Origin of the sequence: Planomicrobium sp. CPCC 101110 (assembly GCF_007859395.1) — a bacterium.
GTDB lineage: Bacteria > Bacillota > Bacilli > Bacillales_A > Planococcaceae > Planococcus.
The window spans coordinates 1-57,671 of the sequence record NZ_VOHD01000011.1; the positions used below are offsets into that span (position 1 = coordinate 1).

A 57,671-nucleotide genomic window follows, 5' to 3' on the forward strand; every position below is an offset into this window, starting at 1 on the left:
CCCTCAAAGACGATGAGGTAGATAGGTTCGGGGTGGACGCGTGGCGACATGTGCAGCTGACGAATACTAATCGATCGAGGACTTAACCAAATCTGTTTCGTTTCAACCGTCGTGTATCCAGTTTTGAAAGAACAAAAAAAGTTTTTTAAAAAAAGCTTGTAATACCAACCAGAATTGGTATAATAAATCTTGTCTTTCAAAATAATTGGTCTGGTAATGATGGCAAAGAGGCCACACCCGTTCCCATCCCGAACACGGAAGTTAAGCTCTTTTGCGCCGATGGTAGTTGGGGGTCTCCCCCTGTGAGAGTAGGACGTTGCCAGGCTGATCAATATTATTCCGAAGTAGCTCAGTGGTAGAGCACCGCACTGTTAATGCGATGGTCGTAGGTTCGAATCCTACCTTCGGAGCCATCTTTTGGAGAGCTGTCCGAGTGGCCGAAGGAGCATGATTGGAAATCATGTAGGCGGGCAACCGTCTCAAGGGTTCGAATCCCTTGCTCTCCGCCAGATATAACTCTCTACATACATAATGGCCCCTTGGTCAAGCGGTTAAGACACCGCCCTTTCACGGCGGTAACACGGGTTCGAATCCCGTAGGGGTCACCATTATTTTTCTTAAAAGTTGGAGGATTAGCTCAGCTGGGAGAGCATCTGCCTTACAAGCAGAGGGTCGGCGGTTCGATCCCGTCATCCTCCACCATTTTCTTTCGATACATAAACAGATTGAACAAAGTGGTATCAATGAAAGTTACATCGATGCAGGCGCAGCCAAAGCAGATGTCCATTGCGAAACAAGCGCAAGAGAAACAGCTTATCATCATTAATATTGTCGCGGGGTGGAGCAGTTCGGTAGCTCGTTGGGCTCATAACCCAAAGGTCGCAGGTTCAAATCCTGCCCCCGCAACCAAATGGTCCCGTGGTGTAGCGGTTAACATGCCTGCCTGTCACGCAGGAGATCGCCGGTTCGATCCCGGTCGGGACCGCCATTTTTTCTTACATATGTGGCTCAGTAGCTCAGTCGGTAGAGCAAAGGACTGAAAATCCTTGTGTCGGCGGTTCGATTCCGTCCTGAGCCACCATATTTTTAACTCCATGCCGGAGTAGCTCAACTGGTAGAGCAACTGACTTGTAATCAGTAGGTTGAGGGTTCAAGTCCTTTCTCCGGCACCATGTTTTCGGTGGGGTAGCGAAGTGGCTAAACGCGGCGGACTGTAAATCCGCTCCTTCGGGTTCGGCAGTTCGAATCTGCCCCCCACCACCAGTTTTATAGGGGCATAGTTTAACGGTAGAACAGAGGTCTCCAAAACCTCCGATGTGGGTTCGATTCCTACTGCCCCTGCCAATTTTTATCTTATATGATGGCGGTCGTGGCGAAGTGGTTAACGCACCGGATTGTGATTCCGGCACTCGGGGGTTCAATTCCCCTCGTCCGCCCCATGTTTTTACTTCAATCTAATAACTTATAAAAATAATAAAGTGGCGGTCGTGGCGAAGTGGTTAACGCACCGGATTGTGATTCCGGCATTCGGGGGTTCAATTCCCCTCGTCCGCCCCATCTTATTGTTGGGGTATAGCCAAGCGGTAAGGCAACGGGTTTTGATCCCGTCATGCCCTGGTTCGAATCCAGGTACCCCAGCTTTTTGCGGAAGTAGTTCAGTGGTAGAACGCCACCTTGCCAAGGTGGAGGTCGCGGGTTCGACCCCCGTCTTCCGCTCCAAAATTCTGGCGGCATAGCCAAGTGGTAAGGCATGGGTCTGCAACACCCTTATCACCGGTTCGAGTCCGGTTGCCGCCTCCATTATTATCTTGCCGGCGTGGCGGAATTGGCAGACGCGCACGACTCAAAATCGTGTTCCTTCTGGAGTGTCGGTTCGACCCCGACCGCCGGTATCCAACTGCAGATAAAGAGCTGCAGAAAAAAGACCCCTCACATTCAGTGAGGGGTCTTTTTTGTGTCCTCTGGGTTTTCAAAAAAAGCAAATGATGACACTAAGGCTGTTGGAATGACCAGAGAATCAAAAAGTTATCAAAAGGAATGGACAAAGTAATAATCAGGTTGAATAATGTAGTTACTTAAAGGTGAGCCGAAAAAGCAGGAAATAATATGACACATGAGAAAGAGGGCGAAAGCATGGGAAAAGTTGTGAAAGGAAGATACACTGCTGAGAGTGAAGATTCCTTTGTGATCTTTGTCATTGGTTTTCGTATCAATAAATTATGGGCTATACACCATTGGTTTCCTCTTATTATTCAAATGCAGGGAATGATTAATGAGTTGTATCGAAACAAAGAATTAGGGTTTTTAGATATGAAGTTTTTTCTTAGTTGGAAAGGCATAACTTTGATTCAGTATTGGGACTCATTCGAACAGCTTGAGCATTATTCAAAACACGGAGCTTTACACTTAACGGCATGGAAAAACTTCAATCAGAAAATAGCTAAAGGAAATAAAGTAGGTTTTTACCATGAAACATATATAGTTGAATCTGGAAATTATGAATCAATTTATATCAACATGCCAGTATATGGACTAGCTCGTGCTACCAACCATATTCCAATTAAAGGCCGAAAAGAAACGGCAAAAGGGCGTTTGCAAAAATCTTTATGAAATATGAAGAAAAAAACTTTTTTATTTTAAAAGGTAGCAGCAAAGATATTAATTGCTTTTTTAAATATATACAATCAATTTCCATAAGCCTTCAATGTTGTCATTGACCAACATTGAAGGCTTATTTTTTATTCCAAAAAGTTTGCCTCTATGTTTAATAATACGGGCATTGATGAGCATTCTAATACGACGGACTCTGGGGTGTTTTAACAGTTACTGTTTAAATATGGAGCAGAACGCTAAATAACCGAAAGGAAGCAATTTTGTAAGGACTTTTAAAAAGACAACCAGATTAAAAACGGGCTTGCTTAGCTGAATCGAACTTATTGAAGATAAGATGAAAACGATTCATGTTTGAATCGGCCTTGTCTTAACGCGTTTTTTCGAAATTGAGAAAGGAATGCAAAATATTGGCTGGATCTTTGTTTTATGGAATCTGAAACCATCATATGGGCGATAAGCAAATGGGGTAGAATCACTTTTGATAAAAGCTGCAAGGTTTGGGAGTCTCATGGTTGAATAAGCTGTCGAAGCGGTCTTCTAAGCAGCCAATACATGCAAACAAGTATGAACTTTTATATTTTGTTGTTGAAGGGTTTAGTGCGCTTAGGGCATCGATCGGAGCTTATATTGATGCATTAGCATAAAGCCATCTGTGGTAATTTGAAACTTGGAGTGTATGGCCTGTTCAAGACTATAGATTCTGGATTTTAAAGCAACAGCCGTACTTGCGTAAATTCTTTTGTGCTTAAAGATAAAGAAGTAAAAAAACAGGATGCGCCTCTGTCATTTTATTATTAAAAGATATATTAAAAAAATATTTTTTCTGATAATACTGTAATGTTACGGATTTGTAAATTTTATAATAAGGTATTGTAAATCCCTGTTCTGGTAGGCTATTATTATCTAGCTTAATGTTTATCAATTAAAATAGCGGGGGTAAGAAAGATGGCTTTTAAAAAGCAGGATAAGTTCATAGTGCAGTTGGATAATATATCAAAAAACCTTAAGGAAAGCGCTGATTACTTTGCTGATTATAAATTGAGTGCAATCAGCGACTTGAAAATTTTCTCGGATACGATAAAGGATTACGAAACGAAAGGCGATTCTTTCGTTCATACGATTATCCAAGATCTTAACAATGCTTTTATTACTCCTATTGAGCGGGAAGACATCTTAGCGCTTGCAATGACGATGGATGATGTGCTGGATGGCTTGGACCATACGGCTTCACTGTTTGAGATGTATTCAGTTATTGATGCAGACAAATATATGCTGGAATTTGTAGAAGCGATCCGCAATTGCACTATCGAAATGCAGTTGGCGATTGACCTGTTGGCCACAAAAAAATTGCCGCGTATGAGAGAACATGCCATTAAAATCAAAGACTATGAATCACAATGCGATGTGACATTGCGCCACTCGATAAAGAACTTATTCCAGGTGGAGAAAGATCCTATCCGCATCATTCAATATAAGGAAATCTACGAAGAACTTGAAGAGATTGCTGACTCTTGCCAAAAAGTTGCAAACACATTTGAATCTATAATTATGAAAAACGCTTAAGGAGCACCTTGACGATGGATATGGTACTAATAATTACGGCATTGATTGTCATACTAGCAATCGCGTTTGACTTTATTAATGGATTTCATGATACGGCAAACTCGATTGCCACTGCAGTTTCAACAAAAGCTTTAAAACCGCGCCATGCAATTATGTTAGCGGCAGTGATGAATTTTGTTGGAGCTATCACTTTCACAGGTGTTGCTAAAACAATTACAAAAGACATTGTCGATCCATTTACTTTACAAAATGGTTCAATCGTTATTATGGCTGCTTTATTAGCTGCTATTACATGGAATTTGCTTACTTGGTATTATGGTATTCCAAGTAGTTCATCACATGCATTGATCGGCTCAATTGCAGGTGCTGCAATTGGTGCAGCAGGATTTGGAGCATTGAATTACGGCGGATTCCTTACTATCATCCAAGCGTTGATTCTTTCTCCAATCCTTGCTTTTGTGGCTGCTTATATTGTGTATAGCATATTCAAAGTGATTTTCAGAAATAATAACTTGTCGAAAACGAACAGAAATTTCCGGTTGATTCAAATTGCAACTGCGGCTCTACAATCATTTACACACGGTACAAACGATGCGCAAAAAGCGATGGGTATCATTACAATGGCTTTGATCGTAAACAACTACCAGACAGGTGATGATATACAGACTTGGGTCCAAGTTTCCTGTGCGCTGGCAATGGCGCTCGGAACTTCTGTAGGCGGATGGCGGATCATCAAAACTGTAGGCGGCAAGATAATGAAAATCCGCCCGGTCAACGGGGTGGCAGCTGATATTACAGGAGCTGCGGTTATCTTTGGTGCAACGTTCATCCACTTGCCGGTCAGCACGACCCATGTCATTTCTTCTTCTATCATGGGGGTAGGGGCGGCTCACCGCCTGAAAGGCGTTAAATGGGGAACAGCGCAGACAATGTTGGTTACATGGGTCATTACGCTCCCGATTTCCGGTACTTTAGCTGCTTTGTTCTACTACATTTTAAATTTCTTCTTTTAACCAAGAAAAATCGGTGCTGGGATTTTCCTCGCGCTGATTTTTTTATAGGAATATAACAAAAGCCCTTGGCGTAAAGCGGAAGATATGTTATATTTATAAGCGTTCGTTTAGCACATGCGCCGGCGTGGCGGAATTGGCAGACGCGCACGACTCAAAATCGTGTTCCTTCTGGAGTGTCGGTTCGACCCCGACCGCCGGTATATTTTACGATAGAAGAAAGGCCCTGACTTGACTGTTGGGGCTTTTTTCTGTTTAGGAATGTCGCTTTTGAAGATAATGTACATATCGTCACACCGGGAGCGGCTGCCAGAAAAATTTTGCCATTGATTGGACTCCAATTGCCTTTGCAGGAAATCAGGAACACCTTTTCATGGTTTGAAACAGATGAAAGCATCTATGCAGCGACTGATTTTCCAGCTTTTACATTTGAGCTGCCGGAAGAAACGTATTATGGTTTTCCGAGCATCAAGGGGGCTGGAGTAAAAATCGGACACCACGACGGAGGGCGCCCAAGAGATATGGAGAAGCCGATTGAGCCGTTTGGTGCGTATGAGCAAGACGAGCAGAATGTTGCCAGTTTCGCACAACAGCATTTGCCCAAGACAGGGAAGCATGGTTTAGGAAAGCCTTGTACCTATACAATTACGCCAGATGAAAACTTTTTCATCGATAACCATCCGGAGCATGAGCATGTAATCCTTGCCTGCGGATTCTCTGGCCATGGTTTCAAATTCAGCAGTGTGGTCGGGGAAATTCTTACCGACATGGTAACTGGAAACCGTCAGTCTAAGCGGGATTTAAGCCTGTTTTCCATAAACCGGTTCAATAAAGGATAAGGTGGAAATCTACATGCCAGTCCAATATAAAAAGCCCATGCAAAAAAGTTTCTTTTGCATGGGCTTTTTATGTTTCAATTCAAAGTACCATCCAATCATTTTGCATATTTGCAGCTTACCCGCTTGTTCTCAGGCTTGAACATGCCATCCGGATTCTTTTTGAAAAGCCATACGTGCAAGTCATAATGTTTGCCTTTAGAACCGTCATGGTTGGCCATCGGTCCTTGGAATTTTTGGCCAAATAACTTCGGTGTTTTTTTAGTCTCCTCTGCCGGTACATACCATTCTCCAGCCACTAATTTGTATTTGCCATTTTTCAGCGGCTCATACACTAAAATTTCTGGTTTTTTAATGTGAAGTTTCGCATCGTCTGCCCGGCTTGGTTTAATCAAGTGAATTCCCATGTTCGGTACGCAAGCTCCAGGTACTAATCCAGTAAAGCCCTCGTCCAGCGCAACATCAATATCACGATACTTCTCAAGAGCCTTTTTGCTGATTGCTAATTCTTTCCTCACGCTGTTCTTGTCGTCATCGTCATCATGGTGATGTGGGTGGGCACTAACAGTCGACATGGCAGAGAAAACGAGAAAAGCGGCCATAATGAAAACCAGAAACTTGTTCATTGCAAACCCTCCTTGATGATTATTTTTTATATGTATCAAGTATTTGCTTTTTTTTACTTTGAATTATATGCTCATTTTTGAAAATTACAATAGTAAAAAGTAGGCAAATATATTTATTTTCCAACAAATATTATTTGTCTTATAAGAGGATTTCAAAAGCGATATTGGCGAGTCTTCAAGCCTCAGAGAAAAGATTTCACTCCAAAACATTTCTACTGGCAGGTTCAATGGAAGGAGGTAAATATACTTATGGTTGAAAACCAGTAATTGGTAATTCATAATGGGAAGAGAAGATTAAAATCAGAGGCTTAGGAAGTGGGAAAATGAAAAAGACTTTATTGGCAAGTGGAGCTATTTTAGGGATTATTGCGCTGATCGGATTTGGCGGCTATTTGTACATTCAGCAATCATTCTCAAAAACAGCGGAAGAAGAAATAACGATAGCTGCTCAAGGCATCACTGAACAGGAAGGGGAGCCGGAGGTTGAAGAAGTGAGCAAAGAACCAATCGAGGGCGGCAACAAGGGGGATATGGATGAAAAGCGGATACAAAAGTATTTGCACCTTATGACGCACCAGAAAGTCGAAGCGAAGGAAAAATGGGGAGCCGTTGAAATGACGCCGGAAAACATTGAAAATCTGCTAACCATTGTTGAATCCAATCAAGGCCGGTATGAGAATGCCGCATATTATATAGAGGTGCTCACACAATGGCAAAAAGGGGATTTCGCCAACGCAGTGGAAGTCCACAACTATATCTGGCAATTGAACGGCGGAACTGTCGGCCGTGCAACAGGGCTATTGGATGCGGCAGAAGAGCAAATCTATATCAAGAAAAACTTCAAAGACTGACATGGAATTTTTCCCCATAGAAAAGAAACTTGAGGGATGTCCGTGAAACGGCTGTAATGCTCTGGCTTAGAAACCAGGAAAAGGAAAGGAGCTCCCCATTTGACCAGGAGCTCCTTTTCTGTTTTTCCCGATTAATATTCAAAGCGACTGCAGGTTGGTACGGGTTTTCTCGCTTGTTTGGTTGCCGGTATTAAGAGTGGTTTTCGGCTCGAAAAGCAGGGCATGAACTTCTTCTTGCGCAACCGGCTTGTGTTCCACCCCTTTTGGTATGATCAGGAATTCACCTTCTTCAAGCCAAACGTCCTTGTCCCTGAATTTAATGAGCAGCTTTCCTTTTACGATCAGGAACATTTCATCTTCTTGTTCATGCATATGCCAAATAAATTCATCTTTCAGTTTTACAAACTTCACCTGAAAATCATTGATCTCTCCTGCTATTTTAGGGCTCCAATAATCGTTGAAGAGTGAAAACTTCTCTTCGATATTTACTTTTTCCATCACGTTTCCTCCCTTGAATGTGTTTTCCTTTTCTAATTATAAGTCCTTTGTTCTTTTACAAAAAGTTTCAAGCCGCGCTTAGTATTCGAATAAAGGTTATATGCGGCATCAAATGCAGTGAATAACAAAATCAAAATCAGGAATTGGCACCCATCTTATTAGAAATCCGTTTTCTATGCCTTTAATTTATTGCTACTTACCAGAAGCAGCCAAAAGTGATGTTGTTAACTCTTCCTGCCATCGTTATACTTATAAGAAAAGTATCACACGCTAGCTTCTGCTTATATTTGATGCGTTGCCGGCTTAAGAAATCCTCTCGAGATGCAGATCTTAGGGAAGAGGAAGGCAGCTGATCGATCCAATGCAAAATATTTTTGGAAACGCTTGCATTTCGTATAGAAAAGAAGGTTTTGCTGCTTAAACTTTTATGCTTAGGAGGTATGTTCATGGAGGAGACTTGCAAAGTTCTTATCGTTGATGATGAGATGCTGATCAGACAAGGGATTATCAATTACATCGATTGGGAATCGGAAGGATTTCAAATCGTAGGAGAAGCTTCCAACGGCAAAGAAGCAATGCTAATGATTGAACAATATCATCCGCATATTGTGGTCACGGACATCGTTATGCCGATCATGGACGGGATTGATTTAGTAAGAGAAGGAAAAAAGGCTTTTCCCGATATAGAAATTATTGTATTAAGCAGCTTTGAAGATTTTGATTATGTACGTTCAACTTTCCAAAGCGGGGTGGCAGACTATATATTGAAGCCCAAGTTGAACGGGCCGGAATTGATAAAGATTTTAAACCGGGTAGCTGCTAAAATTCCAAATCTGAAGCAATCCGCTTTTTTGCCGGAGCCTGGGCGGTCGACTGAAGAGATGTTGGAAAATCTATTGATGGGATACGATTCTTCCTCAGATAAAACAGCTTTGGCGAATGTTTTTGCCAACAGCCATTTTGGATTGGCGGCGATTTTCGGGAAAAGGCACGATTCCCTTCAGCTAAAGGCAGCATTGAGTCGCCGCCTCCAAAATGATGCAGCAATTTTGCCGGTTTTATCGGATGAGGATGGTGCGACATTTCTCATCAACTTCAATCAGGGTCAGCTAGAAGCCATCAAACGGACCATCGAAATGCTTGCAGAAGAAGTTTCTGGCGCAACTTGGATTTTAAGCGAGCCGTTTGAATCGATCGATGACATGAAAAGGATTTACAACGACAGTCTTATGAAAATGAAAAAATATTTGTTTTATCTGCCAGACCATTCCGTATTGATCTATGATTGTTTACCGGCGGAAAACAAAAAGCAAATTCATTTTGATTTGAATCATTTTATCGATTTGTTCAAAGATCGGCTTTTCAACTCTGCATTTGCCTATCTGACGGATTATGTTGATCATTTATTGACACAGTATAAAAATGACAGCTTTGAATACAAAGCATTTTTAGGAAATATCATCTTCAATGTACTTGTTCTATTGGACAATATGAAGTACGAAATAGAAGATATAGAAAGAAAAAAATACAGCTATTTCTCCAATATTAACGAAGCGGCTAATGCCAAGGAGGCGCTAAGCCATTTCAATGAATTTATGGAAGGTGTACAAACGATTATTTTTTCACATGAAGCGGCTGGTGATCAGAACAATAATCTTGATAAGATGTTGAATTACATTGAACAGCATTATACGGAACCTCTGCGTTTATCAGAGATAGCCAACCATTTTCATTTTAATCCATCCTATCTTTCTACTTATTTCAGCAGCCATCATAAAGAGGGCTTTAGTGAATACTTGAACCGGGTGAGGATCAAGAAAGCGATGGAATTGCTGGAACACAGTACAGTCTCCATATCCAGCATAAGTGAAATGGTTGGTTATTCGGAACACAGCTATTTTTGTAAGGTGTTCAAAAAAATAACCGGGATGTCTCCAGGAAGTTATCGGAAGGAGTACCGTGTCCAAAATGCAGATGAAGAAACGAGTAATCCGATCGTTAAAAGATAATAATTTATTCATCAAAATGTTTTTGATAATGGTCATCAGTATTGTATCGGTATCTTTGCTGATTACCTTCAGTTCAATACGGGTATCCAGCAATTTGTTCATGGATACCTTCAGCATTACCAACACGAAGGTGTTGAACCAGATCAAGACCAGGTTCGAATCCTATAGTTACGCAATTGTCAGTGCCACGCATGAAGTCCAGAACAACGGCACTATCAAAAGGGTATTGACCCAAGAAGATGAAAACTCCATTGAAACATACACATCGTACCTCAATATCAAAAGACAGATGGAAAGAATATACCCGACTGTGGCGTCCTATGAAGCAAATATGATTGTGCTGGGAGAAAATGAACGATTGTTCAATATGAATTATTCAAATTGGCCAGTGTCCTGGAAAGGGCTGAAAAGCCATTCAATCACACACCTTACAGTGAGCGAACCGAATACACTGCAGTATCACTTTATTCCTTCCACTTCTTTTTCTGACAAACCGATGATTGTTGCTACAAAAGCACTGATGGAAAGGGGATCGGGCGAAATCTATGGAATGCTATACTTCCCGATCCGTGAAGAACAGCTGAAAGCGTTCTATGAAGGCTACACAAGCAAGGAGAATGAAGTACTGTTAATCAGTGATGCCGGAAAAATCGTTTCAAGCAATAAAGAAGAAATGATCGGCGTCAATGCTGATGATGTGTTGAATTTGGCAAAAGAAGTGGACGAAGAAGAACTTTCGTTCAAAGACGTGCGCGTTTTTGATACAGACTATATGCTAATGTCGGAATATCTTCCGACCTATGATATGTACCTGGTGAATCTGGTGGACAAAAATGTCGTGATGGACAGCTTGATAAATACGAAGGAAATTATCATGATCAGTGTCGGCATTGTCTTGATTGCCGTTCTTATTGTATTCTTGATTTCCCGGCGGATGACCAACTCGATCAGTAGGCTGGTCAAACAGATTTCCAATATCGCGAAACATGATTTCAACAAGCCGGTTACCGAAACAGGCGGATACGAAGCGAAAAAAATAGCGAATGCATTCAACTTCATGCTGAATGAGCTGCAGGAATACGTGGATATTGTTGTCCAGGCGCAGCAGAAACAAAGAAACGCGGAACTGAGTGCACTGCAGCATCAGATCAATCCGCACTTTCTATACAATACACTGGCTTCTGTTAAATTCATGGTCCAGCAGGGCAAGAAAGAAAAAGCGACGGACATGATCCATGCATTGATATCGCTGCTGCAAAATGCTTTAAGCAATATCGACCAGACGATAACGGTGGAGCAGGAAATAAAAGAATTGAAAAATTACGTGTTGATCAACCAATCCAGATATGGCGACCGGATCAAAGTCAATTATTTCATATCCCCTGACTGCCTGGATTATCACTTGCCGAAATTGATTCTTCAGCCGTTCATCGAAAACGCGTTTTTCCATGCCTTTAACGAGAAGAAAGAAGGATTTATCCAAATATTGATCGCGTTAAAAGGAGAGCGTCTTGTGTGTGAAATTGTGGACAACGGAGATGGAATGGAAATGAAGGGAAATTACATGAAAGAGGATTTCAAAGAAAAGCGCCATCTTTTTAGCGGCATTGGCGTGCGCAATGTGCATGAGCGGATCCAGTTGCTTTACGGGGAAGAATATGGGGTGGAGCTGACCAGTGCAAAAGGGCAGGGAACAAAAGTGAAAGTAGAGTTGCCGCCGCAAAAAGTTCAAGTCCTCTCTAAAATCTAATGATATTACAAGTATATAAGAAAAGTATAAGCTATCATCCGATAAGTTTGAAATATCTAAAAATAATCAAATAAAGAACCTAAAGATTGTTCTAACAATCTTTTTTTTTTGCCGATATACTTGTATTAAGGCGTTTAGGAAAGCGCTTACAAAAAAGGGGGAGCTTTTAGATGAAGAAATTTTACCTTATGTTAATGATGCTTTTGGGCATCGTTGTATTGGCTGCTTGTTCTTCAGGCGATGAAGCAAGCGGAGGAGAAAGCAATTCTGAAGGTTCAGCGAGCGTTGACAAGATTACAGCATGGGCATGGGACCCGGCATTCAACATTGCTGCGCTTGAGAAAGCTAAAGAGGCTTACAACGGAGACGGTACGTACGAAGTGGAAGTCATTGAAAATGCGCAAGATGATATCATCCAAAAACTGAATACAGGACTTAGCTCTGGTACAACAAAAGGAATGCCGAACATCGTCCTGATTGAAGATTACCGGGCACAAAGCTTCCTGCAAGCTTATCCGGATGCATTTCATCCATTGACTGATGTCATCAATTCGGATGACTTTGCAGAATATAAAATTGCAACAACTAGCTTTGATGGCAAACAGTATGGATTGCCATTTGATTCCGGTGTAGCGGGATTGTATGTACGTACAGATTATCTTGAAGAAGCAGGCTACACAGTAGAAGACGTAACGAATATTACCTGGGACGAATATATAGAAGTAGGTAAAAAAGTGAAAGAAGCAACAGGCAAAAACATGCTGACGTTGGATCCAAACGATTTGGCGCAAGTCCGCATGATGATCCAAACAACCGGTTCATGGTATGTACAAGAAGATGGCTCGACTCCGAACCTTGCAGACAACGAGGCACTTGCTAAAGGGTTTGAAACTTACAAAAAGATGATGGACGAAGACATTGCAAAAATCGTCTCTGACTGGAGCCAGTTTGTCGGGGCATTCAACAGCGGTGATGTTGCGAGCGTACCAACAGGAAACTGGATCACACCAAGCGTCAAGCAAGCTGCAGACCAATCAGGGAAATGGGTAGTTGTCCCAATGCCACGATTGGATATGGACGGAGCAGTGAATGCTTCCAACTTGGGCGGCAGCTCATGGTACGTCTTGAACGTTGATGGCAAAGAAGAAGCTGCAGATTTCTTGCTTAATACATTCGGTTCTAACCCTGACTTGTATCAAACACTTGTAAAAGACATCGGCGCTATCGGGACATACTCCGCAGCAGCTGAAGGAGATGCGTTTGCAGTCGAAGATGAATTCTTCGGAGGACAGCAAATCATTTCAGACTTCTCTCAATGGACAGATGAAATTCCAGGCGTGAACTATGGTCTTCACACATATGCCATTGAGGACATCCTGGTAACTGGAATGCAAGATTATTTGAATGGGGCAGATTTGAACCAAGTGCTTGAAAATGCCCAGTCACAAGCTGAAGCACAACTCAAATAATGGATTGTAAATAAATAAAGCCTTGGGTTGCAGCCGAATAACTGGTCAAAGTGCTTTATCGCTTGCCAGTGAGGCCCGACTCAAGGTTTTTTTATAGGAGGAATGAGTAAGATGAGCCAGCAATTAACGAAAAAGAACGAGCTGGGTATCCCGTTGCGCCACAAAGAAACCAAACGCCAAAAAACCAATTTGTATTTCCGGAAAAAAATTGGCTGGCTGTTTATCATCATTTCAATCATCGCAATCACGATCTTCAACTTTTACCCGATGGTTCAAGCCTTTCTCTTGTCCTTTCAATCGGGGATGGGCGCGAATCTGGAGTATGTAGGCTTGGCCAACTGGAAGCGATTGTTTGGCGATCCGACCTTTATCGCAGCGCTAACCAATACATCAATCTTTCTGCTCATTCAAGTTCCATTGATGATTGTATTGGCGTTATTTTTTTCCGTATTGTTGAATGATCCGACATTGAAATTCAAAAGCTTTTTCAGAATCGCGATTTTCTTGCCCTGTGTCACTTCACTGGTTGCCTACTCGGTCATCTTCAAATACTTGTTCGGAGTTGATGGAATCATCAATCAGTTTTTAGTCAAATTCGGTTTCGCTTCTCAAGCGATCAATTTTTTGGCCGATCCATTTTGGGCGAAAGTTGTCATCATCGTTGCCATCACTTGGAGATGGACAGGCTACAACATGATTTTTTATCTGTCCGCTTTGCAGAACGTCGACAAGTCGATTTACGAAGCGGCACGTATTGACGGTGCAAGTTCCATCCAGCAATTTTTCCAAATTACTGTTCCATTGCTGAAACCGATTATTTTATTTACCTCAATCACATCAACAATCGGTACATTGCAGATCTTTGATGAAGTGGTCAATATCACCAACGGCGGACCCGGAAATTCAACAATCTCCATTTCACAGTATATCTATAACCTTTCCTTCGAATACACGCCTGACTTCGGTTATGCGTCAACTGTATCCTACGTCATCGTGATCTTAGTAGTGATTCTTTCTATTATTCAATTCAGAGTGGCGGGTGAGAGAAAATGAAAACCTTTAAAAGAGTCTTTATCTATACGTTTTTGAGTGTCGCTGCCATCGTTTCCATCTTTCCATTCCTGTGGATGATCGTCAGTGTCACCAACAAATCGGTTGATGTAACGCAAGGGCGTTTGCTGCCAGGAACCCATTTGGTTGCGAACCTGCAAAAGTTGTTTGAAACGGTGGATATTGTACCAGCTTTGATCAACTCAACAATCATCGCGGTTATCTCAACCGTTTTGACCCTTTTGCTGGCTTCACTTGCCGGGTACGGTTTTGAAATGTTCCGAAGCAGAGGAAAAGACATCGTTTTCACCATCCTGCTGTTGTCGATGATGATCCCATTTGCGGCGATCATGGTGCCGTTATACCGTATGTTCGGCAGTGTCACCAATACAATGCCGTTATTTGGGATTGATTCACTGGGAGCCGTCATTTTGCCGACAGCCACAACTGCGTTTTTCATCTTTTTCTTCCGCCAGAACACGAAGATGTTTCCGAAGGATTTGGTGGAAGCGGGAAGAATTGATGGCTTGAGTGAGCTTGGCGTATTTTTCCGGATTTACGTGCCAACGATGAAAACCACTTATGCAGCTGCGGCAATCATCACGTTCATGAACAGCTGGAACAATTACTTATGGCCACTGGTCATTTTGCAGTCGCCAGAAAAGCGGACCATTCCATTGCTGATTTCAAATCTTGGCTCGAGTTATTCACCGGATTATGGCGTCATCATGTCAGCGATCGTCATCGCGACATTGCCGACAGCACTTGTGTTCTTCTTGATGCAGAAGCACTTTGTAGCTGGAATGATGGGGTCGGTTAAGGGTTAATAAAGCAAAAAACTCCATTTAAAATTATTTCTTGCTCATCCACACCGCTTCGGGCGCTTTGGCCATGGCTCTCGCAATATGCCGGGAAAACATCCGCCTTATTGCTTCGCCGGGCACTTGGCCGCACCGGCTAAGATATTGCTAAGCATAAAAACAGAAATATGGAGCAAAACAGCGAAGAAAACCATGTGCTCCTGCAGGATAGCGAGTCAGCCGAGACCCCGGAGTCGCGAAGCGGCGAGGAGACTTGGCGCGAGCCCGTGGAAAGCACAGCTGTGTTTCGGAATATCATCATACGAGAATTTTGATTTCAAGATAGATATTGTTAAAGCAGGAGGGTAATTGTGCCGATTTTATACAACGACTCCACTCGGGAGTTTCACTTGCAAACCCCAAAAACAAGTTATATTTTTAGCATTCTAGAAAACGATCAGCTTGGCCATCTTTACTATGGAAAGAAATTGCGGCATCGGCAGTCGTTCGACCGGCTATTTCATGTCGGGGAGAGCCCGAATACAGCCTGCGTCAATGAAGGGGATCTTGTTTTTTCTCTGGATCTGATCAAGCAGGAATACCCAGCTTATGGAACAACAGATTTCCGGGAACCCGCTTATCAAATCCTGCAAGAAAGCGGCAGCCGCGTCACCCATTTTGTATATCGAGACCATCAGATATACCAGGGGAAAAAGAAGTTGAAAGGCTTGCCTGCCACCTACGCAGAAAACGAGGATGAAGCGACGACGCTGGAAATTTCGCTGGCAGACGAAAAAACCGGCGTGGAGATTCGGCTGTTGTACACGGTTTTTGAAGAGTTGAATGCGATTGCAAGATCTGCGGAATTCATCAACCATGGCCAATCGGAAGTGAATTTGGCAAGAGCCCTAAGTGCCAGCATCGATTTGCCGGGTTCTGATTTTGAAATGGTGCAGCTTTCGGGGTCGTGGGCAAGGGAGCGGCATGTGAAAGAACGCAAACTGGTTCCAGGTATCCAGAGCATTGCAAGCACAAGAGGAACGAGCAGTGCACAGCAAAATCCGTTTCTTGCATTAAAGCGGCCGAACACGACCGAACACCAAGGGGAAGTATACGGATTCAGTCTGGTATACAGCGGGAATTTTTTAGCCCAAGTTGAAGTCGACCATTATGATGTAACCCGTTTGATGATCGGCATCAATCCGTTTGATTTTAATTGGCTGCTGAAAAGCAAGGAAAGCTTCCAGACACCTGAAGTGGTCATGGTCTATTCGGAAGAAGGCCTTAATGGCATGAGCCAGACTTATCATCGACTGTACCGGACACGGCTGGCGCGCGGGAAATGGCGTGACCGGGAACGGCCGGTATTGATCAACAACTGGGAAGCAACTTACTTTAATTTCAATGACAAGAAAATACTGGAACTTGCAAAAGCGTCCAAGGAATTGGGTGTGGAGCTGTTCGTCCTGGACGACGGCTGGTTCGGAAAACGCGACGATGACACGACGTCCTTAGGGGACTGGTCGGTGGATAGGCGCAAATTGCCGAATGGCATAACCCGATTGGCTAAAGATATTAACGAGCTGGGATTGGAATTCGGCTTATGGTTTGAGCCGGAGATGGTCTCGAAAGCAAGCGAGCTGTATAAAGCGCATCCGGAATGGGTCATCCATGTTCCCGATCGAAGCATGTCGCACGGCAGAAATCAATTCGTCCTCGATTTTTCAAGGCAAGAAGTGGTGGACTTTATCCATGGCTTGATGGCTGATGTTTTACGGGATGCACCGATTTCATATGTGAAGTGGGATATGAACCGCTATATGACGGAAATTGGATCCTTGGACTTGCCGGCAAACCGGCAGCGGGAAGTGGCGCATCGTTATATTCTCGGAGTCTATTCCTTGTATGAGCGCTTAACGAACGAGTTTCCGGATGTCTTGTTCGAGTCGTGTGCGGGAGGCGGCAGCCGCTTCGATCCGGGCTTGCTGCATTATGCGCCGCAAGGTTGGACAAGCGACGATACCGATGCGGTTGAACGTTTGAAAATACAATATGGCACTTCGATGGTCTATCCAACCTCTTCCATGGGGGCGCACGTATCGGCAGTGCCGAACCATCAAGTCGGCCGGGTGACGAGCCTGGAAACAAGAGCCAATGTCGCTTACTTTGGCGCTTTCGGCTATGAGCTTGATGTGACAATGATGACTGAAGAAGAAAAAGAAGAAGTGAAACAGCAGATTAGATTCTATAAAGCCAATCGTACGCTGATTCAGCAAGGGCAGTTTTACCGAATCGAAAGCCCGTTTGCAGAAGAGGGCAATATTACCAGCTGGATGGTTGTCTCTGAGGACCAAGCCGAAGCGATACTTGGCTATTATCAAGTGTTATCTCGGCCGAATCCCGGATTTACACGCATCTTTTTTCAAGGGCTGAACCCGGAATTCGAATACGCAATCGAAGGACTGGAAGGCACGTTTTATGGGGATGAGCTGATGAACGCCGGCTTGCAGTTGAACCGCTACCGCGTAAATGGGCATCCAGCCGATTTCTCATCAATCATCTACAAGTTGGAGCAGGTGTAAGTGGAAAGTTTAACGGCTAGGAGGAATAAGAGTGCTGACTGTTAATAACGGATTGTTTTATTTGGAAGATAAGCCTTTTCAAATCTTATCAGGCGGGATGCATTATTTCCGCACTGTGCCAGAGCATTGGGAAGACCGGCTGTTGAAACTGAAGGCATTAGGGCTTAATACGGTGGAAACGTATATTCCATGGAATTTCCATGAGCCCCAAAAAGGCGAGTTCAATTTTTCTGGAATGGCGGATATCGAAGGATTCATTGACCTGGCCCATCAATTGGGGCTTTACGTGATTTTGAGGCCATCGCCGTATATCTGCGCGGAATGGGAAATGGGCGGGTTGCCTTCTTGGTTGTTGAAGGATAAGGACATGGTAATAAGAAGCAGCCATCCGAGTTTTTTGAAGCATGTGGAAGATTACTTTACCGAGCTGCTGCCGAAATTCACGCGCCATCTTTACCAACACGGCGGGCCGGTGATCGCCATGCAAATTGAAAATGAATACGGTGCGTACGGCAATGATTTGGGATACTTGGATTTTTATAAAGAACAATACGGAAAACATGGCTTGAATACATTTTTGTTCACATCTGACGGCCCGAATTTCATCAAACAGGGATCGCTTCCGGATGTTGCAACTACGCTGAATTTCGGCTCGCGGGTTGATGAAGCTTTTGAAGCGCTTGAAGAGCTGAAACCGGAATCGCCGAAGATGGTGGCAGAATTTTGGATCGGCTGGTTTGATTACTGGACCGGTGAACATACGATCCGGAGTGCGGAAGATGCAGCGGCTGTTTTCAAAGAAATGATGGAGAAGAACATATCCGTCAACTTTTATATGTTCCACGGCGGAACCAACTTCGGTTTCATGAATGGCGCCAATCATTATGACATCTACTATCCGACGATCACCAGCTATGATTACGACAGTTTGCTGACGGAAAGTGGTGCAATTACGGAGAAATACATGGCAGTCAAGAAGGTCTTAAGCGAGCACATCGAAGTGCCAGCGGATTTTCAAGAAGTTCCGTCGGCTAAAGAGTATGGAAAAGTTACCGTTTCGGAGTCTGTCAGTTTGTTTGATGTGCTTGAAGGAATTAGCGGAAAAATCGAGCATATTGCGCCGCTGCCCATGGAAGAGATCGACCAGGCTTTCGGCTATACGCTTTACCGGACGACAGTCAACCGCCAAGGGGAATTGACATTCAACTCAGACGCAATCCGTGACAGGGGATATATCTACGTCAATGGGCGCTACGCAGCCACTGCCTATATAAACGACAAAGAAAAAGCAGTGACTTTAGATTTTCCGGAAAAAGTGAACACGCTCGAAATCTTAGTGGAAAATATGGGCCGGGCCAATTACGGGGAGCATTTGACGGATCCGAAAGGTTTGATAAAAAACATTTGGCTTGGGGAACAGTATTTCTTCCATTGGGAAATGTTCAAGGTGGAGCTGGACCGCCTGCCTGAGAACTATCAGTTGAGCCGACAAGAGCGCTTCCCGAAATTTTTCCGCGGCTCTTTTGATGCGGAAGAACAGCTTGATACATATGTTGATACAGAAGGCTTTACAAAAGGCAATGTCTTCATCAACGGCTTCAATCTGGGCAGGTACTGGAACAGTGCCGGACCGCAGCAGCGGCTGTATCTTCCAGGACCGTTATTGAAAAAGGAAAAGAACGAAATTGTTGTATTGGAACTTGAAAACACGACGACTGAGCAAATCCAATTGCTAAGCCAGCCAAAGCTTGGTTGACTTGGCATGAAATAGAGAGGATGGAATTTGATGATTAATGATAAACTACCTAAAATATGGCACGGCGGGGACTATAACCCGGAACAATGGAATTCCACAGAAATATGGGATGAAGATGTACGGATGTTCAAACTTGCGGGAATTGATGTTGCTACATTGAATGTCTTTTCTTGGGCGTTGAACCAGCCAGACGAAGAAACATACAATTTTGAATGGCTGGATGATAAAATCAACCGGCTTTATGAAAACGGCATTTACACATGCTTGGCGACTAGTACTGCAGCCCATCCCGCATGGATGGCAAAAAAATACCCGGATGTTTTGCGGGTGGATTTCTATGGCAGAAAAAGAAAGTTCGGCAGCCGGCACAATTCCTGCCCGAACAGCCCGACATACCGGGAGTACTCAGAGAAAATCGCTGGAAAATTAGCCGAGCGCTACAAAGACCATCCGGCAGTACTGATTTGGCACGTATCCAATGAATACGGCGGCTACTGCTATTGCGACAACTGCCAAGATGCATTCCGCGGCTGGCTGAGCGAAAAGTACGGGTCTTTGGAAAAACTCAATAAAGCATGGAATACAGGGTTCTGGGGCCACACGTTCTATGAATGGGATGAGATTGTCGCGCCGAATATTCTAACAGAAGAACGCGAAAACAATGAATCTGATTTCCAAGGAATTTCACTCGATTACCGCCGTTTCCAGTCGGACAGTTTATTGGATTGCTACAAGCTGGAATATAATGCAATCCGTAAACACGTTCCAAATACACCGATCACCACAAACTTGATGGGCACTTACCCGATGCTGGACTATTTCAAGTGGGCGAAGGAAATGGACGTTGTATCATGGGACAACTATCCGGCGATCGATACGCCATTCAGCTACACAGCGATGACTCACGACTTGATGAGGGGACTGAAGAGCGGCCAGCCGTTCATGCTGATGGAACAAACACCGAGCCAGCAGAACTGGCAGCCTTATAATTCCTTGAAACGCCCGGGGGTCATGCGCTTATGGAGCTATCAGGCAATCGGCCGCGGAGCGGATACGATTCTTTACTTCCAGCTGCGCCGCTCAGTTGGCGCTTGTGAGAAATATCACGGAGCCGTCATTGAACATGTGGGACATGAAAATACACGCGTGTTTAAAGAAGTCGCCCAAATTGGGAAAGAGTTCAACCAATTAGGGGATACGCTGCTCGATGCACGCGTCAACGCAAAAGTGGCCATCGTCTTTGACTGGGAAAACCGCTGGGCTGTGGAACTTTCAAGCGGCCCGTCCGTCTCGCTCGATTATGTTAACGAAGTCCATAAATATTACGACGCGTTATACAAGCTGAACGTCCAAGTGGATATGATCGGTGTAGAAGAAGACTTGAGCCAATATGACGTAGTGATTGCACCTGTCCTGTATATGGTAAAAGAAGGCTATGCAGCGAAAGTGGAACAGTTTGTCCAGAACGGTGGAACATTCCTGACGACCTTCTTCAGCGGAATCGTAAACGAAACGGACATCGTTACACTTGGCGGCTATCCAGGGGAACTGCGCAATGTTCTTGGAATTTGGGCGGAAGAGATTGATGCATTGCATCCGGATGAAACCAATCAAATTGTCGTGAAGGATTCCCGCGGCAGTTTGAACGGCAGCTATTCATGCAACTTGTTGTTTGACTTGATCCATACGGAAGGGGCAGAAGCGGTCGCGGAATATGGCTCCGACTTCTACAAGGGAATGCCTGTTGTCACGGTCAATCAATTCGGAAAAGGAAAAGCATGGTACGTGGCTTCAAGCCCGGACCAGGAATTCCTAGTCGACTTCCTGCAAACTGTCTGTGAAGAAGCTGGTGTCCAGCCGCTTATGGAAGTGCCGGAAGGCGTAGAGACAACCGAACGGATCAAGGACGGACGATCCTATTTGTTTGTTTTGAATCATAACAAAGAAGAAGTGTCGATCGATTTGAAAGACAGTGAGTATCAGGAAGTGCTGTCTGACAGACAAGTGAGCGGTACGATTGAATTGGGAGGAAAAGGCGTGCTGATCCTGGCAAAGGGATAAAACACATATAAAAGACTGCCGATATCGGCAGTCTTTTCCTGTTGCCCTATGAAGGCAGATGATCCAATAAAAGCTGCAGCCTTTCATAATTCGGCAGTCCCATCCTGCGCTTCAGTTTGCCGCGTTTGATGGACGGAGCTTCTGCATGTTCTTCAATCAGCGAAATCACGTCAAAGATGAACGGCTGGGAAAAGCCGAGAGCTGACAAGATCGGATAGGCAAGATAACTGCTGACGTGTTCATAGCCGTAAAAGTTGTCTTCTTCAAGCGGCCGGTTTTTGCGGACATACGGTTTGCCGATATTATGGAGCAGGGCTGTCCAGGTGAGCACTTCCCGCTCTATAGGGTCTTGGACTGCTTTTTGCATAGAAAGGCGCATTTCATATGACTGCTGGACGAACGCTTCAAATTCAAGAACCGGCTTTGTCTCTGTAAAGGAATCGTAAAAACTATAGAGGTCTTCAAAAGAAATTTCAGGTTTGCCGGCCAATTGCCTCAAGGAATGTACAGGGAGCAAAGGGATGGCAGGTTCAAACAAAACGGCAATCCGGTCGAAATTTTCATCCCTTTTAGGAAATTGGAAGCCTCTAATATAGCGGTCCATCACATGATCCGGCACCCGATCCCGGCCGCTCCGCTTATGGTTTCGTTCTTTCAAGGCTGTATAAGGGGCAAGAAAGACAACCGCCTGAGTTTCAGCATGATGCGATTGGATGCGGTTTAAAAAGCTTTTTCTCTTTTGGGACGCTAAGTTCGTGGCGTCATACAGAACATTGTTCCCTGCTTCCAGTGCCTGTACGGTTTGCCGATACATCTCCGAAAAGACGGATTGATGATCGGCCGAATGGCTGGCAGCAAAGTTGTTTTCAGCAATCCGGTCAGAAGACAAGTGGATCCAATTGCGGTCAGAAGCCGCAATATTAGCGGCATACGTGGATTTCCCGCTGCCAGGGAGGCCGACCAACATCAAAAAACGTGCCATGCCATTCTCCTCTTTTCAGTCCGTTTATTGAATAAAGCCAATCGATTTATATATACCCGGAAGTGAGAAAAATGTCATATTGAGTATATTTTTATCGCAGCTAAATGTTGTATTATGGAAGCAAAGAGAAGGGATGCTGTACATAGCCACGCTTTATGAATGGTAGGCTGTTGCTTTGATGCTAATATTTATGGCGGAAAAGGGAGGATGCAGTATGGAAAGCAAGATCCAAAAGATTACCCCGAATTTCTGGTTTAATATGAACGCGGAAGAGGCAGTTGCCTTTTATACATCAATCTTCAAAGATTCCAAGATTGGGAAGATTGCCCGTTATGTAAATGCAGGCCAAGAAATTCATGGGATAGTAGCCGGAACGGTAATGACTATCGAATTTCAGCTGGAGGGACAGAATTTTCTTGCTTTGAACGGCGGCCCTGAGTTTCAATTCACGGAAGCTCTTTCTTTGATCATCAATTGTGATTCTCAAGAAGAAGTGGATTATTACTGGGACAAGTTGGCGGCTGGAGGGGATGAACAAGCGCAGGTCTGCGGCTGGTTGAAAGACAAATTTGGCGTGTCTTGGCAAGTGGTTCCGACGGCTTTGAATGATATGATCACCGATTCGGACACAGAAAAAGTGGAACGGGTGACAACGGCGCTTCTTCAAATGAAAAAACTCGATCTTCATGTGCTGCAGCAAGCTTACAAAGGGTAAGGTTTTATTAAGCGGCTGAATTATAAAGCAGTGGCTAGTTTGCCGTCTCCGGATTGTTTAGGGCGGCTTTTTTGTTGTTGAGCTTTGAAATCTTTTTGCAACCCGTGTAAGCTGTTAGGTGGAAAACCAGTTTATTCCGGCAAAGGAGATTGAGATGAAAAAAATACATACCGACATCATCCAATTTAGAGGAGACCATTTTCAATTCGGCTTCATGCAAGGGAAACTATTGAAGGATTCGATGATTTTAGAAAACCGGACAAAAGAATGGGGCATCAAAAGGGCCCGTTTTTTGATTGATGTAGAGGAAGCGGAAGCGATGTTCGGAAAGTTTGCGCCAGCCATCTGGGATGAATTTCTCGGATTGCAGGCGGCGCTTGGAATACCTATGCAAGAGGTGCTGCGCGATTTTGGCGGCTACCGGATCGATGCTTTGCCAAGCGGTTGTTCTATTGCGACAGGAGAAGACTTTTTAGTGCGCAATTACGACTTCCATCCGCAGACTTATGAAGGCCGGTATATGGTGTATCAGCCTACTGATGGGGGCTATGCGGTCATTGGGCCGTCATCCCGGATTATGGGGCGCATGGACGGAATGAATGAAAAAGGATTAACGCTCGGCTATAACTTTATCCACCGGAAAAAACCAGGCGATGGATTTGTCTGCTATATGATCAGCCGGATCATTCTGGAAACGTGCGCAACAGTTGAGGAAGCGGTTGAAGTGCTGACAAGGATACCGCACCGGGGCTCATTCAGTTATGTGGTATTCGATGCAAGCGGGGAAACGTTCATCGTAGAAGCAAGTCCGCGTTCGGTCGACGTGCGCAAATCCAGCGCCTGCACGAACCACTTTGAAATTCATCAGCAGGAGAACCGCAATTACTTGAAAGATTCCTATGCGCGCTTAACTGCGATCGAGGAGCAAAAAGGCCGAAACGACAGCGCTTATAAAACTTTCAGGCTGTTTAACGATACGAACAAAGGCGTGTTTTCGAAACTTTACAAAAGTTGGGCTGGAACGATTCACACCTCGGCTTATTTTCCAAAAGAGAAAAAAGCGTGGTTCGCGCTCGGCGGCGACCAAGAACCGATGGAGTTTGACTTCAAAGGCTGGCTTGACGGAAAACCGATTGCAAAGCAGCAGATTGCTGGAGAAATTGATACTGAAATCGGCTTTGCCCATATTGATAAAATCCGGCTTTGAAAGCGGAATTCTACCATATAAAAAAGCGCTCTTTTCAATGGAGAAAAGAGCGCTTTTGCTTTAGATTTCTGCCATATTGACAAATTGGGCGTCGATATCGAGGTTTCCGTTGATGCGTTTCACATACAGCTTATCACCCTTGAGCCACTTTTTAAAATCCAGCATGAGCGGCAAGCGGTTTGGCCCCAAGGCAAAGCCGACTTCGAGCGTTTCCGGGAAATAAGCGGCAGTGTGGAGCGTCCCGGATGCGGTGGCGTACTTTTTGGAGAAGACGCCTTTGTCCGAGTCGTTGAGCAGCTGGAATGCGCTGAAGGCATCCGTTAGATTTTGCTGGTGATTTTGTATCGTTTGTTCACGGCGCCGGGAATCTTCGATCTGGTAACGGTTTTCTTCGGTCAGCAGCTCAAAGTGGTTTGTGGATATAGAGGCGTCGCGGACACGGACATCCCGCGGCGATGCCTCGACCACTTTTGTTTCTCCCGACTGATCCAAGAGCACATAACTGAACGACCGGCGATGCGGAATCTCTTTCAGCAGCGCGATGGCATCTTCGATTGTAGCGCAGTTTTCCAAAATGAGCCGCCCGATCATATTGCAGATGAACCCGTCCCCGGAATTGCGCCGGTTGATGAAATTATAGCCCATGGCAAGGCCTTTTTCGTTGATGCCGTCGGTGCGGCCAGTGATTTGCATGGTAGGCCCGATTGTTGCGTATCCGCCGTCAGTCGGCTGGTACAATGCGAACCGGCCTTCATAGCCATCTGGCGTACTGTCATAGTTGCGGACCATAAAATCAGGCGCGGTAAAAATAGAACAGCCGCTCCGGACATATTCCAAATAATAGCCCCCGAAATCCTTGATGGCATCATACATTGGCCACTCCAGGGCATCTGCCAATCCGCATATTTCTTCCCATATGGCTGGCGAAAGATCCAATAGCAACTTTTTCGCCTCTTGTTCGTTTATTGTAAAATTGCGGTTTGCGGGGCCCCACTGTTTTTTTCGGTTCGGCAAGATAAAGGAGCTTCTCAACATCTGCCCTTGTTCAAAACCGAAATCGTAATGGTTGCCGCGAAACTGAATGACGTCACTATGCACTCGTCCCACTAGCCATCCCTCTTTTTTTCTCGAATTACCTTGAGTCTACTGCAACTTATTGGAAATGAAAAAGAATATGCTTACTGTTGAAATGGTATACAAAAGATGCGGCTGAAAACAGAAAACCACTGCTTTGGTTTTCCAAAGCAGTGGTTTTCTGGCTACCAGACAGCAACTTCAGCGCTGCCTCCATTGATGCCTGTGAACATATTGGAAGCGGCGGTAAGCATTTGGATTGCATTATCCCGGTCCATGGAAGGGCGCAGATAAAATATATGTAAGGCGTTCACCGTTTGTTCAGTGACCATCGTCCGTCTGGAATCGACGTAAGGACTGCCGAAAGCGCCTTGATCGTCTTTTGAGACGAGAATATTGGTCAATGTATTGATGCGGTTGTTTATGCCTTCATACTGGTCCTGCTCAGTGCCGATGGAGATTTTTACAGTGCCGGAGATTTTATCCGCATCGTATAAACCGAGCGGAATCTCATATTGCAGGGACAGGAAGCTGTTCATGTCCACTCCCGAATGGATCGGTGTCAGGTAATTCTGTTTGCGGATTCTGCGGAACAAAGCTTCTGCAGAAGGGCGGTAGCGACTTGGATCTGCGCCTAACGCTTTCCATACCAGCTGCCATTCAAGAAGTCCCGGGAAATCGGTGAATTCTTTTTCTTCCAGATCAAAATACAATTGTTCCTGAAAAAGCTGAAGGCGGCCTTTTAACATTTGAGGTGACTCGGAAACGGTGATATTGTTATAATGAATCGTTCCTATTTTAAAATCAGGAAGAATTTCGAGAATTTTAGGATTGATTGAGATGTCCATGCGCAATCTTCCTTCCAAGTGGGTTTTAATCATCGTATCATAAAATAGAGTGAGGGGTTACCAACAATGAATCTCGAAGGGTTTCAACAAGAGCTTGTTGCATATGCCTCTGAAATCGGGATTGATAAAATCGGTTTTGCATCGGCAGAGCCTTTTTATAATTTGCGGCACCGGCTGATCCGCCAGCAGCAATTGAAGTACCAGTCCGGATTTGAAGAACCGGATATCGAAAAGCGGACGCGCCCGGATCTTTTACTGGATGAAGCGGTGAGCATCATCGCCATTGCGATTGCCTATCCGTCAAAAATGAAAGACGCACCGCAAGGCGTAAAGGGCGCGCGGCGCGGCATCTTTTCCCGCTCGTCTTGGGGGAAAGATTACCACGCGGCGTTAAAGGAACGCCTGACGCTGCTGGAAGCCTTTATCGCTGCCCATTATCCTGATGCGCGCATGCGGTCAATGGTGGACACGGGCGAACTGTCCGACCGTGCAGTGGCGGAACGCGCAGGCATCGGCTGGAGCGCGAAAAACACCAATATCATTACGCCGGAATTCGGTTCATATGTATACCTCGGGGAAATGATCACAAACATCCCGTTCCGGTTTGATGAACCGATGGAAGACCAATGCGGCGATTGCCGGCTGTGCATCGATTCGTGCCCGACAGGCGCGATTGTCGAAGGGGGCCAACTGAACGCCCAGCGCTGCATTTCATTTTTGACGCAGACCAAAGGCTTTTTGCCGGATGAATTCCGTACGGTCATCGGCAACCGGCTATATGGATGTGATACATGCCAGACAGTGTGCCCGAAAAACAAACGGAAGGCAAATCTTATCCATGCGGAATTTGAACCGGATCCGGAAATCGCCAAGCCGCTTCTTGAACCGCTGTTAACGATTTCGAACAAGGAATTCAAAGCGAAGTTCGGCTATGTATCGGGTTCATGGCGCGGCAAAAAGCCGATTCAGCGCAATGCCATCTTGGCGCTTGCGCATTTCAAGGAAGAGAGCGCTGTACCGGCATTGATCGGGTTGATGACAAGGGATGACCGGCCGGTAATCCGCGGAACAGCAGCGTGGGCAATCGGGAAAATCGGAACAGCTGAAGGGCTTGCCGCTTTGAAACAAGCAGAGCAGAAAGAGCAGGACGAAGAAGTGCTCGAAGAAATTCAAAAAGGATTGGCATTTTTTGCTGAAGAATTGAAAGGATAAGTGAAGGATTTGGCTATACACATTGTTTTATACCAACCGCTGATTCCGGCGAATACCGGAAACATCGCCCGCTCATGTGCGGGAACAGGAGTGAAGCTGCACTTAGTCCGGCCGCTCGGCTTTTCGACGGACGATAAGATGTTGAAGCGAGCAGGACTCGACTACTGGGAACATGTAGATTTGACGTACCACGATTCACTGCAGGATCTGTTCGACAGCTACAAAGACGGGGAATTCTATTACATTACCAAATTCGGCACGAAAACGTATACGACATTCGATTTTTCGGACAGGGAAAAAGATCATTTCTTCGTGTTCGGCCAGGAAACAAAAGGGCTGCCAAGGGAACTGATTGACGAGAACCTTGACCGCTGCCTGCGGATTCCGATGAACGAGCATATCCGTTCGCTGAATTTGTCCAATACGGCCGCTATTTTGATGTACGAAGCATTGCGCCAGCAGGATTATCCCGGATTAAAATGAAAAAAGGACAGCGATTTCGCTGTCCTTTTGCATTATTTCTCTTCGAAAGTACCTGGCTTGTCGTCGTGTCCAGCTGAAAGAATAGCTGATAAGAAGGCTACCACGACACCTAAAATAAGGATTAAGTTCATAATTAACGACCTCCTTGAAATGTGCATCTGTTGTTTAGTATAGCTTATACACGGGGAAAATGAAATAAAAGCACGGGATGAAATGTGAATAATTTCTGTCCATATAAGAGAGGAATTTGAACAGGTCAAAATAAAATGAAACGAAATCGGAAGTTATCCGTATATATGGTATACGAAAGATTCGAGAAAGAGGTGAAAAGAATGAGAATGAAAATTTCTGTGGCTTTGATGTGGCTGACGGGACTTGCCGAAGCATTCTTAGCTATTCCGTTCATTGGCGGCGGGTTTGTCGTCAGCACCGGATATACGGCGCTTGGGGTCATGTTTGTCCTCCATGTGATCACGTTGTTTTTCTGTTTTCGGGAATACTCACCAAAAAGCGGTTCGATTCTGGGAATCATCACGAGCCTGGTCTCATGGTTCCCGCTGGTCGGCTGGGCGCTTCACTTGCTGACAGCCGTTGTCCTTATTTTCTCTGCTGCAGTCTCGGACCGCCGTGCAAGAATATAGAAATGGAAAAACCGCCGAGAGGGCGGTTTTTTTGTTTAGCAGCCTTTTGAGAGAAAAAATGAAACGATTTGCTATGGCCATGTTCGAGAGAGTGCGCCTGAAATGGAAGGGAAGTTTTTCTATTCCCCGCAGCAAAAAAAGGCATCCGGTCAGCGTTGATCGGATGCCTTTTTCTGAGTTGCGTTTATGGTTCAAGTCCTTCTATTTAATGAGGCGCAATCAAAATTTGAATGGTGAAAAGCACCGCAAACACATACAAGATCGGATGGACGGCTTTCCCTTTTCCTTTGAAAATTTTCATCAAGGGATAAGAGATAAAGCCGAGTGCGATTCCTGTAGCGATGCTTGAAGTCAAAGGCATTGCCAGGATGATCAGGAAGGCGGGAAACGCTTCGTCAAACTGGTCCCAGTCGATTTGTTTGACCGCACCAATCATCAAACTGCCGACAATGATCAAAGCAGGCGATGTAATTGCGGCAACGCTTGATAAAGAACCGACAAGCGGACCGAAAAAAGCGGCAATGATGAATAGGATGGCAACCGTCAAAGTTGTCAATCCTGTCCGCCCGCCCGCAGCAACACCGGCTGACGATTCCACATAAGCGGAGGTGGGGCTGGTCCCGATCATGGCGCCGGCTGTAGCGGCAACCGAGTCGGCAAGCAGCGCTTGGCGCATGCGGGGCATCTTGCTTTCTTTCATCAATCCTGCTTGTTTGGCGACCCCGATCATCGTCCCGGTCGTATCAAACAGCGTAACAAGCAAAAATGAAAACACGACGCCGTATAAACCATACTGGATAACAAGTTGAAAAGCTTCAAGCGGGTTCCAGATGATGATGCCTTCAGGCAAAGACGGCAGTTTCAAAAATCCTTCACCAAATTTTAATTGGCCAGTAAAGAAAGCGACAATACCGGTAACAATCATGCCGTAAAAAATTCCGCCATGTATGTTCAGCGACATGAAAATAAGGGTGATCAATAAGCCGAGCAATGTTAATGCAACAGGCGGGGAAGTCAAGTCGCCGAGACCCACAAGGTTCGCTTCGTTGGCGACGATGATGCCGCTCAGGCGCATGCCGATAAAAGCGATAAACAGCCCAATGCCGGCTGTGATGGCATGTTTCAAGTTTTCCGGAATGGCTTCGATCAGCACTTTCCGTAAACGCGTCAATGATAAAACAACAAAAATCAACCCAGCGGCAAAAACTGCCGCAAATGCGGTAGTATAATCGATTGCGCCGCCGGAAGCCAGCACCATCGATGTGAAATACGCATTCAATCCCATGCCGGGAGCTATGGCAATCGGGTAGTTGGCAAAAAGCGCCATCCATAATGTACCGATCACAGAAGCGGCTATTGTCGCAAGGAATACTTGATCAAACGGCACGCCTGCCGCCCCTAGAATAACAGGATTGACAATGACGATATAAGCCATGGTCAAAAACGTGGTAGTTCCTGCCAACACTTCAGTTTTTACATCTGTTCCATATTCTCTTAAATGAAACATCTCCAAACCCCTTTCAAAACACGAACGATTTAAACAACCTTTCAAATATTATTCGCTTTTGATAGAAAAAGCAAGAGCTTTTAAAAAAATAACCGGAGAAAGTCGAAATTTGTGCCGGCTATTTGTACAATGGTGAAAGAAAGGGTGAATGCTATGGAACTTACAATCAACTCAACAAAAACCTTGCATAATGGAGTCCAAATGCCGCGTTTCGGGCTAGGCGTCTATAAGATGACCGACAGTGAAATTGCGGTGGAGGCGATGGTCACCGCCATCAATGGCGGCTACCGGGCCATTGATACAGCGGCGCTGTATGATAATGAGCGGGAAGTCGGAGAAGCGGTACGCGCTTCGGACGCCAAGCGTGAAGATGTGTTCATCACATCAAAAGTATGGAACTCGGACCAAGGCTATGATGAAACATTGCAAGCATTTGAAGCATCGCTCGAGCGGCTCGGCTTTGATTATCTGGATTTGTATTTGACACATTGGGCAGTTCCCGGCAAGTATGAAGATACATACCGGGCGATTCAGCGTTTATATGATGAAAAATTGGTCCGTTCCATCGGAGTTTCAAATCACCAGGAACACCACCTTGGGAAAATCATGGCCACAGCCAATACAAAGCCGATGGTCAATCAAATCGAACTGCACCCGCACCTGACGCAAAAGCCGCTGCGCGCGTTTTGTGCTGCAAACGATATTGCCGTCACTTCTTGGTCGCCTTTGGCGCGAGGGTCCTTATTGACAGAAAGCACTCTCCAAAAAATTGCGGAAGTCCACGGGAAAACAGTGGCCCAAGTGATCATCCGCTGGCACCTTCAAAGTGATTTGGCCGTCATTCCGAAATCGGTGACACCATCGCGCATTGCAGATAATGCCTCGGTTTATGATTTTTCGTTATCTGCAGAAGAGATGGCGATGATCGATGCGCTCAACCAAGACCGCCGCACCGGAATTCATCCGGATAACATCACAGCTTGACCGCTTAACCGCCAATCGAGTGAATGATTGGCGGTTTTTTCAGTTTGAATCCGGTGTGCTGTTGTTTCATTGTCGTGCCAGATGCATGGCCTACATCCTTTGGGCCCAAAAGCGCCCGGCAGAAGCGGAATGGATAGCTTCCGCACTTTCTTTACAACTTAAAAAAACCCGCATAGAATTCTCTATGCAGGCTGCTTGATTCTTTTTTAGTTACCGTGATGTATCTTCAACCACGATTTTTTCTCCAGTAAATGGATGGACGAATGACATGCGGAAAGCATGCAAGTGATAGGCACCATCTTGTGTCGGCGTTCCTCCGTACAATTCATCCCCGATGATCGGATTTCCAAGGTGGGCAAGGTGCGCGCGGATTTGGTGTGTCCGGCCGGTTTCAAGCGACAAGTGAAGAATCGATTTGCCTTCCATTTGCCTGACCACTTTATAATGGGTGACCGCGCTTTGGCCGGTCGGCGATGCAATGCGCCGAGTGGCATGATGGCGGTCGCGCCCCAGCTTCGCGTCGATGGTGCCGGATTTTTCACGCACTTTTCCTTTGACGACGGCTTCATAATCACGGACAAGCTGTTTTTGCTCCAGCATACGGTCCAGGACGTTTTTGGCGACCGGATGCTTGGCAACCATCAACAAGCCCGACGTTCCTTGGTCAAGACGGTGGACATGTTCCGCGTAGGAACCGCCATTGCGGACGATATGGCCGAGAATGGCGTTGATGAATGTATCGATCTGGCCCGTTTCGTTCGGGTGTGTTTTCATGCTTTTCGGTTTGCTGGCGATGAGAAAATGGTCATCTTCAAACAAAATCGGCAATTCCACATCGTGCTTCGGTTCATACGGCGACGACGCAGGAGGCAGGTCGAAATGCAAAACCGTGCCCTTGGTTAGCGGCTCTTTCCAAACCACTTCTTGAAACTTGTCGTTTTTCACGCTTTTCGCCATCCGCATTTCATGGACGACCTTTTTTCCTAATCTCCATTCGGACCGCAGCAATTCTTCGACGGTCATGCCGTCATCTTTCACTTCATAACTCCAACTCATCGGGCTTTCCTCCATAAAAAAGGATCATGCGCACCGCACATGATCCTTTTATCAATTATTTTAAAACCACTTCATTGAAAAACTTTTCAATAATCTCTTTCGGCTGTGAACCGACCCAGCGCGCCACTTCTTTTCCATCCTCGTAATGGACTAGCGTCGGTGTCGCTTCGATGGCATAGTCTTGCCATCCTTGTTCAAACTCTAACAGATTGTACTGCAAGACGTCTACATCCATATCTTCAGCAACCGGCATCAAAACCGGAGTTGTTGCCTGGCAATGAGGGCAAGTCGGGCTGAAAAAATAAACCGTCGTCGGCTCGCCGCTTGTGATTTTTTCATTGACTTCATCCGGCAGCGCGATATTTTGGTAGTTTTCATCATCCAGCTGGTCGATGGTCGGCTGTTCCAAATCTTCTGTGCCGTATGGATTGTTTGCAAGCTTTTTGTCATTCGACTGATTGGTCAAGAAGATGATCAATCCGAAAATAAGGACGAAAACAGCCGCGATGGCGATCATTTTTTTCATTTTATTTTTCCTCCTTGAGTGTTTTCCACAAATAAATGCTCAGCCCTGCAATTGTTGTAAATGCGATAAGCGCTAAAAATGGAATGGTGATAAACCCCAGCCAATTGATGTACTGGCCGGTACATGGAACTTGCCCGCAGGAAGGGGCTGAGTCAGCCAAAAAAGTCAGCTTTTGGATTCCATAATGGTAAAGGGAGATGCATCCGCCGATAATGGCAAAAATCATGGTAGTAGCGGCGATGCGCACGTTTTTCTGGACGTAGGCAACTCCGATGATGATAACAAGCGGATACATGAAAATGCGCTGGATCCAACACAATTCGCATGGTATATACCCCCGGATTTCAGAAAAATACAGCGATCCCATTGTAGCAGCCAGTGAGACCACCCACATGGACAGCAAAACGTTTTCTTGGCGCTTGGACATATAAGTAGTACCTCTTTTCAAGATTTTCTTCTATAAAAGTATAATTCTTAAACCTCGGCAAGTAAAATATTATCATGATAGTAGACTATCCTATATAATGAACTATGAATCTTTTGTGAAGGAGTGGCTGCAGTGCCAGAACAGTTCGATTTGTCCAATTTCGAAAAAAGCATGATCATCCGCGAGATGACTTATGCCGATATAAATGCAATTATGGAAATGCAGCGTTTATGTTTCCCGGGGATGGACCCGTGGAAAGAAGAGCAATTAAGAAGCCATTTGGGCGTTTTTCCACAAGGACAGCTTGTAGCTGAACTTGACGGAAAAGTGATCGGCTCATGCTCGAGCTTGCTGATAAATTTTGATGAATACGACGACCGCCATACATGGGACGATGTTACTGACGGCGGATATATTACAAACCATAATCCTGATGGCTATAATATGTATGGAATCGAAGTCATGGTCCATCCCGAGTTCCGGCGGATGCAGGTCGGGCAGCGGCTATACGAAGCGCGCAAGGAATTGGCGCGTGAACTGAATCTGAAATCGATCATCATCGGCGGACGCATTCCGAATTATTCAAAGCACGCAGATGAAATGTCGCCAAGAGAATATGTAGATGCGGTGTCCCGCCATAAGATCTACGATCCAGTTCTGACGTTCCAATTGATGAACGGCTTCCAGCTCATGCGCATCAATCCCAACTATTTGGATGATGATTTGGCTTCAGGGAAATATGCAACATTGATGGAATGGAACAACGTGGACTATAAACCGATCTCCAAACGCCATTTCAAAACAAGTCTGCCGGTCCGCATCTGTGTGGTCCAGTATTTGATGCGTGCCATCGAATCATTCGAAGATTTGGCAAGCCAGGTGGAATATTTTGTCGATGTGGCATCGGATGCGCATTCCGACTTTGTGGTATTCCCGGAAATTTTCACGACGCAGCTCATGTCCTTCTTGAACGAGCCATCGCCAAGCCAGGCAGTCCGTAAACTGACAGAATATACACCTCAGTATATCGAATTGTTCACTGACCTTGCGGTGCGCTATAACGTCAACATTGTCGGCGGCTCTCACTTCGTTAAGGAAGAAGACGATGAGATTTACAACATCGCTTATCTGTTCCGCCGCGATGGTTCGATCGACAAACAGTATAAAATCCATATCACGCCAAATGAGCGGAAATGGTGGGGAATTTCAGCAGGCGATTCAGTCCGCGTATTCGATACGGATTGCGGAAAAATCGCCATCCAGATCTGTTATGATATTGAATTTCCGGAGCTTGCCCGCATTGCGACAGACATGGGAGCCAATATCATTTTCACGCCGTTCTGTACAGAAGACCGCCAAGGCTACTTGCGCGTACGCTATTGCGCACAAGCACGCGCTGTAGAAAATCAGATCTACACGGTCATCTCCGGGACAGTCGGCAACTTGCCGCAAACGGAAAACATGGATATCCAATATGCCCAATCCGGCATTTTTGCTCCGTCCGATTTTGAATTTGCCCGCGACGGCATTGTCGGGGAAACGAATGCAAACTTGGAGATGGTGCTGATCGGGGATGTGGATCTTGAAATTTTGCGCCGCCAGCGCCAAAACGGTACAGTCAAGCAATTGAAAGACCGCCGTCATGACGTATACCGTGTAGAATATAAAAAAGACTGAAACAGATACGTTGAAATAAAGAAGGTATTTGTTGCAGACCGCTTCTGCCGCTTTGGAAAGGCAAGGACGTTTGTTTCTGCATTGCACCTGCATCGCTCCGCTGCTTCGTTGCAAAGCATCGGTCAAATGCCATTCGACCAATGCTTGCCCGCCGGAAAGCGGAGCTGTTTTGCGGAATAATTGCATCAACTATATTTTATTGCCTGATACAGAAGCCGCTTCCAAAATGGGAGCGGCTTTTTTTCGCTTTCTTTGGTAAACTGAATGTAAAAGAAAGGATGGTGTTTTTTTATGGCATGGAAAGAAAAAATCAAACGCTGGCTTGAACACGATCAATTGGACGAAACGACAAAAGAAACATTGAATCTTTTGAAAGATGATGAGAAATGGGCGGAAGACGCCTTTCATCAGGACTTGGTGTTCGGCACCGGCGGCATGCGCGGGGAGATTGGACCGGGTACAAACCGCATGAACATTTATACTGTGCGGAAAGCATCCCAAGGAATTGCCGATTACATAAAAGAGAACGGTGCAGAAGCGATGGCAAGAGGGATGGTCATTGCGTATGACAGCCGCCGCATGTCCCCTGAGTTCGCGATGGAAGCGGCTCGGACATTTGCAGCAAATGGCATCCATACGTACTTGTACAGCGCGCCCCGGACAACTCCGCAATTGTCTTTCAGTGTCCGATACTTGAATGCGTTTATGGGAATCGTCATTACGGCAAGCCACAACCCGCCTGAATACAATGGCTACAAAGTATACGGGGATGACGGCGCCCAATTGAATCTGGCTGATGCCGACCGGGTCATCGAATATGTCAGCCAGGTGGAAGATGAGCTGATGATCAACAACTCTGAGTTCCAAGAAGACCTTTTGGTCATGATTGATGAAAAGCTCGACCAGGCATATATCACGAATGCCCTGACTGTCCAGGAACACGCGGCAAGCCCGATCCAAGCGGTGTTCACCCCGCTTCACGGCGCATCCGGCCTGACGGTGCAGCGCTTGCTGAGCGAAGCAGGGTATGACGGCATTACGTATGTGAAAGAACAGATGGAACCGGACGGCGAATTTCCGACAGTCAAATCCCCAAACCCGGAAGAAGCTTCCGCTTTTGAAATGGCGATGCAATACGGCAAAGAAGCCGGAGCGGATTTGCTGATCGCGGTAGATCCAGACGGCGACCGCGCAGGAATTGCAGTATGGACCGGCGCGCATTATGAACTTTTGAGCGGCAACCAGACCGGCGCGATTCTGATCGAGTATCTGCTCAGCCAAAAAGAACGGAAAGGCACGCTGCCGGAAAACGGGCGCATCTTCAAAACCATTGTCACATCCGAATTCGGGCGGGTTGTTGCTGATGCTTATGGCGTCGGCTGCGAAGACGTGCTTACTGGATTTAAATTCATCGGTGAAAAGCTGAAAGAGAACGATGCCAATAAGACGTTCGAGTTCCTTTTCGGCTATGAAGAAAGCTACGGATATCTGATCAAAGACTTCGCGCGCGATAAAGATGCTGTCCAAACGGTCCTGCTGCTTGTCGAAGCCGCTGCTTACTACAAACAGCAAGGCAAGAGCCTCCATGATGTGCTTGTTGAACTATATGGCCGTTTTGGCTGGTACCGCGAAAGCCTAGTGTCGATCACGAAAAAAGGCGTGGATGGCGCCCGCGAAATCAGCGCTTTGCTTGAAGGTTTGCGAAAAGAGCCGATCCAGGCAATCGCCGGCGTTCCGGTTGTCATGATCGAAGACTACGAAACGCAGAACCGGTTGTTTGTCGATTTGGCGACTGATGAAAAAATTGAGCTGCCGCAATCAAACGTCCTCAAGTTTTTCCTGAAAGACGGTTCATGGATCTGTGTCCGCCCGAGCGGAACGGAACCGAAAGTGAAATACTACTTTGGCGTTTTCGCCGATACCGAACGGGACAGCGATGAAAAGCTGGAATTCATCAAAGAGTCTTTCCTGGACGAAATGAATAGCCGCTGACAAAGAAGCTCCCTCTAGAAGGGAGCTTTTTCATTCCAAAGACCGAGGCGCAGGAGGGTACAAAACATGTATCGTTAAGATAACAGTGATGAGGTGGCAATTATGGTTTTAGATGAACATTCCAATGTGGCATTATTAAAGGAAATTGCAGAACTGCTCAATGAAGAAACCGACATGGAGCGGATGCTGGAAGGGGCTATTGCGAAACTTTTGAACGGTTCCAATTTTGAGACGGCCTGGATTTTCTTCATTGATGAAAACGGCAGGCACCGATTGGTGGCACATGCGAATTTGCCGCCAGCACTTGAAGAAAGGGATTGCCGGCATCTGCAAAAAGGCGGCTGCTGGTGCGTCAAGCGCTACCGGGATGGCGATCTGGAAAAGGCATCGAATATTATCGCTTGCCAGCGGATTGAAAACGCACTTTCCGCCAAAGCGGGAGATGCAGAAGGCATTACCCATCATGCCACCGTGCCGCTGCAATCGGGTGAAGAGAAATTTGGGCTGCTGAACATTGCCGCGCCCGATACGGTTCGTTTTTCGAATGATGAACTTGCTCTGCTGGAATCTGTCGCGTTTCAAATCGGTTCTGCCATCAAGCGCATTGGATTGACAAAACAAGAACAGGAACTTGCACTTGTCAAAGAACGAAACCGCTTAGCGCGGGATTTGCACGATTCGGTCAATCAGCTGCTGTTCTCCGTCACTTTGACTGCCCGCGGCGGCGTTGAGATGTCGGGAGACCCGGAAATCCAGGGGACGTTTCGGGACATTCAGCATTTGACGCAGGAAGCGCTGAATGAAATGAGGGCGCTTATTTGGCAGCTGCGTCCCAAAGGGCTGGAAAGCGGCTTGCTTGAAGCTTTGAAAGGATATGCCGAAATGCTCGGCTTGTCCCTGGAGCTGAAAGTGACTGGTGTTATCCAGTTGCCGTCGCGGATTGAGGAAACCCTATTCCGCATCTCACAGGAGGCGTTGAACAATGTCCGGAAGCACGCCGGGGTCAATGAAGTGCAGTTGTATTTGTCTGTGACATCTTCGGACGTCTTGCTTGTCTTGAAAGATGAAGGCCGTGGATTTGCTATCGACGAAGAGGTCTACATTCCTTCAATCGGCATCCAAAGCATGCGCGACCGCGCAGAAGCGGAGGGCGGATCGGTCGATTGGTCGAGTGAAATTGAAAGAGGGACGGAAATTCTTGTAAGAATGCCGTATTAATAGGAGGGGTTGCAGGTGAAAGTATTGATAGCGGATGATCACCATGTTGTCCGGCGCGGCTTGTTGTTTTTCCTGAAAACACAGAAAGACATAGAAGTGATTGGAGAAGCGGCCAATGGAAAAGAAGCGGTCGAAATGGCAGCGAAACTTCAGCCGGATATCGTCTTGATGGATCTGGTGATGCCGGTTATGGACGGCATTCAAGCAACCCGAAAAATCAAAGAACAAAATCCCGATATTATCATTTTGATGCTGACCAGTTTTTCAGACCGCGACCATGTCGTGCCGGCGATTGAAGCGGGAGCAGCGGGTTATCAATTGAAGGATATTGAACCGGATGAACTCGTCGCGTCGCTCCGCAGTTTGATGCGCGGGGAAAACACGCTCCATCCAAAAGCGACTTCTGAATTGCTGAAAGGACCGGCGGAACCGCCGCCGCATACCATTAACCAACTGACGCCCAGAGAGCAGGAAGTGCTTTTTGAATTGACGAAAGGCAAAAGCAACCGGGAAATCGCCTCTGCTCTTTTCGTTACGGAAAAAACAGTCAAAACCCATATTTCCAATATCTTCACAAAACTAGGTGTGCAAGATCGCACACAAGCCGCTTTATACGCCGTCAAACACGGGCTGACCGAGCCGGCACAATAAAAAGGAGCGATACGTTTTTTTCGTATCGCTCCTTTTGTGATTGCTTCACCGTTTTTTCACAGGCCGTTTCCTGTAGTCTTTTGTAACTTGCTTCCATTTGCTGCGTTCTGCTTTTTGTGCCGCTAAATCACTTTTTCGTTCCATGTGCGCGAGTTCGCGCTTCAGTTTCAAATAGCTCTGGTAGCGGTCGCGCGGCAATTCTCCGGCAGCCAGCGCTTCCTGGATGGCGCAGCCGGGTTCATTGCCATGGCTGCAGTCGCGGAAACGGCACGCGTCCGCCAACGTTTCAACATCGCTGAAGCTTGTTTCCATGCCTTCCGAATAATCCCCCAGCTGAAACTCCCTCATTCCCGGCGTATCAATCAGCAAGCCGCCTGTAGGCAGCAATACCAATTCCCGGTGCGTTGTCGTATGGCGGCCTTTGCTGTCGTCTTCCCGGATTCCTTGTACGGCCATCAGCTCGCTTCCGGACAATGCGTTGATCAGCGAGGATTTTCCGACACCGGAAGATCCGAGCAAAGCTCCGGTTTTAGCGCCTGCCAAAATTTTCTGCAATTCATCTATGCCTTCACCGGTGACACTTGAAACCGCATGAACCGGAACGCCGAACGCGACCGATTCCACTTCTTTCATATAAGGTTCGATATCCGCGCATTGATCTTTCTTGGTCAACACGACAATCGGATTTGCGCCGGAATCCCATGAGGCGATCAAGTAGCGCTCCAATCTCCTGACATTAAAATCATGGTTCAACGACATCACCAGAAACACATAGTCGATGTTGACCGCAATCGTTTGGATTTCTGATGTATCGCCAGCCGACTTCCTCGAAAATTGGGAAGAACGGGGAAGGACTCTGTGGATGATCCCTTTTTCTTCGCCCGGCATCTGTTCGACCATGACCCAATCGCCGACTGATGGAAATTCTTGATGGCCGTGTTCATGCTTGAATTTTCCGGAAAGGGAACTCAGCCACTCGCCGTTTTCTGTAACTACCCTGTACAAATGCTTGTGCTCCAGCGTCACACGCCCAGGTATTCCTGGTGCTGCCGCTTTTTCTTGCCAATTGCTATTCCAACCGTACTGTTCGATCTTATTCAATGTGAATTCCTCCTGTTTATGCATAATAAAAAGACCATGGATGCGCACAAATCGCAGTCCATGGTCCCCAGGCATAATGGAAGAAGCGTATCGGTTAAGAGCGATACACAGATGGGGGCACTATAGACTGGATTTGCGTTTCAGAAAATAAAATAGCCATAATGCCTCACCTCTTTCTTCAAGTTAATTCCACTATAATCGAAGCAAATAGGCCGGTCAATAGTTTTTGATAGAAAATAACAGCAAATCAGAAAATACCGTTGATTTCTTTATTCGTGTACCCGAATTAAATTTCCAAGTTTATGCGGAAGGAATGAGTCAAAGTGGCTTGAGTAAGGGTATAGAAAAGGAAAAAGGAGGAGAAGCGATGAATAGATCGAACTCGGAAAAACCGGCATTGTTTTCGAAAGGATTTTTGGAAAATCCCTATCCTATATACAGCGGCCTTAGAGAAATGGACCCGATTCACCAAGTGAGGTTTCCAGATGGGCAGCTGGGCTGGTTGGTGACTCGCTATGAAGATGCCGTTGAAGTGCTGAAAGAACCGCGGTTTATCAAAGATATCTCCAAGATATATGGCGGCAGTATGGATCAAATGAGTGTATTTACGCAAAATATGCTGTTTTCCGATCCACCCGACCACAAGCGGTTGAGAGGGCTTGCCCAAAAAGCTTTTACGCCGAAAATGATTGCAGGCATGCGGAACCGCATCCAGGAAATTGCGGATGAATTGCTGGATCCGCTGTCTGACAGGAATTCCATCAACTTGATTAATGAATTCGCCTTCCCGCTTCCGATCATTGTTATTTGTGAAATTCTTGGGGTCCCTCCCGAAGACCGGGATAAATTCCGCCTTTGGTCAAATTCTTTGATTGAAGGAACAAGCGGTGAAGTGGGAGTCAGTATTTTTGAGCATATGAACCAGTTTGTTCAATATTTGGGCGTGTGGTTTGAAAAAGTGAGGGAGAATCCAGGCAGTGATTTGATCAGCCAGCTGATCATCGCAGAGGAAGAAGGGGACCGGCTGACGGAAAAAGAACTGTATGGGGTTGTGTCATTGCTGATTATTGCGGGCCATGAAACCACAGTCAATTTGATCGGCAATACGGTATTGGCCTTGTTGGACTTTCCGGAGCAGCAGACTTTATTGCGGGAACATCCTGAAATGATTCCGCAAGCTCTCGAAGAATCGCTTCGCTATAACGGCCCAGTCGAATTCAGCACATCCCGCTGGGCGTCAGAAGATATGGAGTTGAACGGAAAACAAATCCGAAGAGGCGATTTGGTTGTGGTATCTTTGAACGCGGCCAACCACGATCCCGAAAAATTCAATGATCCAGAAACATTTGACATTACCCGGGAAAAAAGCCCGCATCTCGCTTTCGGAATGGGAATCCATTTCTGTCTTGGAGCGCCGCTGGCACGTCTAGAGGGTGAGATTGCCATATCAAGTTTGCTTGAGCGCTTTCCAGATATGCAATTGGAAATTGACAAAAAAGAATTGGAATGGCGGCCGGGTATGATTGTCAGGGGGGTAAAAGAAATTCCGTTGTCGGTATAAAAATTTCTGGACTTGTCCAAGCTTATGAAAAGAAGGGATGGGATCGTCCTTTTTTTGCAGAGTTTGCCGCTCAATCATAAAGGGAAGAGGAGGAAAACCAAAACCGAAAGCAGGGGATAAAATGTGAAGCCGATTTCCTACACACTTAAAGAAAAAGTTTGGATAACCCCGGCGCTATACAGCGTAGGGGCTATCCTTTTATCATTAGCGTCATTTTACTTTGATTTGTATCTTGTGGAACGGCTGCAGAGGTTCATCCCTTCCATTTTTCTGACCAGTGTAGAAGTCGGGCAAACCATATTGGGAATCTTGACGGCGGCTATGCTGACTATGACAACTTTTACATTCTCGACGGTTTTAGTCGTTCTAACAACCTACACCTCCCAATTTTCGCCGCGCGCGCCCGAGAATTTCATCAGAAGCCGCTCCACGAAACATGTTTTGGGGATTTTTGTCGCCAGTTTTATTTTTAACATGCTTTCCCTTTTGTATATCAGAAAAGACGTGTTTGACCACGAAATCCTGACAACAGCTGTCGGCATTTCCGTTGTTTTCTTCAGTATTGCAACCTTTGCTTACTATATTCATTTTGTCGCGACCAATGTGCAGATCAGCACATTGATCAACAAACTCATCAACGACGCAGAAGATGTCATCTCCCAATATATTGGCCTTCAGGAAAAAAACTATGTGTCCCTGGAAAATTGGGAACCAGCGAAAGAAAAAGAAACCATCGGAGCAAACGGCAAAGGCTATATTCAATTTCTTAACCTGGTGGATTTAGTGAAGTTCGCAGAAAAACATGATGTCCAGATTGAGGTAATGGCTAAAATCGGGGATTATGTGTATGAAGGAAAACCGCTTATGCGACTTTACGGAAAAGAAGGGCAAGTTTTTTCCATAAATGAATTTCTTACAATCGGAGATGAACGGACCGCTGAACAGGATCTGGGCTATGCCATACAGAAAATAGTCGAAGTCGCTATCCGTGCAATTTCACCTGGCAGGCAGGATCCGAATACCGCAAATGATATTTTAATACGTCTCGGGCACCTATTAGGGAAAATGGGACATTTGAAAACCGATGATTTGGTTTTGGCGGACTCGAAGGATAAAATTCGAGTTCAATACCGATTCGCTTCCTACCGTGAAATCCTGTATCGGGCTTTTTATCAGCTTTCTTACCAGGGGCGGAACGATATTTCGGTCATTTCCTCAATGACCGAAGCGCTTACGGTGGCTGCGGCACTTGCTCCGGAAATGAGGCATGAAACTATTTGGAAAACGCAATTGTATATATTAGAAGGAGTCAACAACGAGGCGTTAAAAGAAGCCGATTGGGAATTTCTGCAGACTAAAATTGATGAATTGGCCGAAATAACAGAACAACGGCTTGTCGACCTCAAGCCTTACTCCAAAAAATAAAAGGCTTTGTATAAGAAAATGATATTTTATACTCAAAAAATGATTATATAAAAAAAAAGTGGGGTATAAATTAGTGAAACCAATCAAACTAAAAAAGGAGGAAAATTGAATGAACCATGTTAAAGCACTTATTATGAAGTTTGTCATGATCGCCGCGGTCCTTTTAATTATCTTGACAGGGTTTTTCCAAGTGAATTTTGCAGACACTTTATGGATCAGTTTAGTTCTTACTTTAGTTGCTTATGTTATGGGAGATTTGATGATTTTCCGAAAAGCCGGAGATGCAAGAAACCAAAACAAACGCAATATGATTGCCACTATATCTGACATCATTGTCGCCTTTTTGGTTATCTGGTTGATGGGAGATGCATTGATTGGCAATAACCCGGATATCATTACAGCATCCATCATTTCGGCCATCGTCATTGGTGCTGGGGAATGGTTCTTCCACAAATATCTTGACCGCAATGTGTTCCCGGAAAAACATGACCATACGACAACTGCAGCCCGATAAAGAGGCTCCAGCCAAATAATTTTTAAAGCATCGCTCCGAGCGATGCTTTTTTATATGCAATAAAGGAAGATCAGGTTCTTAGCCAATCACCAGAAAGCCGATCCAAACGACATGGAGAAGCAAAATTACAGAGTAAAGCATATTGGCAGATATAAGGAAGCAGCGCCATTTGCCCGACTGAATGAAAACGAATGGAGTAAAAAGCAAACAGAAAAGGCAAACGGACAACATAAGCTTGACGGAAAGAATAGCGAGCGGGGAAAGTTCCCGCAATAAAGGATTTCCTTCCTGTATTACACCGAAGTGAAGTCCCAAATATGTAAGTGTTCCATCCAATAAATTCAGAAGAATCAGGGTCCATACATGCTTTTTTAAAGGTGTATTGCCTTCAGCTGCTATCATTTTCACACCTCGTTAAATTTTTATTTTGCAGGCAGGCGTTCCTGTGCCAAAAGAAAGATATTTTCCCGGCAGCCCTTGTTTACCCATAAAAGAGACTTAGATTCATTTTTATTGAATTTTCAGATAACTTATCTTACTTTTAACTATATAAATATTTGCCATTCAAATCAAGCATGGACTGGAAAAGAACGCTATTATAGAAAAAACCTGTCTTGAAAGATCCAAGACAGGTTGGAGTGCGGCCAGCATCAAGAAGAGATGAGGGAAAGTTGTAATCAGCGAACCTTACTCTTCATCATCCGGCGGCATAGTGAAATCCGGTTCTATGTGGACCAGAATGACACAATTCGGCTTTACTTTGTGTATTTTCCGTTCTATTTCTTCTGTGATCCAGTGGCTTTCCATCACATTCAAAGAAGGATCGACGGCAATTGTCAAATCGACAAACATGACATTTCCGTGATTGCGCCCTTTGAACTCCCGTAAAATCCGGACACCTGGCACTTTACGGACAATAACCGACATTGTTTCGCCTTCTTCTTCATTGAACGCGTCGGTCAATGTCAAGACTGCTTCTTTGAAAATATCCCATGCTGTTTTCAAAATGATGAAACCGACGATAAGTGCTGTAATGGTATCAAGAATAGGGGCGCCAAAAATCGCGCCGATGATGCCGATTCCTGCGCCGATGCTGACAAGGGCATCTGATCGGTTATCGTAAGCGGCAGCTTTAACAGAGCTGCTTTTTATTTGTTGGCTCAACCTTAAATTATAGCGATACACCCCATACATAACGACTGCTGAAAAGAAAGCCACTCCAGCAGTAAACAGGGAAGGGGCTGCATCTGGCGGCCCGAAAAATCCGCGGGCTGCGCTAAGCAATACTTGGATGCCGATAACGGCCATGATGAAGGATGCTAAGAGGGAAGCGATGGTTTCCGCACGCAAATGGCCATAATGATGGTTTTCATCTGGCGGTTTTTGCGAAATGCGGAGGCCGACTAAGACGGCGACCGAGGCGATAATATCGGATAAATTGTTCAATCCATCGGCTACTAGGGCTTCAGAAGATCCAGTAAAGCCGAAGAAAAGCTTGATTGCGCTAAGGAAAATATATGCGCCTATACTGAGCCATGCCCCTTTTTCTCCTTTGCGTAAATTTGTGTATACTTCCATTTTGTTTCCCGCCTCCAAGTCTTGTAAACAAAGGGAAACGACCCTCAGGTGAGAGCCGTTTCGTTAAGGGATCTTATGTTCACTGTTTAGCGTTTATGTACTTCCAAAAACCGGATATGGTTGCCTTGGATGTCATTGATGAAAAAGTCATAGCCTTGTTCGAAGATTTTTTGTTCTGAATTGGCTTCAAAACTTCTGGACATAAACCATCCTCCAATAGTATCCATGTCTTTATCGCCGATGTCAATCGACAACAATTGGTTAACGTCATCAATCCGCAGTTTTGCATCAAATATATACCGATGCTCGCCGATTTGTTGGATTTGCGGAATTTCATTGGAGTCGAATTCATCTTGAATATCCCCGACTATTTCTTCAATGATGTCTTCTATCGTCACAAGCCCGCAAGTACCGCCGTATTCATCTCTTAGAATGGCCATATGAGTACGTTCGCGCTGGATTTTCAATAACAGGTCGCCGACTGGTATTGAGCCGATCACTTGAATAATAGGCTGAATATACGAAGAGACCGGCAAATCGCCAGTCGAAGGGTCGGTTGCATAAGCAGCCAGCAGATGTTTCATGTTTACAAGCCCGATCACATGGTCTTTGCCTCCATCAACAATTGGATAACGAGTAAACCGTTCGACTCCGTTGAGGCGAAGCACTTCTTTCAAAGCCATGTTTTTCTCCAATATTGCCATTTCAGTGCGCGGCACCATAATTTCTTTTGCCAGCAATTGGTCAAACTCCAGAATTTTGCTTGCATAGGCATACTTGAAAGGAACAATATGGCCGTTACTATAACTGCTGGCCAGTTTCACTTTTAACTCTTCTTGGACAGAGCTTTTAACAGGGCGTGAAAAACGCTTCATTTTGAACAAGCCAAGCTGGCGGGCAAAAATGGGTCCATCTGGATGGACAGCGGTATGGGTGAAAGGAAAAGAGTTTTGTAGTTTGCTTTCTTTAAGCTGATTCGCATGTGTGGAACGGGCTTTTGACATAACAAAATCCCTGGCGGAAAAAAGGGCGGCGCAGGTGATCAAGACAGCGAACACGATCAGGTAGATGGCAAGGTCCAAAGAATTCCTTTGCTCCGATTCCGTATACGAAAAGGGAACAAAGTTTTCACCTCCTGCGGGCAGGGTAATATGAATAAGCTTCATCATAAAACAAAAAGAAAGAAAATACAAACTATTCCGTCTATTAAATTTATAAAACTGTAATAGTTACTGGAGCTGAATATCCGTTATGCTTAAGAGATAAAAATAAAGTAAAGGAGAGGCTTATGTCAAAAAGCAAATACATCGAAATCTTAAAAGCATCAACAAAACTGGGGTTGACTTCGTTCGGCGGCCCGACTGCCCATCTTGGCTATTTCAGGGAGGAATATGTTGCAAAACGAAAATGGCTGGACGATAAAGCGTATGCTGATTTAGTGGCGCTATGCCAATTCCTTCCCGGTCCGGCCAGTTCTCAAGTAGGGATTTCCATCGGGATATTAAGAGGAGGCTTGTTCGGCGGTTTTCTTTCCTGGTTCGGTTTCACAATGCCGTCCGTTATTCTTTTAATGCTCTTCGCCTTGCTGATAACAAATGGGACCTTCGACAGCGGTTGGCTTCAAGGATTGAAAATCGTGGCTGTAGCGGTAGTAGCCCATGCTTTGTTAGGAATGGGGAAATCCTTGGTGCCGGACAGGCCGAGAGTGGCAATAGCGGTAGGTGCCGCGTCCGCCATTTTACTGGTGCCTACAGCGTGGGCACAGATTGCTATTATTATTCTAGCCGGCATCATCGGTTATATTCTGTACCGGAATGAGAAAGCGCCTGATACGGTTAAGCTTGCTTTGTCTGTCAGCAAGAAGGTTGGTATGGCAGCGTGGATCCTGTTTTTCGGGCTATTGATCGGTCTGCCTCTTCTGCGGCCGGTTATCGATTCGGTATATTACGCTATTTTCGATATTTTTTACCGTGTTGGATCAATTGTTTTCGGCGGTGGGCATGTTGTCTTGCCGATGCTTGAACGGGAGGTCGTTCCGCTCTGGATGACCCCGGATTTGTTTATCTCGGGTTATGGGGCTGCTCAGGCGGTGCCTGGTCCATTATTTACTTTATCAGGATATTTGGGCCAAATAATGGGCGGAGGCTTGGGTGTGCTTATAGCGGTTGCGGCGATGTTTTTGCCGTCATTTCTTTTGGTTATCGGGATTCTGCCTTTTTGGAATACCGTACGCAGCAAGCCAGGGGTTCAAGCAGCATTGAAAGGCGTCAACGCCGGGGTTGTCGGCATCTTGCTTGCGGCGTTATACGACCCGGTTTTTGTCTCGGCTATCCGTGTGCCAGCCGATTTTGTAATCGCGATTTTATCTTTTGCGATGTTAGTCTATTTCAAATTGGCTCCGTGGAAAGTTGTCTTAGCGGCAGCGGTCTTGGGAGCGATAGCTTACACATTTCAGTAATGGGGAGGTTGGAAAATGGCAACGGCAATCGAACTGGACGGGGAAGATGTTTTGGCTCGTTTCAAGCAGGAATTCTACCAGCCGGAAGGCCAAATTTACATGGACGGCAACTCGCTCGGACTCATGTCCCAGCGGGCTGAAGCCAAACTGATGGAATTGATGGACAGCTGGAAAATCCATGGCATTGACGGGTGGACAGAAGGGGCGAATCCTTGGTTCACATTGGCGGAGGAAATGAGCGCGCGCATAGCTCCTGTAATTGGAGCCAAACCGCATGAAGTGATCGTGACAGGGTCAATTACTTCCAACATCCATCAAATGCTTTCGACGGTCTTTCTGCCGACAGCTGAACGGTTTGTGATTGTGGTGGATGAATTGAATTTCCCGTCCGATATTTATGCTGTGGAAAGCCATTTGAGGCTCCGTGGGCTTGATCCGGCAACAGCCGTACGGAAAATATCTAGCAGGGACGGATACACGCTGGAATATGAAGATATTGTTTCCGAATTGAAAGAGGATGTGGCGCTTCTGTTATTGCCTTCTGTGCTATACCGGAGCGGCCAATTATTGCCAATCCGTGAAATTACCGCAGCTGCCCACGATAAAGGGATATTGGCGGGATTTGACTTGGCGCATTCCATCGGTGCTCTGCCGCATGAACTGCACTTAGACGGTGTAGACTTTGCCGTTTGGTGCCATTACAAGTACATGAATTCGGGGCCGGGCGGAACAGGGGGCCTCTTTATCCACGAACGCCACCACCATCTGGCCCCTGGCAATGCAGGTTGGTTCGGTTCTGACAAGGCAAAGCAATTTGACATGGACCACCGCTTTTCAAAAGCGGAAGGGGCGGGCGCTTATCAAATCGGTACACCGAATATCTTTAGTATGGCGCCGCTTCTCGGCAGCTTGGAGATGTTTGAAGAAGCCGGCATTGGCGCGATCCGCGAAAAATCGCTGAAGCTGACTGCATGGCTTCGGGGCTTGATCCGGGGGCAGCTGCCCGAGTTTGCGGATGTCACTCCTGCCGAAGACAGGGAAAGGGGAGGCCATATCGCTCTGGCGCATCCCGAAGCGGCGCGCATTTGTAAAGCTTTGAAACAAGCGGGCGTCGTTCCGGACTTCCGTTCGCCGAATATTATCAGGCTGGCACCGGTCGCCTTCTATACATCATTTGCCGATGTGGAAGAAACGGTTATGCGATTGAAGAAAATCATGCAAGGCGAGTTGTATAAGGAATTCACAAATGACCGAAATGTGGTGGCTTGAATGGAGAAGAAAATAATCGATATTTCAATGGAATTGAGCAACAGGACTCCGCAATGGCCTGGAGACCAGCCATTTTATTATGGATTGACCGGTACAATTGAAGAAACCGGTTCAGTGAATGTCGGGGAAATCAGAACCGGCACACATTTGGGTACCCATATTGATGCGCCTTTCCATTATGACAATGATGGCTTAACGATAGGCGAAATGCCTTTGGAAGTCTACTTGTCCACAGCTCAGGTGATGGATGTCAGAGGATTGGATGAGATAACAAGCAATGATTTGAAAAAACCGGAGGCAGGCGTAACCACAGTGCTGCTGAGAACAGGCGCCTGGCGGGACCGCACAAAGTTTCCGGGGCATTGGCCGGTATTTGATGTGTCGATTGCCTCCTGGATGAAAACCAATGGAATCCGGCTGCTTGGCGTGGATGTTCCATCCGTTGATCAGGAGACGAGCAAAGACATGGAGATGCACCAAGCGATGAACCGTAACGGGCGCTATATTCTGGAATCTATCATATTGGACTATGCAGAAGAAGGCGTCTATCAACTTGCTGCGTTGCCGCTGAAAATCAAAGGCGCTGAAGGAAGCCCTGTACGTGCAGTCCTATACACATAAAAAGGCGCAAAATAACCCTGTACCAGTTTTAGGTACAGGGTTTTACATATAATCGGAACGGAAATACGGTTCAAGTTTTTTTATATTAATAGCGATTTCATCGCAAATTTCCTGGTAAAGGGCCCATTGTTCAACAAAGTCAGTTGACCGTAATTCCGGATTCCGAATGTCCCAACGCAATAGCTTTTGTGGTGGCAAGTCGGATGGAATATCTCCTTGCTCATAATCGCCGTCGTGCAAAGCGACAATCAAGTCCGCTTCACTCACTTCTTCCAAATTATAGGATCTTGGCTGTACCTTGGGTATGTCAAGCATGATTTCCTTCATGATTTCGATTGGAGTATCGCTGCATAGTGAATCTTGGTCCCAGGCGGCACTTTTTATTTCCCAGTCAGGAAGCATCAGGCGATTCGCCCAAATTTCAGCCATGAGCCCACGCTGCTGTTGGGGAGATAGAAAATAAACGGTATGTTTAGACATGGCTGATCCCCTTCTTCCTCGCTTTAAAGTTTTAGTTGTTAGTAATCTTTACCCATTTCAGGGTTGCTTAAACTAATAAATTATTGATGAAATCGAATCAGCAGACTGTATAAGTGCTAAAAAGGTCTGACCGAAAAGCCAAGAGCTGTCTGGCTTTTCGGTCAGACCTTTCTGTTCTACTTTACGACCAATACCGAACAGGGGGATTCTTTAATCAATTTCTTGCTCACTGATCCTATGAAAAAACGCTGGAGCCCAGATTTTCCGCTGTTTCCTATAAGAAGCAAGTCGATTTTCTGCTCTTCGATAAAAGCAGGAATTGTTTTTGCTGCATTGCCTTCTAAAGCAAGTACAGCTCCTGATACACCTTGTGCATCCAATTGCTGCTGAATCGCATTATGCATATGCTTCGAATATTCGGCGGATGTATCTATGAAATCACGTGGCGGCCTATATCCCTTTTCCCCGATTTCCGGTGGCATAAACTGGGCGTAATTGCTGTCTACGCTAGCCGAAACAACCGGAGCAGAGGCATTTCCTGCTTCCATGAAGCCAGTGGATTCTTGTTGTTCTTCGTTAACATAAATAATTGAGAGCTGGATATGTGGAAAAGCTTTTTTAAATTCAAGCGCTTTTTCGAAAGCCAGCCGGCTTCCATCAGAACCATCATAGGCGACCAGGATATTTCTATACATTCCATTCACCTCGAATCCATTTTGCTACTAATAAAATACCCTCCACAAGTGTATCGAAACATTAGTGAGTTTTTTGAAAATAAATATTTGTTTGAAATAAGTTGACAATTCAAAAAAGAGGGTGTTACTCTTAACCTATCAAATTCAAAGGAAAAGGAGGCCATGACAATGAAAAAAGTAACAGTATATGCACAAAAGAATTTTAAATATTGGTCAGGCCATCCTGTATTTTTTCATTGAATTTATTTCGTAAGCAGAAGTAATGGGGAAAGGTCTGAGCACCGATCCTTTTTTCATGAGCGCATGCCCAGAAAACGGGTATGCGCTTTTTTATGGTTTGATCAGCTTGCCGGCTGTTTGAATAAATTGAAATTACCGAAGGAGATGCTGAAGATGGACAGAATCCAACAACAGAAGATTATGATCAAGGAATCGCTAGAAGGAGATTAGCCAATCGGAAAAAAAGAAAGAAGGCGTAAAAGATGTTTGACGTTTTATGGAAATTGAAATGGTTTTTTAAAGAAAATTGGCTGCGCTATACTGTGGCCGTCGGATTATTATTTATCGCAAATATTATTGAAATTGTTCCGCCTTGGTTGATTGGCGTTGCCATCGATTCAATCGCCGAAGGGCAATTGACCAGCACGTTGCTCTGGCAATATATCGCCGTTTTGGCGGGTTCACTGGTGCTAGCCTATGTCATCAACTTTATCTGGCAGTATCAGCTGTTTGGCGGGGCCTATGTTATCGAGAGGCAACTGCGGTCGAGTTTGATGGGGCATTTTTTAAAAATGACACCGACCTTTTATGAAAAAAATCGGACAGGGGATTTGATGGCCCGGGCTACCAACGATTTGAGGGCGATATCTGAAACAGCAGGTTTTGGAATATTGACGTTGGTCGATTCGACTTTGTATATGGCGACCATCATCGTCGCAATGGGCATACTCGTTTCATGGAAACTGACGTTTCTGGCTTTGCTGCCATTGCCGATTCTTGCGATTGTTGTCCAAGTTTTGGGCAAAAAAATCCATGAACGGTATACAGCGGCGCAAGATGCGTTCGGCGAAATGAACGACAGCGTGCTTGAATCGGTCGGTGGTGTGCGCGTTATCCGGGCTTATGTTCAAGAACGGGCATCTGAACAGCAGTTTGCCGAAATGACGGAAGATGTTTATGAGAAGAACATGGCGGTTGAACGGATTGACGCTTTGTTCACGCCGGTTACAAAAGTGCTGACCTCCATCAGTTACATGATCGGGCTTGGATATGGTGCATTTTTAGTTGCGGACGGCACAATGACGCTCGGGGATCTTGTGGCGTTCAACGTCTACTTGGGAATGATCGTCTGGCCGATGTTCGCAATCGGCGAATTGATCAACACACTGCAGCGCGGAAATGCATCACTGGACCGAGTCAACGAAACTCTGGACTATGCAGAAGATGTGGTCGATCCGGCGCATCCGAAATTCGCGGACCGGCCTGAAAAAATCGGCTTTCAGGAAGTCAGCTTTACGTATCCGCAGTCGAGTTCAATCAATTTGCAAGGCATCAATCTTTCGATGAACAGCGGACAGACTCTTGGTATTGTCGGAAAAACCGGCAGCGGCAAGACAACATTCGTAAAGCAGCTGCTCAGGGAATATCCACTTGGCGGCGGTTCAATCCGGATGAATGAAATCGATTTGAACGATTTGACAAAAGAGCAGCTTCGCAGCTGGATCGGCTATGTTCCACAGGATCATGTCCTGTTTTCGCGGACAATTCGCGCCAATATCCTTTTTGGGAAATCGGATGCAACAGAAGATGAGGTGCGCAATGCACTGCGTTTGTCTTATTTTGAAAAGGATTTGGAAATGCTGCCGAACGGGCTGGAAACGCTTGTTGGCGAAAAAGGAGTCGCTTTGTCCGGCGGGCAGAAGCAGCGTATATCCATTGCGCGGGCGCTCATTAAAGATCCGGAAATCCTTATTTTGGATGATTCCTTGTCTGCGGTGGATGCCAAGACCGAGGCGAAGATCATTGAGAATATTCAGCGGGAACGTTCCGGCAAAACGACGATTATTACGACCCATCGCCTCTCGGCTGTCCAGCACGCTGATTGGATTGTCGTACTGGATGATGGAAAAGTCATCGAAGAAGGAACCCATGACGATTTGTTGAAGGCACATGGCTGGTATAACGAACAATTCCTCCGACAGCAAATCGAGGAGGTGTAAAAATGGGGACAGGAAAACGGCTAATAAAATATTCCATGCAATTCAAAAATGTTCTAATAACCGGAATGGTGCTTTTGGCGATTGCTGTGGCTGCCGATTTGGCGGCGCCGCTTATCGCGAAAGACATCATTGACAACCACATTTCCGGTTCAGTGGGCACGGTCGATTTTGAACCGATTGCCCGTCTGCTGGCTGTATTTTTCGCCACAGCAATCATTACAGCGGTTTTCCGCTATTTGCAGTATTTGTATCTGCAAAAAGCGGCGAACAGCATCATTAGAAAAATGCGGAATGATGTATATGAACACACGCAAACTTTGCCGATCCGCTACTTTGACAACTTACCGGCTGGAAGAGTAGTTGCCCGCATCACAAACGATACAGAAGCAATCCGGGATTTGTTCGTGACAGTGCTGTCCCAATTCGCTACAAGCTTTATGTATATGGGCGGAATTTACATTGCGCTATTTTATCTCAACTGGCAAATGGCACTCATCACACTCGGACTGGTTCCGCTGCTGTATGTCTGGATGCTGTTTTACCGGAAGTATGCGGCAAGCTACAACCATGTCGTGCGGGAAAAACTGAGTGACATGAATGCGATCATTAACGAGTCCATCCAAGGAATGACAATCATTCAAGCGTTCCGCCGGGAAAAGCAGATGAAAGAAGAATTTGAGGAACTGAACGACAAGCATTTCAAGTTCCAGCAGAAGCTGCTGATGCTTGAAGCTGCGGCTTCCTACAACTTGGTGGGAGTATTGCGTTCCATGATCTTCATTTTATTCATCTGGTATTTCGGCGGGGCTGCACTGTCCGGCACCGACATTGTTTCAGTCGGCGTATTGTACGCGTTTGTCGATTACATTATCCGTCTATTCAATCCGATCAGCGGAATCGTCAACCAATTTGCCAAGCTTGAAAAAGCCCTCGTTGCAGCAGATCGGGTGTTCCGCCTGCTCGACGAAAAAGGGGAAGCAGTCAGCGATGAGAAAATTGCGCGCTATCGTGGCAATGTGCGATTTGAAGATGTTTGGTTCGCTTACAAAGAAGAGGAGTATGTGCTAAAAGACATCTCGTTTGAAGCGAAGCAAGGAGAGACGGTGGCGCTGGTCGGCCATACCGGATCCGGAAAAAGTTCGATCATGAACTTGCTGTTCCGTTTTTATGATGTGACAAAAGGGGCGATTACGATTGACGGCATCAACGTTGAAGAAATGAGCCGCCAGTCAATGCGCGAACACATGGGCATCGTCTTGCAGGACCCCTATTTGTTCAGCGGAACGATTGAATCGAATATTACCCTTGGCGACAAACGCATTACGCGCCAAATGGTGGAAGATGCTCTCGTTGCAGTCGGCGGAGAGCGCGTTTTGAAGCATTTGCCAAAAGGCATCGACGAACCGGTAGTGGAAAAAGGCAGTACGCTTTCTTCCGGCCAGCGCCAATTGGTGTCCTTTGCCCGCGCCCTTGCTTTTGATCCGGCCATTTTGATCTTGGATGAAGCGACTTCCAACATCGACACGGAAACGGAAGAAATCATCCAGCATGCAATGGAAGTCTTGAAAAAAGGGCGTACGACGTTCATCATTGCGCACCGGCTGTCCACCATTAAGAATGCGGACCGTATTTTGGTGCTTGACCGCGGCAAAATTGCAGAATCCGGGTCTCATGAAGAATTGATGAAACTCGGCGGCACGTATTTTCAGATGTATCAAATTCAATCCGGAGTGTCCCAGACCCAAACAGTCGGGTAAGGGGCATTCCCTTTTTTATTCTGTAATAGCAAGAAGCAGTTTTATAGCAGCAAAAATAAGTTTCTTTCATTTTGAGAGAGGTTGAAAGATCGCTTCCGCTCTTTTTCAAGTCTCGAAGCAAGCACAGCGGATGCAGAGACAGGCGGACGCCTGGTCCGCGGGCCTCCTCAGCCAATCTCGCCTGGACGCGCTTTTTCCGATTAAAGCATCATTATTAAGTAGAAATTGAAATCTTGGCCTTAATAAATGTTTGAACTTCCTCATAAAAAGGCAAAGAAAAAAGCGCGGAACTTTTCCGCGCCTTAATCGTATACATGAAAGAGCATGAGTTCGTGAATCATCTTTTTGACGGCTTCTTCATCAGCCGGCTGTTTGGATAGCCAGACGATGGTGCCGTCTGGATGGTATTCACCGGTAACGCGCTCATTCTTATAAAAAAACGAAATGTTCCACCCTGGAAGTTGGCGATTCTCAAACATTGGTGTAAATTTAAAATGTTGCAGCATCCAATTCCTCCTTTGCTGTTCATCTTCATTATAGGTTGAGCTGGAATGATTGACAAAGAAGAAAAAGAAATGAGTGAAGCAATTGAATATATTTATAACCATCCTGATTATGATGATTATCGGCGCTTTGATCGGGGGTTTTACGAACTATATTGCCATCAAGATGTTGTTCCGCCCCTATAAAGCGCTGTATATCGGCAAATGGCGCCTGCCATTTACACCGGGGCTGATCCCGAAACGGCGTGATGAACTATCGACCCAGCTCGGCCGGACCATCGTCCAGCATTTGTTGACGCCGGAAACATTCAAAAAGCGTTTTTTCAACGAAGAAATGACCCGGAAAACGGAAAAGTGGATTCAAAATCAGTTGGAAGTCCATGTGTTCCAGTCGCCAAGGACAATCAATGGTTGGCTTGAGGGGGTTGGCCAGCACGGCATTGATGCCCGCGTTGAAAGGAAGCTTGATGAATTGGTTGACCGGCAAGCGTTGGCGCTGGCTGATTATATCGAAGGGAAAACTGTCGGTGAATTGATGCCTGACAAGTGGAAAGAAGAAACCGAATTGAAGCTGGTTCAAGGGGCGAAGTACGCCATTGACCGCGGTTCGGATTATTTTTCTTCTCTTGAAGGACGCGCTACGATAAAAAACTTTCTGGACGAATTCCTTGCTTCCCGTGGACGCATCGGCAGCATGCTGCATTCCTTGATAGGAGAGTCCCGGACGATTGTGGACCGTATCCAGCCTGAAATTATCAAATTTTTGAACTCCCCGCGGACTTTTGAATTTGCGGTGACGCTTGCTTATGGGGAATGGGAAAAGTTCCAAGAGCGGAAAGCCGATGAAATACTGGTGGAATTCGATTTCAAGCCAGCCCTCCATACGGTCAAACAATATGTCAAAGAAATCGCCAATATTGAAGGGCGCTTGAACACGACACTTGCTGAGACTTGGCCAACAGGGGTAGAATGGACAAGAACCAATTTCACTCCGCTTGTGACGGAGTTCATCTTCCAGCAGGGAGAAGAAAAATTAGAAGACACTTTGCAGAAGATCGATATTGAAGGCATGGTGAAAACGCAGGTTGATTCCCTTCCATTAGAACGTTTGGAAGAACTGGTTCTAGGGATTTCACAAAGGGAATTGAAAATGATCACGGCACTAGGATTTGTTCTTGGAGGTATAATCGGGATTTTCCAAGGACTTGTTAGTATCATGATGAATACAATGTAAAGGAGAATGATGATGGCAGTAAATATCTATGACGACATCAACAAATTAGCAGGAACATTCCGCGAGACGGAGGAATTCGGCAAGCTTCAAGAGGCGGTTGCTGCAGTAACTGCGGATGATGAAGCGAACGATTTGTTCAAAAGCTTCCGTGACCTTCAGATTACGCTTCAGCAAAAGCAAGCTCAAGGCGAAGAAATCACCGAAGAAGAAATCATGGGCGCTCAACAAACCGCTCAAGCGGCACAGCAAAACCCGAAAATCCTGGCAATGCTTGAAGCAGAGATGGGCTTAAGCCAAATGATCGAAGAAGTGAACCGCGTATTGATTCAGCCGGTCCAAGCTTTATATGAAAGCATGTAAAAATTTCTCTTAAATAAAGGGATAAAGAAGAAGGCACCGAATACGTAAAGATGAATGCTAATTCATTTTTACGAAAGGGTGTCTTTTTCTTATGTACGAAACCATCCGATTGGCAAAAGACGGCCGTATTGGCCATTTGATTATGGATCGGCCAAAATCGATGAATGCAATGAACGGCCTGATGATGAAAGAAATGGCCGACTGTTTTGAATCCCTGCTTCAAGAAAGCACAGTCCAAGTACTGGTCATCCGGGGAGAAGGGCGGGCTTTTTCTGCAGGGGGCGACATCAAGGAAATGATGGATCCGGATCATCCGATGGACATTGACGCAGTGATGAAAGATGTATCGCGTCTGGCAAAAGCGCTGTATATGCTGCCGCAAATCACTATTGCAGCGATACATGGCGCTTCAGCGGGACTTGGATTCAGCATGGCGCTCGCATGCGATCACATTATTGCGGAAGAAAGCAGCAAATTGGCGATGAACTTTATCGGCATCGGGCTTGTGCCGGACGGCGGCGGGCATTTTTTCCTGAAAGAGCGTGTCGGAGTGCCGAAAGCGAAACAAATTATCTGGGCGGGACAGACATTGAAAGCGCATGATGCAATGGCCAAAGGACTCGTGGATGAAGTGACTGCGGAAGGACGGGCCCTCGAACACGCGAAAGCATACGCGCAAGAAGCACTGGCTTCGCCGCTTCGGGCCAAGCTGGCGTCAAAACATGCACTGCATCAGCTGAAAATCGGGGAACTCGAAAAAATGCTCGAAATGGAAGCAGCCGCACAATCGGCCATGCGGAAGTCTGAAGATCATCTGGAAGGCATCAAAGCGTTTGTTGAAAAACGAAAGCCTGAGTTTACTGGGAAGTAGCCGCAAGGCGGAATCCGAAGGGAAGGGGTTCTGCGGAGGGAAATGAAGGGAAAGCCGGGATCCTCTTTGTTGTATCGCATAAAGCTGCATTTCAGAGAGCAGAAAGAGAATCTGCCGAAAGTGCTTTGGCGGCAATGAGAAAAAGCATGGCGAACGCCGCCATGCTTTTTGCCTTTTATGAATGGAACAGCAGTAATTTTCCGGCTGGCGAAACTACGCGGTGCGTCTGGTCCAAGAGGCCTTTTTCCTCCAGAAGCGCCCGCCCTTTGTCCCTTGCTTCCCCGTCATTGGAAGCAGTGAACGTTTCTTCCGCAATCAGCTTGCCGGTTTGCTCGAAAGCAGTTAATTTAT

General features: G+C 45.8%; 51 protein-coding genes, 17 tRNA genes and 2 rRNA genes (1 of these 70 running past the window's edge). 53 read left to right on the forward strand and 17 right to left on the reverse strand.

The window, feature by feature from the left end; translation table 11 throughout:
- From FQV30_RS15780 to FQV30_RS15890, 23 genes are all read left to right on the forward strand, one after another.
- Window positions 1-90 (forward strand): 23S ribosomal RNA (locus tag FQV30_RS15780); the annotation flags it as partial.
- Window positions 91-209: 119 nt separating this feature from the next.
- Window positions 210-325, forward strand: a 5S ribosomal RNA gene (gene rrf, locus FQV30_RS15785).
- Between the two features lie 13 nt (window positions 326-338).
- A tRNA-Asn gene (locus tag FQV30_RS15790) sits at window positions 339-413 on the forward strand.
- A gap of 6 nt (window positions 414-419) precedes the next feature.
- Window positions 420-509, forward strand: a tRNA-Ser gene (locus tag FQV30_RS15795).
- 24 nt (window positions 510-533) lie between these two features.
- Window positions 534-608, forward strand: a tRNA-Glu gene (locus FQV30_RS15800).
- A gap of 18 nt (window positions 609-626) precedes the next feature.
- Window positions 627-702: transfer RNA gene (locus FQV30_RS15805), tRNA-Val, on the forward strand.
- Between the two features lie 130 nt (window positions 703-832).
- Window positions 833-909: transfer RNA gene (locus tag FQV30_RS15810), tRNA-Met, on the forward strand.
- Between the two features lie 3 nt (window positions 910-912).
- Window positions 913-988: transfer RNA gene (locus FQV30_RS15815), tRNA-Asp, on the forward strand.
- 17 nt (window positions 989-1,005) lie between these two features.
- Window positions 1,006-1,081: transfer RNA gene (locus FQV30_RS15820), tRNA-Phe, on the forward strand.
- Between the two features lie 15 nt (window positions 1,082-1,096).
- A tRNA-Thr gene (locus FQV30_RS15825) sits at window positions 1,097-1,172 on the forward strand.
- A gap of 7 nt (window positions 1,173-1,179) precedes the next feature.
- A tRNA-Tyr gene (locus FQV30_RS15830) sits at window positions 1,180-1,263 on the forward strand.
- 7 nt (window positions 1,264-1,270) lie between these two features.
- A tRNA-Trp gene (locus FQV30_RS15835) sits at window positions 1,271-1,344 on the forward strand.
- Window positions 1,345-1,363: 19 nt separating this feature from the next.
- Window positions 1,364-1,439: transfer RNA gene (locus FQV30_RS15840), tRNA-His, on the forward strand.
- Window positions 1,440-1,481: 42 nt separating this feature from the next.
- A tRNA-His gene (locus FQV30_RS15845) sits at window positions 1,482-1,557 on the forward strand.
- A 9-nt stretch (window positions 1,558-1,566) separates the two neighbouring features.
- A tRNA-Gln gene (locus FQV30_RS15850) sits at window positions 1,567-1,638 on the forward strand.
- Window positions 1,639-1,644: 6 nt separating this feature from the next.
- Window positions 1,645-1,719, forward strand: a tRNA-Gly gene (locus FQV30_RS15855).
- Window positions 1,720-1,726: 7 nt separating this feature from the next.
- Window positions 1,727-1,800: transfer RNA gene (locus FQV30_RS15860), tRNA-Cys, on the forward strand.
- Between the two features lie 10 nt (window positions 1,801-1,810).
- Window positions 1,811-1,892, forward strand: a tRNA-Leu gene (locus FQV30_RS15865).
- Window positions 1,893-2,106: 214 nt separating this feature from the next.
- Complete coding sequence (locus tag FQV30_RS15870) at window positions 2,107-2,610, forward strand: DUF4188 domain-containing protein (protein ID WP_370512408.1); 504 nt, start codon at window positions 2,107-2,109, stop codon at window positions 2,608-2,610.
- Window positions 2,611-3,558: 948 nt separating this feature from the next.
- The gene (locus tag FQV30_RS15875) at window positions 3,559-4,176 is read left to right on the forward strand and encodes a DUF47 domain-containing protein (protein WP_146501112.1); all 618 of its coding nucleotides are present in this window, start codon (window positions 3,559-3,561) and stop codon (window positions 4,174-4,176) included.
- Window positions 4,177-4,190: 14 nt separating this feature from the next.
- Window positions 4,191-5,189: an inorganic phosphate transporter gene (locus tag FQV30_RS15880; protein ID WP_146495154.1), complete on the forward strand. Its 999-nt coding sequence runs from the start codon at window positions 4,191-4,193 to the stop codon at window positions 5,187-5,189.
- 118 nt (window positions 5,190-5,307) lie between these two features.
- A tRNA-Leu gene (locus tag FQV30_RS15885) sits at window positions 5,308-5,389 on the forward strand.
- A gap of 84 nt (window positions 5,390-5,473) precedes the next feature.
- The gene (locus FQV30_RS15890) at window positions 5,474-6,025 is read left to right on the forward strand and encodes an FAD-dependent oxidoreductase (RefSeq protein WP_255473521.1); all 552 of its coding nucleotides are present in this window, start codon (window positions 5,474-5,476) and stop codon (window positions 6,023-6,025) included.
- Between the two features lie 95 nt (window positions 6,026-6,120).
- Here the strand turns inward: FQV30_RS15890 and FQV30_RS15895 are convergent, their stop codons facing one another.
- On the reverse strand, window positions 6,121-6,648 hold the full coding sequence (locus tag FQV30_RS15895) for a hypothetical protein (RefSeq protein ID WP_146501114.1): 528 nt from the start codon (window positions 6,646-6,648) through the stop codon (window positions 6,121-6,123).
- A 323-nt stretch (window positions 6,649-6,971) separates the two neighbouring features.
- Between FQV30_RS15895 and FQV30_RS15900 the strand changes: the two genes are divergently transcribed.
- Window positions 6,972-7,499, forward strand: a complete 528-nt coding sequence (locus tag FQV30_RS15900) for a DUF6241 domain-containing protein (RefSeq protein WP_146501115.1) — start codon at window positions 6,972-6,974, stop codon at window positions 7,497-7,499.
- Between the two features lie 138 nt (window positions 7,500-7,637).
- Here FQV30_RS15900 and FQV30_RS15905 read toward each other — a convergent pair whose 3' ends face one another.
- Entirely contained in the window at window positions 7,638-8,000 is a 363-nt protein-coding gene (locus tag FQV30_RS15905; protein ID WP_222434333.1) for a cupin domain-containing protein, read from the reverse strand.
- A gap of 443 nt (window positions 8,001-8,443) precedes the next feature.
- Here FQV30_RS15905 and FQV30_RS15910 point away from each other — a divergent pair, with 443 nt between their 5' ends.
- The 8 genes from FQV30_RS15910 (at window position 8,444) to FQV30_RS15945 (ending at window position 21,474) form a co-directional block, all read left to right on the forward strand.
- On the forward strand, window positions 8,444-10,006 hold the full coding sequence (locus FQV30_RS15910) for a response regulator transcription factor (protein ID WP_146501117.1): 1,563 nt from the start codon (window positions 8,444-8,446) through the stop codon (window positions 10,004-10,006).
- On the forward strand, window positions 9,966-11,756 hold the full coding sequence (locus tag FQV30_RS15915; RefSeq protein ID WP_146501118.1) for a sensor histidine kinase: 1,791 nt from the start codon (window positions 9,966-9,968) through the stop codon (window positions 11,754-11,756). Before FQV30_RS15910 ends, FQV30_RS15915 begins: the two co-directional genes overlap by 41 nt.
- Before the next feature lie 170 nt (window positions 11,757-11,926).
- Window positions 11,927-13,225, forward strand: coding sequence for an ABC transporter substrate-binding protein (locus FQV30_RS15920; protein ID WP_146501119.1), 1,299 nt, complete (start codon window positions 11,927-11,929; stop codon window positions 13,223-13,225).
- Between the two features lie 111 nt (window positions 13,226-13,336).
- Window positions 13,337-14,278 carry a carbohydrate ABC transporter permease gene (locus FQV30_RS15925; protein WP_146501120.1) on the forward strand — a complete coding sequence of 314 codons (942 nt, stop codon included), beginning with the start codon at window positions 13,337-13,339 and terminating at the stop codon, window positions 14,276-14,278.
- The gene (locus tag FQV30_RS15930) at window positions 14,275-15,102 is read left to right on the forward strand and encodes a carbohydrate ABC transporter permease (protein ID WP_146501121.1); all 828 of its coding nucleotides are present in this window, start codon (window positions 14,275-14,277) and stop codon (window positions 15,100-15,102) included. Before FQV30_RS15925 ends, FQV30_RS15930 begins: the two co-directional genes overlap by 4 nt.
- Window positions 15,103-15,446: 344 nt before the next feature.
- Window positions 15,447-17,657 (forward strand): alpha-galactosidase, encoded by a 2,211-nt coding sequence (locus FQV30_RS15935; RefSeq protein WP_146501122.1) that lies wholly within the window; start codon window positions 15,447-15,449, stop codon window positions 17,655-17,657.
- 31 nt (window positions 17,658-17,688) lie between these two features.
- Window positions 17,689-19,413 carry a glycoside hydrolase family 35 protein gene (locus FQV30_RS15940; protein ID WP_255473504.1) on the forward strand — a complete coding sequence of 575 codons (1,725 nt, stop codon included), beginning with the start codon at window positions 17,689-17,691 and terminating at the stop codon, window positions 19,411-19,413.
- A gap of 30 nt (window positions 19,414-19,443) precedes the next feature.
- Window positions 19,444-21,474, forward strand: a complete 2,031-nt coding sequence (locus tag FQV30_RS15945) for a beta-galactosidase (protein ID WP_146501123.1) — start codon at window positions 19,444-19,446, stop codon at window positions 21,472-21,474.
- A 46-nt stretch (window positions 21,475-21,520) separates the two neighbouring features.
- Here FQV30_RS15945 and FQV30_RS15950 read toward each other — a convergent pair whose 3' ends face one another.
- Window positions 21,521-22,456, reverse strand: a complete 936-nt coding sequence (locus FQV30_RS15950) for an AAA family ATPase (RefSeq protein WP_146501124.1) — start codon at window positions 22,454-22,456, stop codon at window positions 21,521-21,523.
- Between the two features lie 214 nt (window positions 22,457-22,670).
- On the opposite strand from FQV30_RS15950, the gene FQV30_RS15955 reads away from it, so the two are divergent.
- Together FQV30_RS15955 and FQV30_RS15960 are read left to right on the forward strand one after the other, a co-directional pair.
- Entirely contained in the window at window positions 22,671-23,171 is a 501-nt protein-coding gene (locus tag FQV30_RS15955) for a VOC family protein (protein WP_146501125.1), read from the forward strand.
- 154 nt (window positions 23,172-23,325) lie between these two features.
- Entirely contained in the window at window positions 23,326-24,378 is a 1,053-nt protein-coding gene (locus FQV30_RS15960) for a C45 family autoproteolytic acyltransferase/hydrolase (protein WP_146501126.1), read from the forward strand.
- Between the two features lie 60 nt (window positions 24,379-24,438).
- Here the strand turns inward: FQV30_RS15960 and FQV30_RS15965 are convergent, their stop codons facing one another.
- Window positions 24,439-25,485: a C45 family autoproteolytic acyltransferase/hydrolase gene (locus tag FQV30_RS15965; RefSeq protein ID WP_146501127.1), complete on the reverse strand. Its 1,047-nt coding sequence runs from the start codon at window positions 25,483-25,485 to the stop codon at window positions 24,439-24,441.
- Between the two features lie 152 nt (window positions 25,486-25,637).
- A complete protein-coding gene (locus FQV30_RS15970; protein ID WP_146501128.1) occupies window positions 25,638-26,300 on the reverse strand; it encodes a B3/B4 domain-containing protein in 663 nt (220 codons plus the stop codon).
- A 66-nt stretch (window positions 26,301-26,366) separates the two neighbouring features.
- Between FQV30_RS15970 and queG the strand changes: the two genes are divergently transcribed.
- The 3 genes from queG to FQV30_RS15985 all read left to right on the forward strand — a co-directional run bounded on the left by queG (window position 26,367) and on the right by FQV30_RS15985 (window position 28,636).
- Window positions 26,367-27,512 carry a tRNA epoxyqueuosine(34) reductase QueG gene (queG, locus tag FQV30_RS15975; RefSeq protein WP_146501129.1) on the forward strand — a complete coding sequence of 382 codons (1,146 nt, stop codon included), beginning with the start codon at window positions 26,367-26,369 and terminating at the stop codon, window positions 27,510-27,512.
- Window positions 27,513-27,521: 9 nt separating this feature from the next.
- Complete coding sequence (gene trmL / locus FQV30_RS15980; RefSeq protein WP_146501130.1) at window positions 27,522-27,995, forward strand: tRNA (uridine(34)/cytosine(34)/5-carboxymethylaminomethyluridine(34)-2'-O)-methyltransferase TrmL; 474 nt, start codon at window positions 27,522-27,524, stop codon at window positions 27,993-27,995.
- Between the two features lie 332 nt (window positions 27,996-28,327).
- On the forward strand, window positions 28,328-28,636 hold the full coding sequence (locus FQV30_RS15985) for a hypothetical protein (RefSeq protein WP_146501131.1): 309 nt from the start codon (window positions 28,328-28,330) through the stop codon (window positions 28,634-28,636).
- 205 nt (window positions 28,637-28,841) lie between these two features.
- Here the strand turns inward: FQV30_RS15985 and FQV30_RS15990 are convergent, their stop codons facing one another.
- Window positions 28,842-30,143, reverse strand: coding sequence for an NCS2 family permease (locus FQV30_RS15990; RefSeq protein WP_146501132.1), 1,302 nt, complete (start codon window positions 30,141-30,143; stop codon window positions 28,842-28,844).
- 153 nt (window positions 30,144-30,296) lie between these two features.
- On the opposite strand from FQV30_RS15990, the gene FQV30_RS15995 reads away from it, so the two are divergent.
- Window positions 30,297-31,127, forward strand: coding sequence for an aldo/keto reductase (locus tag FQV30_RS15995; RefSeq protein WP_146501133.1), 831 nt, complete (start codon window positions 30,297-30,299; stop codon window positions 31,125-31,127).
- A gap of 210 nt (window positions 31,128-31,337) precedes the next feature.
- Here FQV30_RS15995 and FQV30_RS16000 read toward each other — a convergent pair whose 3' ends face one another.
- Genes FQV30_RS16000 through FQV30_RS16010 form a run of 3 tightly spaced genes read right to left on the reverse strand, consistent with a single transcriptional unit; the run spans window position 31,338 to window position 33,136 of the window.
- The gene (locus tag FQV30_RS16000; protein WP_146501134.1) at window positions 31,338-32,183 is read right to left on the reverse strand and encodes an RluA family pseudouridine synthase; all 846 of its coding nucleotides are present in this window, start codon (window positions 32,181-32,183) and stop codon (window positions 31,338-31,340) included.
- Window positions 32,184-32,238: 55 nt separating this feature from the next.
- Entirely contained in the window at window positions 32,239-32,709 is a 471-nt protein-coding gene (locus FQV30_RS16005) for a thioredoxin family protein (protein ID WP_146501135.1), read from the reverse strand.
- A gap of 1 nt (window position 32,710) precedes the next feature.
- On the reverse strand, window positions 32,711-33,136 hold the full coding sequence (locus tag FQV30_RS16010) for a disulfide oxidoreductase (RefSeq protein ID WP_146501136.1): 426 nt from the start codon (window positions 33,134-33,136) through the stop codon (window positions 32,711-32,713).
- Between the two features lie 132 nt (window positions 33,137-33,268).
- Here FQV30_RS16010 and FQV30_RS16015 point away from each other — a divergent pair, with 132 nt between their 5' ends.
- The 4 genes from FQV30_RS16015 to FQV30_RS16030 all read left to right on the forward strand — a co-directional run bounded on the left by FQV30_RS16015 (window position 33,269) and on the right by FQV30_RS16030 (window position 38,674).
- On the forward strand, window positions 33,269-34,813 hold the full coding sequence (locus FQV30_RS16015) for a carbon-nitrogen hydrolase family protein (RefSeq protein ID WP_146501137.1): 1,545 nt from the start codon (window positions 33,269-33,271) through the stop codon (window positions 34,811-34,813).
- Window positions 34,814-35,104: 291 nt separating this feature from the next.
- Window positions 35,105-36,805, forward strand: coding sequence for a phospho-sugar mutase (locus FQV30_RS16020; protein WP_146501138.1), 1,701 nt, complete (start codon window positions 35,105-35,107; stop codon window positions 36,803-36,805).
- A 102-nt stretch (window positions 36,806-36,907) separates the two neighbouring features.
- Complete coding sequence (locus FQV30_RS16025; RefSeq protein ID WP_146501139.1) at window positions 36,908-38,023, forward strand: GAF domain-containing sensor histidine kinase; 1,116 nt, start codon at window positions 36,908-36,910, stop codon at window positions 38,021-38,023.
- A 15-nt stretch (window positions 38,024-38,038) separates the two neighbouring features.
- Window positions 38,039-38,674 carry a response regulator gene (locus tag FQV30_RS16030; protein ID WP_146501140.1) on the forward strand — a complete coding sequence of 212 codons (636 nt, stop codon included), beginning with the start codon at window positions 38,039-38,041 and terminating at the stop codon, window positions 38,672-38,674.
- Between the two features lie 45 nt (window positions 38,675-38,719).
- Here the strand turns inward: FQV30_RS16030 and rsgA are convergent, their stop codons facing one another.
- The gene (gene rsgA / locus FQV30_RS16035; RefSeq protein ID WP_146501141.1) at window positions 38,720-39,799 is read right to left on the reverse strand and encodes a ribosome small subunit-dependent GTPase A; all 1,080 of its coding nucleotides are present in this window, start codon (window positions 39,797-39,799) and stop codon (window positions 38,720-38,722) included.
- A gap of 343 nt (window positions 39,800-40,142) precedes the next feature.
- Here rsgA and FQV30_RS16040 point away from each other — a divergent pair, with 343 nt between their 5' ends.
- The 3 genes from FQV30_RS16040 (at window position 40,143) to FQV30_RS16050 (ending at window position 43,275) form a co-directional block, all read left to right on the forward strand.
- Entirely contained in the window at window positions 40,143-41,336 is a 1,194-nt protein-coding gene (locus FQV30_RS16040; RefSeq protein WP_146501142.1) for a cytochrome P450 family protein, read from the forward strand.
- A 123-nt stretch (window positions 41,337-41,459) separates the two neighbouring features.
- The gene (locus FQV30_RS16045) at window positions 41,460-42,761 is read left to right on the forward strand and encodes a DUF2254 domain-containing protein (RefSeq protein ID WP_146501143.1); all 1,302 of its coding nucleotides are present in this window, start codon (window positions 41,460-41,462) and stop codon (window positions 42,759-42,761) included.
- A 109-nt stretch (window positions 42,762-42,870) separates the two neighbouring features.
- Window positions 42,871-43,275, forward strand: a complete 405-nt coding sequence (locus FQV30_RS16050; RefSeq protein WP_146501144.1) for a DUF2512 family protein — start codon at window positions 42,871-42,873, stop codon at window positions 43,273-43,275.
- Between the two features lie 78 nt (window positions 43,276-43,353).
- On the opposite strand, the gene FQV30_RS18395 is transcribed toward FQV30_RS16050, so the two are convergent.
- The 3 genes from FQV30_RS18395 to FQV30_RS16060 all read right to left on the reverse strand — a co-directional run bounded on the left by FQV30_RS18395 (window position 43,354) and on the right by FQV30_RS16060 (window position 45,935).
- The gene (locus tag FQV30_RS18395; protein WP_222434334.1) at window positions 43,354-43,677 is read right to left on the reverse strand and encodes a DUF5658 family protein; all 324 of its coding nucleotides are present in this window, start codon (window positions 43,675-43,677) and stop codon (window positions 43,354-43,356) included.
- Window positions 43,678-43,962: 285 nt separating this feature from the next.
- Window positions 43,963-44,853, reverse strand: a complete 891-nt coding sequence (locus FQV30_RS16055; RefSeq protein WP_146501145.1) for a cation diffusion facilitator family transporter — start codon at window positions 44,851-44,853, stop codon at window positions 43,963-43,965.
- 86 nt (window positions 44,854-44,939) lie between these two features.
- Window positions 44,940-45,935 carry a hemolysin family protein gene (locus tag FQV30_RS16060; RefSeq protein WP_255473508.1) on the reverse strand — a complete coding sequence of 332 codons (996 nt, stop codon included), beginning with the start codon at window positions 45,933-45,935 and terminating at the stop codon, window positions 44,940-44,942.
- Between the two features lie 206 nt (window positions 45,936-46,141).
- Between FQV30_RS16060 and chrA the strand changes: the two genes are divergently transcribed.
- Genes chrA through FQV30_RS16075 form a run of 3 tightly spaced genes read left to right on the forward strand, consistent with a single transcriptional unit; the run spans window position 46,142 to window position 49,201 of the window.
- Window positions 46,142-47,311: a chromate efflux transporter gene (chrA, locus tag FQV30_RS16065; protein WP_146501146.1), complete on the forward strand. Its 1,170-nt coding sequence runs from the start codon at window positions 46,142-46,144 to the stop codon at window positions 47,309-47,311.
- Window positions 47,312-47,326: 15 nt separating this feature from the next.
- The gene (gene kynU, locus FQV30_RS16070; RefSeq protein ID WP_146501147.1) at window positions 47,327-48,580 is read left to right on the forward strand and encodes a kynureninase; all 1,254 of its coding nucleotides are present in this window, start codon (window positions 47,327-47,329) and stop codon (window positions 48,578-48,580) included.
- Window positions 48,581-49,201, forward strand: a complete 621-nt coding sequence (locus FQV30_RS16075; protein ID WP_146501148.1) for a cyclase family protein — start codon at window positions 48,581-48,583, stop codon at window positions 49,199-49,201.
- A gap of 42 nt (window positions 49,202-49,243) precedes the next feature.
- Here FQV30_RS16075 and FQV30_RS16080 read toward each other — a convergent pair whose 3' ends face one another.
- The gene (locus tag FQV30_RS16080) at window positions 49,244-49,681 is read right to left on the reverse strand and encodes an arsenate-mycothiol transferase ArsC (RefSeq protein ID WP_146501149.1); all 438 of its coding nucleotides are present in this window, start codon (window positions 49,679-49,681) and stop codon (window positions 49,244-49,246) included.
- A 176-nt stretch (window positions 49,682-49,857) separates the two neighbouring features.
- Window positions 49,858-50,376, reverse strand: a complete 519-nt coding sequence (locus FQV30_RS16085) for a universal stress protein (RefSeq protein ID WP_146501150.1) — start codon at window positions 50,374-50,376, stop codon at window positions 49,858-49,860.
- A gap of 482 nt (window positions 50,377-50,858) precedes the next feature.
- Between FQV30_RS16085 and FQV30_RS16090 the strand changes: the two genes are divergently transcribed.
- Window positions 50,859-52,595, forward strand: a complete 1,737-nt coding sequence (locus tag FQV30_RS16090) for an ABC transporter ATP-binding protein (protein WP_146501151.1) — start codon at window positions 50,859-50,861, stop codon at window positions 52,593-52,595.
- 2 nt (window positions 52,596-52,597) lie between these two features.
- Window positions 52,598-54,352 carry an ABC transporter ATP-binding protein gene (locus FQV30_RS16095; RefSeq protein WP_146501152.1) on the forward strand — a complete coding sequence of 585 codons (1,755 nt, stop codon included), beginning with the start codon at window positions 52,598-52,600 and terminating at the stop codon, window positions 54,350-54,352.
- Between the two features lie 302 nt (window positions 54,353-54,654).
- Here FQV30_RS16095 and FQV30_RS16100 read toward each other — a convergent pair whose 3' ends face one another.
- Window positions 54,655-54,858, reverse strand: a complete 204-nt coding sequence (locus FQV30_RS16100) for a YheE family protein (protein WP_146501153.1) — start codon at window positions 54,856-54,858, stop codon at window positions 54,655-54,657.
- A gap of 73 nt (window positions 54,859-54,931) precedes the next feature.
- On the opposite strand from FQV30_RS16100, the gene FQV30_RS16105 reads away from it, so the two are divergent.
- The 3 genes from FQV30_RS16105 to FQV30_RS16115 all read left to right on the forward strand — a co-directional run bounded on the left by FQV30_RS16105 (window position 54,932) and on the right by FQV30_RS16115 (window position 57,320).
- Complete coding sequence (locus FQV30_RS16105; RefSeq protein WP_370512410.1) at window positions 54,932-56,089, forward strand: DUF445 domain-containing protein; 1,158 nt, start codon at window positions 54,932-54,934, stop codon at window positions 56,087-56,089.
- A 12-nt stretch (window positions 56,090-56,101) separates the two neighbouring features.
- Window positions 56,102-56,449 carry a YlbF family regulator gene (locus FQV30_RS16110; protein ID WP_146501154.1) on the forward strand — a complete coding sequence of 116 codons (348 nt, stop codon included), beginning with the start codon at window positions 56,102-56,104 and terminating at the stop codon, window positions 56,447-56,449.
- A gap of 91 nt (window positions 56,450-56,540) precedes the next feature.
- On the forward strand, window positions 56,541-57,320 hold the full coding sequence (locus FQV30_RS16115; RefSeq protein WP_146501155.1) for an enoyl-CoA hydratase: 780 nt from the start codon (window positions 56,541-56,543) through the stop codon (window positions 57,318-57,320).
- Between the two features lie 175 nt (window positions 57,321-57,495).
- Here the strand turns inward: FQV30_RS16115 and FQV30_RS16120 are convergent, their stop codons facing one another.
- Window positions 57,496-57,671, reverse strand: the 3' portion of a protein-coding gene (locus FQV30_RS16120; RefSeq protein WP_146501156.1) for a YhzD family protein. Its footprint extends 10 nt past the window's final position; 176 of the gene's 186 nt are visible here — the last part of the coding sequence; the start codon falls outside the window, past its right edge; it ends in the stop codon at window positions 57,496-57,498.

Excerpts from the sequence above, each read along its gene's own strand:
- FQV30_RS15870 (WP_370512408.1), top strand. The coding sequence starts at position 2,107 with ATGACACATGAGAAAGAGGGCGAAAGCATGGGAAAAGTTGTGAAAGGA.
- FQV30_RS15875 (WP_146501112.1), top strand. The coding sequence starts at position 3,559 with ATGGCTTTTAAAAAGCAGGATAAGTTCATAGTGCAGTTGGATAATATA.
- FQV30_RS15880 (WP_146495154.1), top strand. The coding sequence starts at position 4,191 with ATGGATATGGTACTAATAATTACGGCATTGATTGTCATACTAGCAATC.
- FQV30_RS15895 (WP_146501114.1), bottom strand. The coding sequence starts at position 6,648 with ATGAACAAGTTTCTGGTTTTCATTATGGCCGCTTTTCTCGTTTTCTCT.
- FQV30_RS15900 (WP_146501115.1), top strand. The coding sequence starts at position 6,972 with ATGAAAAAGACTTTATTGGCAAGTGGAGCTATTTTAGGGATTATTGCG.
- FQV30_RS15910 (WP_146501117.1), top strand. The coding sequence starts at position 8,444 with ATGGAGGAGACTTGCAAAGTTCTTATCGTTGATGATGAGATGCTGATC.
- FQV30_RS15915 (WP_146501118.1), top strand. The coding sequence starts at position 9,966 with ATGCAGATGAAGAAACGAGTAATCCGATCGTTAAAAGATAATAATTTA.
- FQV30_RS15920 (WP_146501119.1), top strand. The coding sequence starts at position 11,927 with ATGAAGAAATTTTACCTTATGTTAATGATGCTTTTGGGCATCGTTGTA.
- FQV30_RS15925 (WP_146501120.1), top strand. The coding sequence starts at position 13,337 with ATGAGCCAGCAATTAACGAAAAAGAACGAGCTGGGTATCCCGTTGCGC.
- FQV30_RS15930 (WP_146501121.1), top strand. The coding sequence starts at position 14,275 with ATGAAAACCTTTAAAAGAGTCTTTATCTATACGTTTTTGAGTGTCGCT.
- FQV30_RS15945 (WP_146501123.1), top strand. The coding sequence starts at position 19,444 with ATGATTAATGATAAACTACCTAAAATATGGCACGGCGGGGACTATAAC.
- FQV30_RS15950 (WP_146501124.1), bottom strand. The coding sequence starts at position 22,456 with ATGGCACGTTTTTTGATGTTGGTCGGCCTCCCTGGCAGCGGGAAATCC.
- FQV30_RS15955 (WP_146501125.1), top strand. The coding sequence starts at position 22,671 with ATGGAAAGCAAGATCCAAAAGATTACCCCGAATTTCTGGTTTAATATG.
- FQV30_RS15960 (WP_146501126.1), top strand. The coding sequence starts at position 23,326 with ATGAAAAAAATACATACCGACATCATCCAATTTAGAGGAGACCATTTT.
- FQV30_RS15970 (WP_146501128.1), bottom strand. The coding sequence starts at position 26,300 with ATGGACATCTCAATCAATCCTAAAATTCTCGAAATTCTTCCTGATTTT.
- queG (WP_146501129.1), top strand. The coding sequence starts at position 26,367 with ATGAATCTCGAAGGGTTTCAACAAGAGCTTGTTGCATATGCCTCTGAA.
- FQV30_RS15985 (WP_146501131.1), top strand. The coding sequence starts at position 28,328 with ATGAGAATGAAAATTTCTGTGGCTTTGATGTGGCTGACGGGACTTGCC.
- FQV30_RS15990 (WP_146501132.1), bottom strand. The coding sequence starts at position 30,143 with ATGTTTCATTTAAGAGAATATGGAACAGATGTAAAAACTGAAGTGTTG.
- FQV30_RS15995 (WP_146501133.1), top strand. The coding sequence starts at position 30,297 with ATGGAACTTACAATCAACTCAACAAAAACCTTGCATAATGGAGTCCAA.
- FQV30_RS16000 (WP_146501134.1), bottom strand. The coding sequence starts at position 32,183 with ATGAGTTGGAGTTATGAAGTGAAAGATGACGGCATGACCGTCGAAGAA.
- FQV30_RS16005 (WP_146501135.1), bottom strand. The coding sequence starts at position 32,709 with ATGAAAAAAATGATCGCCATCGCGGCTGTTTTCGTCCTTATTTTCGGA.
- FQV30_RS16010 (WP_146501136.1), bottom strand. The coding sequence starts at position 33,136 with ATGTCCAAGCGCCAAGAAAACGTTTTGCTGTCCATGTGGGTGGTCTCA.
- FQV30_RS16020 (WP_146501138.1), top strand. The coding sequence starts at position 35,105 with ATGGCATGGAAAGAAAAAATCAAACGCTGGCTTGAACACGATCAATTG.
- FQV30_RS16025 (WP_146501139.1), top strand. The coding sequence starts at position 36,908 with ATGGTTTTAGATGAACATTCCAATGTGGCATTATTAAAGGAAATTGCA.
- rsgA (WP_146501141.1), bottom strand. The coding sequence starts at position 39,799 with ATGCATAAACAGGAGGAATTCACATTGAATAAGATCGAACAGTACGGT.
- FQV30_RS16040 (WP_146501142.1), top strand. The coding sequence starts at position 40,143 with ATGAATAGATCGAACTCGGAAAAACCGGCATTGTTTTCGAAAGGATTT.
- FQV30_RS16050 (WP_146501144.1), top strand. The coding sequence starts at position 42,871 with ATGAACCATGTTAAAGCACTTATTATGAAGTTTGTCATGATCGCCGCG.
- FQV30_RS18395 (WP_222434334.1), bottom strand. The coding sequence starts at position 43,677 with ATGATAGCAGCTGAAGGCAATACACCTTTAAAAAAGCATGTATGGACC.
- FQV30_RS16055 (WP_146501145.1), bottom strand. The coding sequence starts at position 44,853 with ATGGAAGTATACACAAATTTACGCAAAGGAGAAAAAGGGGCATGGCTC.
- chrA (WP_146501146.1), top strand. The coding sequence starts at position 46,142 with ATGTCAAAAAGCAAATACATCGAAATCTTAAAAGCATCAACAAAACTG.
- kynU (WP_146501147.1), top strand. The coding sequence starts at position 47,327 with ATGGCAACGGCAATCGAACTGGACGGGGAAGATGTTTTGGCTCGTTTC.
- FQV30_RS16075 (WP_146501148.1), top strand. The coding sequence starts at position 48,581 with ATGGAGAAGAAAATAATCGATATTTCAATGGAATTGAGCAACAGGACT.
- FQV30_RS16080 (WP_146501149.1), bottom strand. The coding sequence starts at position 49,681 with ATGTCTAAACATACCGTTTATTTTCTATCTCCCCAACAGCAGCGTGGG.
- FQV30_RS16085 (WP_146501150.1), bottom strand. The coding sequence starts at position 50,376 with ATGTATAGAAATATCCTGGTCGCCTATGATGGTTCTGATGGAAGCCGG.
- FQV30_RS16090 (WP_146501151.1), top strand. The coding sequence starts at position 50,859 with ATGTTTGACGTTTTATGGAAATTGAAATGGTTTTTTAAAGAAAATTGG.
- FQV30_RS16095 (WP_146501152.1), top strand. The coding sequence starts at position 52,598 with ATGGGGACAGGAAAACGGCTAATAAAATATTCCATGCAATTCAAAAAT.
- FQV30_RS16100 (WP_146501153.1), bottom strand. The coding sequence starts at position 54,858 with ATGCTGCAACATTTTAAATTTACACCAATGTTTGAGAATCGCCAACTT.
- FQV30_RS16110 (WP_146501154.1), top strand. The coding sequence starts at position 56,102 with ATGGCAGTAAATATCTATGACGACATCAACAAATTAGCAGGAACATTC.
- FQV30_RS16115 (WP_146501155.1), top strand. The coding sequence starts at position 56,541 with ATGTACGAAACCATCCGATTGGCAAAAGACGGCCGTATTGGCCATTTG.